Below are 57,671 nucleotides of genomic sequence, written 5' to 3' on the forward strand. Positions count from 1 at the left end.
GTGGCGGGGACCCGTTTAATCGTGCAGCGCGGCATCGCCGATGCACTGACTGAGCGACTGGCACTGCTATGTCGCGAGGTGAAGCCGGGCGTCACCTGGCATGAAGGCAGCCGCTACGCGCCGCTGATCGATGACCGTCAGGGCAACAAAGTCTGTTCAGTGATTGAGGCCGCCAAAGCGCAGGGCGCGGAAGTGCTGGTGGGCGGCGAACGCTTCGCCGACACCGACGGCGGCTGGTTCTGGCAGCCCACCTTACTGAGCCACGTCGCGCAGGATAATCCGGCGGTGCAGCAGGAAATTTTTGGTCCGGTGCTCACCATTCAGCCGTTCGACGATGAAGAGCAGGGCCTGGCGCTGGCGGCGCACGACACCTACGGCCTGTGTGCCGGTGTGCATACGCTCAGCCTGCCGCGTGCGCTGCGGGCGATTCGCGCCCTGGAGGCCGGTACCGTCTGGGTCAACCGCTATGGCCGCTCTGGCGATTTCATCATTCCGACCGGCGGCTTTCTCGGGTCAGGCATCGGGAAAGATTTAGGCCGTCAGGCGTTTCAGGCCTGCCAGCGCCAGAAAAGCGTACTGATCGATTTCTAAGCGCAACTGACTATGACGAGGTTATTAGATGGCTCTGTTTAAACCGAAATACATCACGTTCGACTGTTACGGCACGCTGATTCTGTTCGACATGGCCGGTGCCGCGCAGCGTCGCTTCAGCGACCGCATCGACCCGGCGCAGATGCACGCTTTCACCACCGACTTCTCCAGCTATCGGCTCGATGAGGTGCTGGGCGCCTGGAAACCCTATTACGACGTGGTCAGTAATGCGCTGCAGCGCACCTGTAAAAAGTGGGGCGTGAGCTGGGACAAAGCCGACAGCGACTTTATCTACACCGACTGCGCCAGCTGGGGGCCGCATCCTGATGTGCCAGCCGGGCTGGCAAAAGTGGCAGAGGAGTTTCCGCTGGTGCTGCTGACTAACTCGATGAAGGACCTGATCCCGCATCATATCCCGCGCCTCGGTGCACCCATCCATATGACGATCACCGCGGAAGAGGCGGGCGCGTACAAGCCGCAGATGAAAGGCTTTGAGTACATGCTGGAGAAGCTCGACTGTCGCCCGGATGAGATCCTCCACGTCTCCTCCAGTTTCCGCTACGACCTGATGACCGCACACGATCTCGGCATCAAACACAAAGTGTGGGTCAACCGCGGTCATGAACCGGCCAATCCGTACTATCAGTACACCGAAATTAAAGACATTGGCGGCCTGCCTGGCGTCGTTGGACTCTGAGGAAAGCGCCATGAAACTGGAATCGTTCTGGCAAGCCACCGCACCGGCCTTTAGCGGCGCCGCGACCGACCCACTGCCGTCACAGGCTGATGTGGTGGTGATTGGCGGCGGCTTCACCGGCGTCTCGGCGGCGCTCAGCCTGGCGCGCAGCGGCCTTAGCGTGGTGCTGCTGGAGAGCGGCGAAGTGATGAGTCAGGCTTCGTCGCGCAACGGCGGGCACTGCAACACCGGCGTGGCGCAGAACTTCGCTTCGCTGGTGGCGAGTCAGGGGATGGAACAGGCCAGTCGTTTCTATCGGGCGTTTGACGACGCGGTCAGCTATGTCGAACAGCTGGTACAGCACGAACAGATCGACTGCGATTTCCGCCTGTGCGGCAAGCTCAAGCTCGCCAGCAAAGCGACCCATCTCGCCGGGCTGCGCGAAGCCGCGGAGCTGATGCGCCGCACGGTCGATCCAGAGATTGAACTGCTCGACAAAGCGGCCGTCCGCCAGGAGATCGGCAGTGATAATTTTCACGGCGGCCTGCTGCAAAAGCGCGGCGGTCAGATGCACATGGGCAAGTTCGGCGTCGGGCTCGCCGAGGCGGCGGCCCGCAGCGGGGCGAGAATTTATCCTCATCATGCGGTAACCCGGCTGGAGCGCCTTAATGGCTATCAGCATCGGGTGCATACCGGGCAGGGCGAGATTGTGGCCGACAAAGTGCTGATGGCAACCGGCTGTTCCAACGTCGGCCCCTTTCCCTGGTTTCAGCGCCGCATCGTGCCGGTCGGCAGCTTTATCGTGGTCACCGAGGCGCTGGATGACGAGTTGCTGCGCCAGGTGTTACCGCACAACCGCACCTACGTCACTTCACTGAACATCGGCAACTACTTCCGCAGCACCGCCGATCGCCGGCTGGTCTTTGGTGGCCGGGCGCGCTTTGCGGTCAGTAACCCGACCTCCGATTCGCGCAGTGGCGAGATCCTGCGCCAGGCGATGGTGCAGATGTTTCCTCAGCTCAGCAATACTCCGCTGGCCTACTGCTGGGGCGGTATGGTCGATATGACGGCGGACCGGTTACCCCATGCCGGTGAGCAGGATGGGGTGTTCTATTCGCTGGGTTACAGCGGCCACGGAACCCAGATGTCGGTGTGGATGGGTCGGGTGATGGCCGATCTGCTGGCCGAAAAACAGACAGAAAACCCCTGGCAGCGCGCGTCATGGCCTGCGCTGCCCGGTTATCACGGCAAGCCATGGTTTTTGCCCCTCGCCGGGCTCTATTACAAAGCAAAGGATCGCCTGTCATAAGTTCCCGCCGGATCAGGCCACCTCCGGCCGCCGGAAGAGTTACTTCACGTTCGCTTGATGGTTTATTGAGGGTGTACAGATGAGCAAATTTGATAATAAAGAGCCTGACGCGGTTAATCCGGCACTGACGCGAATGATCACCGAAGGATCGCTGTCACGCCGTAGCCTGATGAAAATGCTCTCGGCTGGTGCGGTAATGAGCAGCGGCCTGATCGGCTTTTCCGGTGCAGCGCTGGCCGATGACAAGCCCATCAAAGGCGGCAAACTGCGGGCGGCGATGTCGAACGCTTCCGCCACTGACACACTCGATCCGGCGAAAAGCAACAACAGCGCCGATTACACCCGTCAGTACATGTTTTACAGCGGCCTGACCGAGCTGGATAAAAGCCTGATGGCACAACCGGCGCTGGCCGAATCGCTGGAGTCCAGCGATGGCATCAGCTGGCATATCAAACTGCGCCAGGGGGTTACCTTCCACGACGGCAAACCCTTTACCGCCAAAGATGTGATCTACTCGCTCAGCCGCCATAAAGATCCGGCGGTCGCGTCTAACGCCTTTAAGCTGGCCGATCAGTTCAAAACCCTCAGTGCGGTCGGCGATCATGAGGTGCTGCTGGAGCTGAGTAGCGCCAACTTCGATGTACCTTATATGCTGGCGACGCCGCCGTTCCTGATAGTGCAGGATGGCACCAAAGATTTCAGCAAGGGCATCGGTACCGGTCCGTTCATCTGCAAAGCCTTTATGCCGGGCGTGCGCTCGATCGGCACCCGCAATCCCAACTACTACAAGCCCGGTTTACCGCACCTCGATGAGATAGAGCTGATTGGCGTGACCGATGCGGCGGCGCGGGTCAATGCGCTGATGTCGGGCGATCTGCACATCGTCTCCACCCTGTCGGCGGCCGATTGCAAACGGATCAAGGCTACCAGCGACTTCGGCGTGCTGGAGAGCAAATCGGGCATGTACACCAACCTGATTGTGCGCACCGACGTCAAACCAGGCAGCAACGAAGATTTTGTGCTGGCGATGAAATATCTGCAGCCGCGTGAAATGCTGGTCAAAACCGTGCTGCAGGGCTACGGCGACGTCAGCAACGACACGCCGGTTCCGCCGTGGCATCCGCTCTACAACGCCGACCTCAAACCGCGTCCGCTCGACGTTGAGAAGGCGAAGTTCCACATCAAAAAAGCTGGCATGACCGGGTCGACGGTAGAGATCATCACCACCCCGAATATCGAAGGTGCGAATGAAGGTGGCCAGCTGATTCAGCAGATGGCACGGGGTGCTGGCATCAACTTCAAAGTGCGACGCGTGCCGTATGACGGTTACTGGTCTTCGCACTGGACCAAAGATCCGGTGGGATACGGCTCGATAAATCCGCGACCGACGCTCGACATGCTGTTCTCACAGTTTTATCTCTCTAGCGCACCGAATAATGAATCGGGCTGGAAAAACGCACAGTTTGACCAACTGGTGATGGCCGCCCGTGGCGAGCGCGATCAGGCGAAACGCAAGCAGATGTATGGCGATATGCAGACGCTGATTTATGACCATTGCGGCACCATCATCCCGACCTTTATCAGCTCGACTGACGGTTACAGCAAAAAGGTGAAGGGCGTGGAGGCCTGGCCGTCGGGCATGATGATGGGCTATCGCTTTCATGAGTTCGCCTGGCTGACCGCCTGATCCCAGCCAATCCAGTCAGACGATTTTATGGGTCTGTCTGACGCTGGGCAGTGATCTCCATCCACACGTACTACGTGTACGTTCCGGTTGTTCCGCGCAGTCCGTGTCCGGACTGCCAGCAACAATTACGCCTGGTGGGCCAGGCTCGTAATAAGGAGTACGCCGATGAACCGATACATGATGTTCCTGATTGCCCGGCGGGTCGGTGCCGGCATCCTGACTTTACTTATCGTCTCGGCGGTGGTGTTTTTTATCACCAGCCTGCTGCCAGGCGATGCGGCGCAGATGATCCTTGGACAGAACGCCACGCCGGAGACGGTGGCAGCGTTACGTCAGCAGCTGGGCCTGGATCAGCCGCTGCTGATGCGCTACTTCAGCTGGCTGGCGGGCATGGTACAGGGTGACTTTGGTACCTCGTTTGCCAGCCATCTGCCGGTCTCGCAGCTGGTGGCGCAGCGCATTCCGGCCACCTTTGAGCTGGCGGCGATCACCACCCTGATCTGCGTGCCGCTGGCCCTGATCATCGGCATCATTGCGGCGATGAATCGCGGTACCCGGCTCGACCGGGCGCTGGTGATCGGCACCATGGCGACGGTGGCGGTACCGGAGTTTCTGGTGGCAACGGTGGCGGTACTGATCTTTGCCGTCAAGCTGCACTGGGTATCGGCGATGTCGTTCGGCAGCCCGGACAGCGATCTGCTGAGCTACCTGAAAGCCTATGCACTGCCGGTGCTGACCTTGTGCTGCGTGCTGGTGGCGCAGATGGCGCGCATGACGCGCGCGGCGATCATCAACCAGCTCGACAGCCCTTATCTGGAGATGGCGCTGCTGAAAGGGGTTTCACCCCTGCGGGCGGTGCTGCGTCACGCGCTGCCGAATGCGGTCGGACCGATTGCTAACGCTATTTCACTCAGCCTCTCCTATCTGTTCGGCGGGGTGATCATTATCGAAACTATCTTCAGTTATCCCGGCCTCGCCAGCCAGCTGGTTGACGCAGTCAGTAACCGCGATCTGCCGGTAGTGCAGCTCTGCGTGATGCTGTTTGCTGCCTGTTACCTGGTGCTGCTGCTGGCGGCTGATGTCCTGACTATTGCCTTTAACCCCAAATGGAGAAGCGCATGAACAGACTCCTGCTTCCCGTCCGTTTTTTCCAGTCGCTCTCCTGGTCAGGTCGGCTGGGACTGCTGATGTCGCTGTTCTGGCTGCTGATGGCCGCCTTCGGCACCCAGCTGGCACCGCACAGCATTGATGATATCGGCGGCGGTCCGCTGATGGGCGGTCTGACGCCCGATAACCTGCTGGGCACCGACTATCTCGGGCGCGACATGCTGAGCCGTATTCTCTACGGCGCGAAGTTCTCGATCGGGCTGGCGCTCAGCGCCGCGCTGCTGGCCAGCCTGATTGGCACGCTGCTGGCGCTGCTGGCGGCGGTCGCCGGTCGCTGGCTGGAAGAGCTGCTGGGCCGCGTCAACGATGCGCTGCTGGTGCTGCCAGGCAAAGTGCTGTCGCTGATGATAGTCGCGGTATTTGGCTCGTCACTGCCGATGCTGATCCTGACGGCGGTCTTTACCTACTGGCCCGGCGCGTTCCGTATCGCTTTCGCCATGGCCAGCACGCTACGCAGCATGGATTATGTTCGTGCTTCCCGGTTACGCGGTGAAAGCCGCTGGTACATCGCGATTCACGACATTCTGCCTAATATGGTGCACCCGATGCTGACCGATTTTGGCCTGCGCTTTGTCTACATCGTGCTGCTGTTAAGCGGCCTGAGTTTCCTTGGGCTGGGCGTACAGCCGCCGTATGCCGACTGGGGCACGCTGGTGCGTGAAAATATTCAGGGACTGTTTGATGGCTCGCCCGCGGTGTTGATGCCAGCACTGGCGATTGCCAGCCTGACTATCGGGGCCAACCTGTTTATCGACAGCCTGCAGGCGATGCGTCCGATGACGCTGGCGAAGGAGGGAGCATGAACGTGACGCCACATACTGCAATGCCGGTGATATCGGTCGACAAGCTGCGGGTTACCGCGCAGACCGATCGCGGCGAAGAGATCGATCTGGTCTCCGACATTCACTTTACCGTTCAGAAGGGCGAAGTGCTGGCGCTGATTGGCGAATCCGGCTCGGGGAAAACCACCATCGCCATGGCGCTGATGGGCTATGCCCGCAGCGGCTGTCGCATCGCCGAAGGCAATATTCACGTAGCGGGTACCGACGTCAATAGCCTGTCACCGGGCCAGCTGCGCGCGTTTCGCGGTAACAAAGTCTCGTATATTGCCCAGAGCGCCGCCGCCTCCTTCAATCCCGGCATGAAGATTCTTGATCAGGTGATCGAGCCGGTGGTGATCCACGGCACCATGACCCGCAAAGCGGCCAGAGCTAAAGCGATTGGCCTGTTTCGTGAACTGGCATTGCCCGATCCGGATACCATTGGCGACCGCTTTCCGCATCAGGTTTCGGGCGGGCAGTTGCAACGACTGATGACGGCGATGGCGCTGATTGGCGATCCGGACGTGGTGATCCTCGACGAACCGACCACCGCGCTGGACGTCACCACTCAGGTGGAGGTGCTGAAAGCGTTTCGCCGGGTGGTGGCACAGCGTGGCGTCACCGCCATTTACGTCAGCCACGATCTGGCCGTGGTGGCGCAGATGGCGGATCGGATTCTGGTACTGCTGCGCGGACAGATGGCGGAGTATGGCACCACCGCGCATCTGATTGGCGCACCGCAGGCGGAATATACCCGCCTGCTGATGGAGGCGGCGCGGCAGAAAGAGCGCCCCAGCAACTGGTGTCCGGCCGCGGCCGATGTCCAGCCACTGCTGGAGGTACGCGACCTGAATGCAGGCTACGGTCCGCGCGGCAGCGACGGCCACCCGAAAGTGCGCATCCTCGAAGAGATCAACCTCAAGCTGTGGAAGGGGCAGGCCATCGGCATCATTGGTGAGTCGGGTTCCGGTAAAACCACGCTGGCGCACGCCATTGCCGGGCTGAATGCGCCGAGTCATGGCCATATTCTGTTCAACGGTCACTACATTGCTGGCGATATGCAAAAACGCCCTGACAATGAGCTGCGGCGCATTCAGTATGTGTTCCAGATGGCGGATACCGCCCTGAATCCGGCGCACAGCGTGGAGCAGATACTGTCGCGTCCGCTGACGCTGTTTCACGGACTGAGCGGGGCGGCCCGGCAACAGCGGCTCTGGCAGCTGCTGGAGCTGGTCAAATTGCCGCGCAGCGTGTTGTGGCGGCGTCCGTGGGCGCTCTCCGGCGGGCAGAAGCAGCGTGTCAATCTGGCACGGGCGCTGGCGGCTGAACCGGATCTGATCCTGTGCGATGAAGTGACCTCGGCACTGGATACCGTGGTGGCCGCCGCGGTGCTGGACTTAATCAGTGAGCTGCGCCGTGAACTCGGCCTGTCAGTGATCTTTATCAGCCATGATATGCATGCGGTACGCGCAGTATGCGATGAAATCGTGGTGATGAAGAGCGGACGAATCATCACTCAGCTGGCGCGCAACGACTACGATAAGCCGACCACGGAACTCTATTTTGAGCGGCTGAAACGGGCGGTGCCGGAACTGCGGCAGGGCTGGCTGGATGAGCATGAAGAGGTGCTGAAAGCGGAGTAAGGCTGAGGCGCGACGCGCCCCGCAGCAGCAAAGAGGCAACTGAGAATATGACAACGCCTCTGCCCGTCGTGGCAGAGGCGCGAAGCAGGAAGTGGCCGCGTTATCGGGTCGCATCCTGCCTGATAACCAATAACAGAGGTAGCAATGCTATGCCTGCACCGATTCGTTATGTACAGGACAGTGCAAACTTTCCGGAGACCGCCGATGTGGTGGTGATTGGCGCCGGTATCGCCGGGGCTGCCGCCACCTGGGAGCTGGCAAAACAGGGGCTCAGCGTGGTGTTAATCGAAAAAGGGCTGGTGGGGGCAGAGCAATCGAGCCGCAACTGGGGCTGGTGCCGCCAGCAGAACCGTGATGAGCGCGAATTGCCGCTGATCATCTATGCCCTGCAACGCTGGGGCGAACTCAACGCCGAAACCGGTGAAGAGCTCGGTTTTCGCCGCAGTGGGCTGGTCTACGCCACCCAAATTGAAGCGGATATCGCCGCGTGGGAGAAGTGGGGCCAGATGGCGAAAAGCTACGGCGTCCGCAGCGACATTCTCACCGCCGAACAGGCGAAAGCGATGACGCCTGGCAGCACCACCGCCTGGCGTGGTGGTGTCTCATCCCCGACCGATGGCCATGCCGAACCGCGCCTTGCCGCACCGGGCCTGGTGATCGGCGCGCAGAAGCACGGTGCGCTGGTATTTCAGCAGTGTGCAGTGCGCGGGCTGGATATCGCCGCAGGCCAGGTCAGCGGCGTCTGGACCGAGCGCGGCCTGATCAAAACCAGCCGGGTGATCTGTGCCGCGGGTGCCTGGACCTCGATGTTCTGCCGCCGTCACGGTATCGATCTGCCGCTGGGCAATGTGATCGGCACCGCCTTTCGCACCCAGCCGATTGAACAGGCGATTGCCATGCCGCTCTATACGCCGGGCTTCGCCTGCCGGCCACAGCTGGACGGCAGCTACACCGTGTCGGTCTCCGGACGCGGACGGCTGGAGCCAGGCGCGCAGGGGCTGCGCTATGCCCGCCAGTTCTATCCGACCTTTAAAAGCCGGCGGAAAAATCTCACCCTGAATCTCGGTATCACGCCGTTCTTCAACGGCCCGGAAGCGATGGGACGCTGGGAATTTGATCGCATGTCGCCGTTCGAACGGATGCGGATTCTCGATCCGGCGGCGGATGCGCACATTGTTGAAGAGGGGCTGGCTGCAATGCGCCGTGAATACCCGGCGCTGGCAAATCTGAAGCTGGCCCAGTCGTGGGGCGGCATGATCGACAGCACCCCGGACGCGATTCCGGTGATCTCGACGGTGGCGAAACTGCCTGGCCTGGTGTTATCCGCCGGCTACAGCGCACACGGCTTCGGCATCGGACCGGGCGCCGGACGGCTGGCTGCCGACCTCGCCACCGACGCCACCCCAATCGTTGATCCCAGACCTTACCGCTACAGCCGTCTGGTCGACGGCAGCGGACTCGAAACCCCCGGCATGATGTAAGGAGACTCCATGAGCATAACGCTACGTGCAATGACGGCAGACGACCTTGATACCTGCTACGCGATGACCCAGGCGCTGAAATGGCCGCATCGCCGCGAAGACTGGCAGCTGGCGTTGCAGTTAGGTGAGGGCACGGTAATTGAGGATCAGGGCAAACTGATCGCCAGTGCGGTGTTGTGGCGCTGGGGCGAACAGGCGGCCACCATCGGCCTGGTGATCGTCGACAATCAGCAGCAGGGACGAGGTCTCGGCAAACAGCTGATGCTGGCGCAACTGGAAAAGCTGCCCGGCTACAATGTGCGCCTGCATGCAACGGAAATGGGCAAGGGGCTGTATGAAAAGCTCGGGTTTGTCAGCTGCGGTGAGATCCGCCAGCATCAGACCCGCGCACTGGCGACGGTACCGTCGATCCAGCTGCCTGCCGGACTGGAACTGCGTCGCGCCACCGGGGCCGACCATTCATCGCTGGTGGCGCTGGATTACCAGGCGCACGGGATGCACCGTCCGGCGCTGTTTGATCACCTGCTCAGCGACACGCAGACCCTGCTGGTGCAGGATGCTGACCAGCAAATCCACGGTTTCGCCAGCCTGCGCCGCTTTGGTCACGGCTGGGCGATTGGCCCGATCATCGCCGATGATTTTCCGGTGGCGCAGGCGCTGGTCGCCGCGCTGATGCAGGGAGTAGAGGGAGAATTTCTGCGCATAGATACCGAGGCGACTCTGCCGCTGGCTGGCTGGCTCAGCACGCTGGGGCTGGAACAGGTTGACGCGCCGACCACCATGGTACGCGGAACGCCGTGGACGCCGCAGAACATGCAGGCGTTTGGCCTGATGACGCAGGCGATGGCCTGATGCAGATAGTCTATAAATCTGAGCCGGAACGCGGCCGGCTGTGGCAGCGCTGGCTGGCGCAGCAGGCACCCGATATTCAGCTGCATATCTGGCCGGAAACCGGCGAGCCGGATCGGGTTGATGCGCTGATCGCCTGGCAGCCGCCCGCCGATATCACCGCCTGTTTTCCCAATCTGAAGCTGCTGTTCTCGGTGGGTGCCGGTGCCGATCAGTTTGACCTCAATGCTCTGCCGGCCGATTTGCCGGTGGTCAGGATGATTGAACCGGGGCTGACCCAGGGCATGGTCGAATATGTCACCTTTTCGGTGCTCGGCCTGCATCGTGATATGCCGCGCTATTTGCAGCAGCAACGCCAGCAACAGTGGCTGGCGCACAGTGCGCTGCCCGCCGCGCAGCGTCGGGTTGGGGTAATGGGAATGGGCGAACTGGGCCAGGCGGCGTTGCGGCAGTTGGTGGCGCTGGGCTTTGACTGCGCGGGCTGGAGCCGGACGCCACGACAGTGCGCTGGCGTCCGCTGCTGGCACGGCGATGACCAGCTGGCCGATTTTCTGGCGCACAGCGACATCCTGGTCTGCCTGTTGCCGCTCACCACCACCACTCACGGCTTGCTCAATAGCACGCTGTTCAATCAGCTGCCTTATGGTGCCGCGCTGGTTCAGGCGGGCCGCGGTCCGCAGCTGAATCACGACCATCTGCTGCTGGCGCTGAAGAGTGGTCAGCTGCGCGCGGCGGTGATTGACGTCACCGATCCCGAACCCTTACCGGCGGATCATCCCTTCTGGCACCATCCGGCGATCTGGCTGACGCCACACATCGCCAGCCAGACCCAAAACGAGAGCGCCATTGCTGCCCTGCTGGATAACCTGCGTCGCTATCAACGCGGGGAGCCGCTGCACGGGCTGATTGACCGTTCGCGAGGATATTAAGATGGATCATTTAGTCGCGCTGCGTCGCGATCTGCACGCCCATCCGGAAACCGGGTTTAACGAGCAGCGCACCAGCGATATCGTGGCCGCCTTTCTGCATCAACTCGGCATTGAGGTGCATCGCGGCATCGGTAAAACCGGCGTTGTCGGGGTGCTGAAAAAGGGTAGCAGCGCACGGATGATCGGTCTGCGTGCTGATATGGATGCGCTGCCGATGCAGGATCAGGGTGATGCGGCGTGGAAAAGTCAGGTGGAACAGGTGAGTCACGCCTGCGGTCACGATGGTCACACCGTGATGCTGCTGGGCGCGGCGGAAGTGCTGGCACGCGATATCTCATTCGATGGCTGCGTCTGCTTTATTTTCCAGCCCGCGGAAGAGGGGCTGGCCGGGGCGAAGGCGATGATCGACGACGGATTATTCAGCCGTTTTCCCTGTGACGCGGTCTACGCGATCCACAACTGGCCGGAACTGCCGCTGGGCAGGGTACAAACCCGACCTGGCCCGATTATGGCGGCAGCCGACCGCTTCGACATCCGGGTGATCGGCGAGGGCGGCCATGCGGCACAGCCCCACCTGACGCGCGATACCCTGCTGGCAACCAGTGAACTGGTGGTGCAGCTCAATACGCTGGTGGCGCGGGCGCTCGACCCCTGCGAAACCGGGCTGTTAACCGTGACCCGCATGCAGGGCGGCTTCTCGCACAATATGATCCCGGCTGAAGCCAGCCTGACCGGCACGGTTCGCACCTTCAATCCGGCGGCACAGGCAACGCTGGAAGCACGGCTGCGCCAGATGGCAGAACACATTACCGCCGCGCACGGCCTGCGCGCCGAGGTCAGCTATCACCGCTACTACCCGGCGACCATCAACAGCGCCGCTGAAGCGCAGTTTTGTTTGCAGGCGCTCAGCCAGGCGGGTATTCCGGCCGACCTCGCGCCGCAGCCCGCGCTCACCTCAGAAGATTTCGCCTTTATGTTGCAGGCGCGTCCCGGCGCTTACCTGTGGCTGGGATCGGCACCCAGCAAGCCGCTGCATCATGCGGCCTATGACTTCAACGACGCGCTGATCCCGCATGGTATCCAGGTATTTGTCGCGCTGATTCAACAGGCGCTGGCAGAGAAATTTCCCTGCTGAAAGCCGCAGGATTTTGACAGGAAATGCCGCTGCCTGCGGAATTACGGCAGCGTAAGAAACCAACGGGTTGCGATACTTGAGCCAACCGAACGTTACGTGGATGAGGGTTTAAAATGCAGAATGTCATGGCAGAGCAGCAAGCATACTCCGATAACAGCCTGTTACTGGATGCACGCGAGCAGAACGTGCCGCGTGGCGTGGTCACCGCACATCCGTTGGTGATCGAACGCGCGAAAGGCAGCGAAGTGTGGGATGTGGAAGGCAATCGCTATCTCGACTTCGTTGGCGGTATCGGCGTGCTGAATGTCGGTCATAATCATCCGGCGGTGGTCAATGCCGTCACCCGTCAGCTGGGCATGGTTTCCCACGCCTGTTTTCAGGTGGTCGCCTATCCGGGCTACATCACGCTGGCCCAGCGGCTGAACAAGCTGGTGGGCGGAGATGAGGCCTATAAAAGCGTCTTCTTCACCAGCGGCGCCGAAGCGGTAGAAAATGCGGTGAAAATCGCCCGTTCCCATACCCAGCGCCCCGGCATTATCGCCTTTGATGGCGCTTTTCATGGCCGTACGCTGCTGGGCGTAACCCTGACCGGCATGTCTGCGCCCTATAAACAGAATTTTGGTCCGTTCCCGGGTGACATTTACCGTGTGCCTTTCCCGAACCCGCTGCACGGTATCACCGAAGCGGACTGCCTGAAGGCACTGGATCAGCTGTTCGCGGTACAGATTCTGCCGGAGCGGGTCGCGGCGATCATCATCGAGCCGGTACAGGGTGACGGCGGCTTCCTGCCCGCGGGTCCGGCATTTATGCAGGCGCTGCGTCGTATCACCAGCCAGCATGGCATTCTGCTGATCTGTGATGAGATCCAGTCCGGCTTCGGGCGTACCGGCACGATGTTCGCTTTCCAGCAGTTGGGGATCAAACCGGATTTAGTCACGCTGGCGAAAAGCCTGGGCGGCGGTCTGCCGATTTCCGGCGTTGTCGGGCGGGCAGAGATCATGGATGCCCCCACGCCTGGCGGACTCGGCGGCACCTATGGCGGCAATGCGCTGGCCTGTGCTGCGGCGCTGGCGGTACTGGACCTGTTCGAACAGGAGAATCTGTTGCAGCGTTCCTGCCAGCTCGGCGAACAGCTCAATGCGCGTCTGCGTCAGCTGGCGGATAAATATGCCTGCATTGGCGATGTGCGCGGCGTTGGCTTTATGCAGGCGGTTGAGATTCTGGACTTTGAAACCGGGCGGCCCGATGCAGCCCTGACCCAGAAGATTCTCGACAGCGCCTGCCAGGAGGGTCTGCTGCTGATTAAGTGCGGGCTGCATCGTAATACCATCCGTTTCCTGGCACCGCTGGTGACCACTGACTCGCAACTGGAAGAAGCGCTGCATATCTTCGATATTGCGCTGGCCCGCGCCACCGGCCGGTTAGGGTAAAGTCCGCTTCCTCATTGATATTGTTGGAGTAATTTGAAAACCTCCCGCTGGTATAACCACTGCTTAGCGCTGGCGCGTTTACCGTAAAGCGTGTTATATCTTCGGGAGGTTCTGCACATTTGATTAACAATGAGGGGTGCTATGAACGGCTTAATGAAACTCGACCGCATCGACATCAACATCCTGGTGCAACTCCAGAAAGATGGCCGTATCAGCAACGTTAACCTCGCCGATGCTGTAGGCCTTTCCCCCAGCCCCTGTCTGCAACGGGTCAAGCGCCTGGAACAGGCGGGCTTTATCACCGGCTATGAAGCGCACATCAACCTCACGCGCATCACCGATTCGGTGACGGTATTTACCGAAGTGACCCTCTCCGGTCATCGCCGCGAAGACTTTATGAAATTTGAAAGTGCGATGCGCGACGTCGATGAGCTGATGGAGTGCCATCTGATCACCGGCGGCTATGACTATTTGCTGCGTTTTATAACCCGCAGTATTGAGCATTACCAGGAAGTGATTGAGAAGATGCTCGACGCCCAGATCGGCATCGATAAGTACTTCAGCTATATCGTCATTAAATCACCGATCATGAAAAGCAGCGTGCCGTTGCGCTCGCTGATCAGCAAACAGAACTCGGTCGAGTTTGGTGTCTGACGGGCGGCCTCTGGTCGCTTATTCCCGCCTTCCCTCAACACGGGGAAGGGGGTGAGCGCAGGAGCCGTTTTCCCCGTGCTGTTTACCGTCACTCATCTGCTTTAGCCCGCACTGCCTGCATCCAAACCTGATTCACCGCCGTCTGTATGCCCGCCACCTCAGCCCGTTTTGACGACGCTGGCGCGCAGCGGCGACACCGCTGACCCGGCTCGCCACCAAACACAACCGCCCGCAGCATAAAATTTCATTCCCCGCTGAAATTCAGCCGCTAAAACCCCTTCTGATACGCGCTACAGTCTTAACCGTTCCGCAAACCCTTTTACACTGATTTCAACCGATACAAGGAGTTGTCATGAGCTCATTCGTGATTGCTGACCAGCAATGGCAGCGTGATGCATTTACCGTCTCCACCGCACGTCAGCGGCTCGACCTCGACTGGGTCCACCACCAGCTGGCGGAAAAGTCCTACTGGGCGCAGGGCCAGCCGCGGGCCAAAACTGAGCGGGCGATTGCCGGTTCATTGCCGTTTGGCCTCTATCACCAGCAAGCGCAGATCGGTTTTGCCCGGCTGATCACGGACTACACCCGTTTTGGCTGGCTGTGCGATGTGATGATCGATGAGAACTGGCGCGGGCACGGGCTGGGTAGCTGGCTGGCGACCTGCGTCCGTGAACATCCCGAACTGCAAACGGTGCACCGCTGGATGCTGTCAACCCGTGATGCCCATCAGGTCTACCAGCGACTCGGCTGGCGTGTGGTGCAGGATCCACAGACGCTGATGGAATTTCCTCCCTCCTGACCCTGGAGTTAACCTGAGATGCGATACCGCGTTGGCGTGGATATTGGCGGATCTTTTACCGATTTCGCCGTGCTCGATCAGCAAACCAATCAGATTCATACCCTTAAAGTCCTGTCGCGCCCGGATCAACCGGGCAGCGAAATCGTCACCGGGCTGACGCAGTTTCAGCAGCGCGATGGCATTGAACCGGCAGAGATTGGCTATTTTACCCACGGCACCACGGTCGGGATTAATGCGGTGATCCAGCGGCGCGGCGTGCGGCTGGCGCTGTTTGCGACTGAAGGCTTCTGCGATGTGCTGGAGCTGGCGCGCCTGAAAATCCCGCATATCCACGATCTCTTTTCGCGGCGTCCCGCGCCGCTGATTAGCCGCGATCGGGTGTTTGCCATCCGCGAACGCAGCGACTGTCACGGCAACGTGCTGCAAGCGGTCGATCGCCAGAGCGTGCTTGATGCGATAGAACAGGCGCGGGCGGCGGGCTGTCAGGGCATTGTGGTCTCGCTGCTGCACAGCTACCGCAACCGGCACAATGAAGCCGCAGTGAAAGCGATTATCGACGAAGTGGCCCCGGAGCTGCTGACCTCCTGTTCGGCCGACATCTGGCCAATCATCCGCGAATATGAGCGCACCATCACCGCCACCATTAACGCCTACGTTCAGCCGATGGTGATTAACTATCTCGAATCCTTTGAGCAGGCGCTGCATCGCCTTGGGGTGAAACCACCGCCGCGCATTACCAAATCAAATGGCGGCGTCATGGGCCTTGAGCAGGCGAAACGCGAATGCGTACAGATGGTGCTCTCCGGTACCGCATCAGGAGTCATCGGTGCCAGTTATCTCGCCAGCGCCTGCGGCTTTGACAAAATTCTCAGCCTCGACATCGGCGGCACCAGTGCCGACGTGGCGGTGATCGTCGATGGCAAGGTGGCGCAGGGCAACGGCGAAATCATCGGTGATTTTCCGATCTTTATTCCGTCGGTGGCGGTGACCTCGGTCGGGCAGGGCGGCGGCTCGCTGGCGTGGATTGATGGCCAGGGCGTGCTGCAGATGGGACCGGACAGCGCCGGATCACTGCCGGGACCGGTCTGCTTCCAGCGCGGCGGCACCCAGCCTACCGCTACCGATGCCTTTGCCGCCTGCGGCATGATGGGGCACGGCGCGCTCGGCTACAACGCGGTAAGCGTGGATGTGGCCGCCGCTCGTGCGGCCTGGCAACCGCTGGCGGACAGGCTCAATGTGACGGTGCAGGAAACGGCAGAGACCGCCATCCAGCTGGCGATCTCCAGCATGTACAGCGACACCAGCGGCTTGCTCTCCCGTTTTGGCCTCGATCCGCGTGAATTCTGGTTCCTCGCCTTTGGCGGCGCAGGGCCGATGATGGGCTGTTTCCTGGCCCGCGAGCTGAACATGAAAGGCGTTATCGTGCCGCTTACGCCAGGCGTTCTCTCGGCGCTCGGCGGGCTGGTGGCGGATATCCGCAATGACTTTATCCGCACCCTCTACAGTGACCTGACGCCAGCGCTGGCTGACACCTTAGCCAGCGAAGCGCAGGCGTTACAGCAACGTGCCTGCGGCTGGCTGGCGCAGGAGCACGGCAGCGAGATGCCGTACCAGCTGCAATTCAGCGCCGACATGCGCTATCGCGGCCAGTCGTTTGAAATTGAAGTGCCGCTGGAGGCGAACTGGCTGGCGACGGCTGACGTTACGGCGCTGCATCAGGCGTTTGACGCCCAGCATCAGCAGATGTTTGGTCACTGCGATCCGGAAGCGCCGGTACAGCTGATCAATCTGCGGCTGGTGATCGCTTCGCCCACCCCGAAACCGGCGATCAATCGTCTGCCGGTGGCCACCGAACCGGCTGCGGTGCTGAAGCAGGCAGACGCCTGGATCGATGGCGCATGGCATCAGGTGGATGTGGTGCTGCGGTCGGAACTGCGTGCCGGGCATCGGCTCACCGGCCCGGTGATCGTCGCTCAGGATGATTGCACCACCTGCGTGCCGCCCGGCATGTGGGTCAATGTCGACCCTTTTGGCAACCTGCTGATCACTGCGAGTGAGGCGTAATATGGCAATTGACGGACGTAACCTGCAGATCCTCGCCAACTACTGCGCGGCCGCCGCCGATGCAATGGCGTTTACCCTGATGCGCACCGCGCACTCAACCTTTGTAAAAGAGACTGAAGATTTCTCCTGCCAGATCGTCAGCCGCGACGGCTTGGCCTTCGCCTCACCACGCAGCTTCGGCGCGCCCTGGTACAGCGGCATCGACTATGCGCCGGTGCTGGCGCTGATTGCGGATTACGCCGAGGGCGATATCTGCATCACCAACGATGCCTACGCCGGTAACGTCGCGACTCACTCGCCCGATATCCATATCTGGAAACCGGTGTTTCATCAGGGCGAGATTGTCTGCTTCGTGGTCGGGCACATCCATAACACCGATGTCGGCGGCGCGGTGCCGGCCTCGCTGTCGCGTTCGCTAACCGACATCGTGCAGGAAGGGATTCGCATCCCGCCGCTGAAGATCGTCAGCAATGGCGTACTGAACGGCGATGTGGCGCGCATCATGCGGCTTAACGTGCGGGCTCCGGATCAGAACTGGGGCGATTTCAAAGCACAACTGGCGTCGGTGAACGTCGGTGAGCGCAAAATTCACGACATTATCGCCCGCTTTGGCGTGGAGGATTTCCTGCAGGGCATTGAAGGCATTCTCGATTACGCCGAAGCACAGGCGCGTAGCATTATCACCACCATTCCGGACGGCGACTATTTTTATGCCGATTACGCCGACGAAGATGGCGAAGGCGGCTATCCCTGTCGCATCGCGATTACGCTGCGGGTCAGGGGCGACCAGCTGGAGCTCGACTACACCGGCAGCGATCCTCAACTGGCTTCCTCACTGAATATGCCGACCGGCGGCCGTGAGCGCCATCCGCTGGCGCTGGTCGGCGTGACCTATGTGCTCTCCACTCTGGACCGCTCGCTGCTGCTCAACGCCGGTACGCTGCGGCCGACCCGGGCGATATTGCCGCCCGGCACGGTGATGAACTGTGAGGCCCCGGCGGCGGTGGGTATGCGCTCATTGACCTGCGCACTGTCGCAGATCGCCACGCTGGGCGTCTTCTCGCTGGCGATGCCGGACCGTCTGCCGGCTAACTCGCCCGGCGGTAACTCGATCATGAATATCCGTACCCAGACCGCCAGCCGCAGCGTGGTCGCCTCGCTCGGTCCGGTTGGCGGTGGCGCGGGCGGCACGCCGCGACATGATGGACCTGATGGCTCGGGCGGCCTCTCCGCGTTCCTGAAAAACACCCCGATTGAGATCAATGAAGCGGAGGTCCCGATTCGCTTCCACCGCTATGGACTGGCGCAGGACAGCGCCGGTGCTGGCCAGTATCGCGGCGGGTTAGCCACCGAAATGGCGTTTGAAATTTTTTCGCCCAACACCACCATTACCGCGCGTAACCGCAACCGCTCGGTATTTGCCTCGGCAGGCGTGATGGGCGGGCAGAGCGGGGCGCTCTCCTGTTTTCGCACGCTGCGCGACGGGAAGGTGATCAACCACGGCAACACCGATGTGATCGGCGCAGAGCCGGGCGATGTGGTGGAAGTGCGCGGGCCGGGCGCAGGCGGCTACGGCTTGCCGTCGCAGCGCGACCCGGAAGCGGTATTGCAGGATGTGCGCTGCGGCTTTCTCAGCCTGGACGCCGCCCGGCAGCAGTATGGCGTGGTGATCACCGATAACCAGCTGGATCAGCCCGCGACGGCCCGACTGCGCGCCGCGATGCCACAGCAGGCGAGCCAGCATTTTGAGCACGGCGCAGCGCGGCAGCGCTTTGAATCGCTCTGGACAACGCAGCGGTATCACTTGCTTACGGTTTTTCTTGCTGCGGCGCCGGTCAGCTGGCGGCACTTCCTGAAAACCCAGGTATTCCGCGCGGTGGAAGAAATAGGCGAAACGGCGGATATGGCGCAGATATTCAGTGATTTGCGTCAGCGATATCCGGCAATGGCGAACAACTAACGGCAACGCGCCATCGTCTACTACGCTTTAAGTCTGCAAGGACAACCAAGGGAAACGCGACGATGAGCATGAAAACCAGTGATTTTTTTGTCCAGCGCCTGAAAGAGTGGGGCGTCACCCGGATTTATGGCTACCCTGGCGACGGCATTAACGGCGTGCTGGGGGCGATCCAGCGCGCCAACAAAAAGGGTGATGGCATCGAGTTTATTCAGGTGCGCCACGAAGAGATGGCCGCCTTTATGGCGGCCGGTCACGCCAAATTCACCGGCGAAATGGGCGTCTGCCTGTCAACCGGCGGGCCTGGTGCCACCCATCTGCTGACCGGTCTGTATGACGCCAAAATGGACCATGCACCGGTGCTGGCGATTGCCGGTCAGGCAGAAGCCACGGCACGCGGAGCCAGTTATCAGCAGGAGATGAATCTGGATCGCGTCTTCTCAGACGTGGCGAATTTCGTTCAGGAAGCGGCGGCCCCGGCCCAGGTACGACACCTGATCGATCGCGGGGTACGCATTGCCAAAGCCCAGAACGGCGTCGCGGTGGTGATTATCCCTAAAGATATTCAGGATGAAGAGTGGCAGGCACCGCAGCATCTGCACGGCTTCACCCATTCGGGCAGCGGCTATCAGCGGCCGAAAGTGGTGCCGTATGAAGCGGATCTGCAACGGGCCGCCGACGTGCTGAACGCCGGTAAAAAAGTGGCGATTCTGATTGGTGCAGGCGCACGCAACGCGGCGGTTGAAGTGGTGCAGGCCGCCAATGTGCTGGGGGCCGGAGTCGCGAAAGCGCTGCTGGGCAAAGATGTGCTGCCGGACGACGCGCCGTTTGTCACCGGTTCGATTGGCCTGCTCGGCACCAAACCCTCGTCAGATTTGATGAAAAACTGCGATACCCTGCTGATGATTGGCAGCGGCTTCCCGTGGACCGAATTTTTGCCGGAAGAGGGCAAGGCGCGGGCGGTACAAATCGATATCGATCCGGCGATGCTCGGCCTGCGCTATCCCTGTGAAGTGAATCTGCATGGCGATGCCGCCGAAACCCTGCGCGCGCTGCTGCCGTTGCTGGAGCATAAGCAGGATCGCAGCTGGCAGGAAGATATTGCGGTTCAGGTGCGTGACTGGTGGACGCTGATGGAAGAGCGCGCGATGGCACCGGCGAATCCGGTCAATCCGCAGCGCGTGGTGTGGGAGATGTCACCGCAGTTGCCGGACAACGCGATTGTTACCTCCGATTCCGGTTCCTGCGCCAACTGGTTCGCCCGCGATTATCGGGTCAAACAGGGACAACGCGCTTCGCTCTCGGGCGGTCTGGCCTGCATGGGGGCCGCCGTGCCTTACGCCATCGCAGCGAAGTTTGCTCATCCGGAAAAACCGGTGGTGGCGCTGGTTGGGGATGGCGCGATGCAGATGAATAACATGGCGGAGCTGATCACCATTCAGAAATACTGGCAGCAGTGGGCCGACCCGCGATTGATCGTCTGCGTGTTCAACAATCAGGATCTCAATCAGGTGACCTGGGAGCAGCGGGTGATGGAAGGCAATCCGCGCTTTGACGCCTCGCAGCAGTTGCCGGATGTGAAATACGCCGGGTTTGCCGAATCGCTGGGCATGATCGGTATTTTCGTCGATAACCCTGACGATCTGGCGGCCGCCTGGCAGCGTGCGCTGAGCGCTGACCGTCCGGTGCTGCTGGAGGTGAAAACCGATCCGGAAGTGGCACCGCTGCCACCGCACATCACCTTTAAGCAGGCAAAAGCCTTTATGGCGTCGATGGCGAAAGGCGACCGTGGCGCGGCGCAAATCATCAGTGATACCGCCAGTCAGCTGCTGCATAAAAAGCATTAAGGGTTAAATCGGGCAGTGTCGCACCGCTAACCTTAGCCTTCTCTCCCCGGACGCACTCGCGTCCGGGTTTATACCCCTCTTCATCATCACTAACGGGAGTCTTAACATGGCGGCTCATACAAGCCCTGTCTGGTTTATCTCAGGATGTTCTACCGGTTTTGGTCGTGAACTGGCGCAGCAGACTATCGCGCGCGGTTTCAGGGTGGTGGTGACGGCCCGCGATACCGCAAAAGTTGCCGATCTGGTTGATGGCCATGACAATGCGCTGGCGGTGACGCTGGATGTCACGCAGCAATCCAGTATTGATCAGGCGGTGCAGGCTGCGCTGAATGCGTTCGGCACCATTGACGTACTGGTGAATAATGCCGGTTACGGTTATCAGAGCTCAGTGGAAGAGGCTGAAGAACAGGCGATCCGCGCGCAGTTCGATGCCAACGTATTCGGCCTGTTTGCCCTGACCCGCGCCGTGCTCCCTGTGATGCGCAAGGCACGCCGCGGTCATGTGATCAACATTACTTCTGTGGCGGGTTTTATCGGTTTTGCCAGCTCCGGCTACTACTCAGCCAGCAAACATGCGGTGGAAGGCTGGTCCGACTCACTGGCGCAGGAAGCGGGTCCGCTGGGCATTCACGTCACCTGCGTGGAGCCGGGACCGTTCCGCACCGACTGGGCGGGCCGCTCGCTGCATCAGACCCCAAGCACCTTACCGGAATATGCCGATACCGCGGCCGCCCGGATGAAAGCTACCGCCGAATACAGCGGCACCCAGAAAGGCGATCCTGCCCGTGCGGCGCAGGCCATGATTGCAATTACCGAGCATGATAATCCGCCACGCCATCTGGTGATGGGCGCATGGGGATATGAGGCGGTAACCAGCAAACTCAAAGAGCGGCTGGCGCAGATTGAAGCGTGGAAACAGACGTCGGTGGAGACTGATTTTCCGGAGTAGAACTTATTACTGTGCGGGTGGCAGAAAGCCGCCCGTGCGCGTGTGAGCCTGAAGTCGTTAAAAACAGGAAAGGCCCGTTTATCGGGCCTTCAGGAACTAAGCGCGTACCTTAGCTTTCTACATTTCGCGCGCATTCAGTTCTTGCAGCTTGCGGCGCAGCAGGGCAGAGGAGGAGCGTTTTCTCGCCTGAGCTAACTGAGCTTTGATGGCAGGCAGATCGGGATTGGCCAGCCACTCAGCTATCAATAGTGCTCTTAACTCCTTATACCGGGTTTCGACCGGAGCCAAAGGGGTTATTTCATCGTGTTTATTGTAAAACGACATAGCAAGCTCTCCCTGTAGTCACGACTTTATAAGCCCGGAAACAGTCCGGGATTAAAGGTTGCGGCGCTTTTTTTGACAACCCTGTTCGGGGATGGTAGCGCAGTTCGTTTTTTAACCCAAGTACGGCGTCGTAGATCTCCTCCAGGGGAGTCGGACGGTTGCGGTCAACGACCTCTCCTGACGCAGCCTGGAAAATAAACCCGCCAATAAAGAAACGTTCATTGTGTGCCATTAACGCCAGTACTACGCTTTTTAAAACGACAGCACTACCTAATCCGGCAAAGCTGACATGGCGAAAATCGCCCAGGCACCCCAGACCATCGAACACGTCAAAGCAGACCTCCGCCAGGCCGTTAACCGGAAAGGAGACGCCTTGTGGCATCCGGTATCCGATACGGGTAAAAGTCTGTTCATCCAGCAGATTGCCAACGATGACGGTGTAGGTCTCATTACCGGCAACAAACACGTAGCTGTGATGAACACGGCGATCGTAAATAAACCTTTTTCGCCTGATGTTGTAATCTTCGAGAAAAATCTCTTCTTCTATGCGCACTTGTCATCCCTGTATGCAGCCTGTGAATCTTTAAGCAACGATTCTTCTGCTCCTGCCCGGCTCCGTCAAATATCCATATAAAAAATGTGGATACCCATTCCAGGGTAACCGCCGCTGTTGCTACGTATCGACCCCATTTTGCGACTCTTGCCGCACTTCACTTTTGTGATGCGCTCCGTAATCGCGCACGCCTGCGTCATCATCGTGCTGAAAAAATAAACAGAGACCCGCGTCCGGCATCATAAGAATTCGATCTTGTATCCCAGGCCGTATTCCATCTGGCATCCCCGTTTCAGACCGCGCTGTTCACCGCTAACTGGCACGCTTCCTGCACCTTTCTGCACTTAGTAATCGGGAAGACTTTTGGCGAGGTTCACATGTTTGACTCCTTATTAGATGAAGATGCGACCACCCTGGCGGCACTGGTCCGCCGCGGTGAGGTCTCGGCCAGCGAACTGACCCAGGCGGCGCTGACGCGGATGGAACGGCGTGAACCGGATATCCAGGCGTTTTGTACTCCGACGCCGGACCTTGCGCTGGCACAGGCGAAGGCGCTGGATGCGCGGCGGGCGCGGGGTGAAACGCTGGGTGCGCTGGCGGGCGTGCCGCTGGCGGTGAAAGATTTGATCTCTACCGCCAGCGTCCGCACCACCTCCGGTTCGGCGGCATACCAGGATTTCATACCTGAAGACGATGATATTACGGTCGAGCGACTGCTGGCCGCCGACGCCATTCTGCTGGGAAAAACCACCGCGCCCGAGTTTGGGTACAGCGGTGTCGGACACAATCCTCTGTTCCCGTCGCCGCGCAATCCGTGGGACCTGACCAGGACCCCTGGCGGCTCTAGTGCCGGATCGGGCGCGGCAGTGGCGGCGCGGCTCTGTCCAATCGCGCTGGGCAGTGATGGCGGCGGCTCGGTGCGCATTCCGGCGGCGCACTGCGGCATATATGGTTTCAAAGCCTCAATGGGACGCGTGCCGCTGTGGCCCGGCTGCCGCGATGAACGCTATCCGGGCGTCTCCAGTTGGGAGTCGCTGGAGCACATTGGCCCGATGACGCGCACGGTGCGCGACGCCGCCCTGATGATGTCGCTGATGGCGGGCCCGGATATGCGCGATCGCCACTCCATTCCCTGCAGCGACGTTGACTGGCTGGGCGCGCCCGGCCAGCCGGTCGAAAAACTGCGCATCGCCTTTAGCGCCGATTTTGGTTACGTGGCGGTCGATCCCGAGGTGCGCGCTGTGGTCAGTGCCGCCGCGCAGCGTTTTGCTGAGGAGATCGGTGCGGAGCTGGAGCTGGCCGATCCCGGATTCCGCGATCCTTCGGCGGCCTTTGGTGCGCTGGTGGCGATGGAAAGCGATCTCAGCGGGATGCGCAGGATGATGGAACAGCAGGGCGATCGGATGTCGCCGCACCTGGTCGCCATGCTGCAACGCGACTGGCGGGCCGAAACCTTTACCGACGCCATTACCACCCGCAAAGCGGTCAGCAACAGCCTGTGGCGCTTTATGCAGCGCTACGATCTGCTGATCACGCCGACGCTGGCGGTGCCGCCGTTTGCGCTCGGTATGCAGGGACCGGAAATCATTGATGGTCGTATGGTCCGCAGCGATCACTGGCTGTCGTTCTGCTTCCCGTTCAACTTCACCGGCCAGCCTGCGGCCTCGGTGCCCGCCGGGTTCACCGCCAGCGGCCTGCCGGTGGGGCTGCAAATCGTCGGACGGCATCTTGATGATGCCTTAGTGCTGGCTGCCAGCGCGGCTTTCGAGCGCATTCAGCCGTGGAACCACCTTCAACCTGGAATCGCCCAATGAAAAATGCTTCTGCGCCTGCGTTAGAACAGGAATTTGAACATCAGCCGGTGCCGCTGTCGCACCGCCACTCCACCCGCTCCGTCTCGGCGGTCTGGTTCGGTTTCCCGATGATCCTGACCAACGCGCTGTTTGGCGGCATCATCACCTGGCACCTGGGCTTCTGGCCGGCGTTGATCGCCATTCTGCTCGGCAATCTGGTGCTGTTCGCCTACGTCGGCGCGCTGAGCTGGTACGCCGGTAACACCGGGATGAACTTTGCCTTACAGGCGCGCCGCACCTTTGGCAGCAAAGGTTACATTCTGGTCTCCGGCTTTCTCTCAACGGTGGTGATTGGCTGGTACGCCTTCCAGACCGGCCTGACCGGCACGGTGATCAATCAGACTTTTGGCTGGAATGCGCTGGCGGTCACCGCCTTTGCCATGGTGCTTTATACCGCCATTACCTTCCTCGGGGTGCGTGCGCTGTCGGTGCTGGGGATGATCGCCGCGCCGCTGTTTGTGGTGCTGGGCGGAGTGGCGCTGTGGCTGATAGGCCAGCAGCATGACTTCAGCACGGTGACTCACTGGCAGGGCAGCGCCAGTGCGGCGGGCGCGATGAGTATGGGCACCGCCGTCACCATGGTGGTGGCGGGCTTTGCCGACTCCGGCACCATGACCGCCGACTTTACCCGCTGGTCGAAAAACGGCCGTTCGGCGGTGATCGCAGCGTTTTCCGCCTTTCCGGTGGCGAACGTCATCTCTTATCTGTTTGGTGTGGTCATCGTTGCGGTCGGCGCGGCGGTCGATCCGCTGACCAACGGCGGCAACTTTCTGCCGATGCTGATGGGGCACAGCGCCTTTTTATCGGTGGTGGCCTGTCTGTTCGTGTTTATTAACCTCGGCTCGGTCTGCACCCACTGCCTGTATAACGGCGCGGTGGGCTTCAGCCATCTGTTCAGCAGTAAAATGCGCCTCTGGACGCTGATCCTGGGCGCGATCGGCGGGGCGCTGGCGCTGGCGGGCGTCTGGTCTTACTTCCTGGACTGGCTCAGCCTGCTGGGCATTGTGGTGCCGCCGTTTGGTGCAGTGATGATTGTTGACCTGATTTTCATGGCGAAAATCAGCGAGCAGCGACCGTCGCAGCGTTTTCGCGCTACCGCTTTTGCGGCCTGGGCAATCGGAAGCCTGTGTGCCGTTATCGCCCATCTGGCCTTTCCGCAGTTGGGTGAGGCGGTGATCGGCCTGGTGACCGCCGCGCTCAGTTACAGCCTGATTAGCCGGGTGCGTGCGCCGCGACCGGTGATGGAGAAGAAAAATGCCTGATTACAGCGTCAACTCAACCCCCTACGCCTGGCCGTTTGACGGTGGCTTCAGCCCGGCCGATACCGCGCTGGTGGTGATTGATATGCAGACTGACTTCTGCGGCGTCGGCGGCTATGTCGATACCATGGGCTACGATGTGGCGCTGACCCGCGCCCCGATTGCGCCGTTGCAGCAGGTGCTGGCGGCGATGCGCGCCCGGCAGTTTCCGATCATTCATACCCGCGAAGGGCACCGGCCCGACCTCAGCGACTTACCGGCCAATAAGCACTGGCGCTCGCGACGGATGAAGGCGGGCATTGGTGATGACGGGCCGTGCGGCCGTATTCTGGTGCGCGGCGAACCCGGCTGGGAGATTATCCCGGAGCTGGCGCCGTTGCCGGGCGAGGTGGTGATCGATAAACCGGGCAAAGGCTCGTTTTACGCCACCGATCTGGAGCTGATCCTGCGCAGCCGCCACATCCGCAATTTGATCCTCACCGGCATCACCACCGATGTCTGCGTGCACACCACGCTGCGGGAGGCCAACGACCGCGGATTTGAATGTCTGGTGCTGTCCGACTGCTGCGCCGCCACCGAGCGGCGACATCATGAGGCGGCGCTGAGCATGATCCATATGCAGGGCGGAATTTTTGGCGCGGTTGCCAGTTCGGCAGCCTTGCTGGATAGCCTTGGCGGATAACGCCTGTGGTCTGCCGCCGGTCAGCTCTGCCGTGCCTCACGCGGCGGGCTGGCCTCAATCAGGCTGGCAAGCTGATCGACCGGAACCGCATGACTGAACAGATAACCCTGCAGCTGGTTACACCCGGCATCCGCCAGCGCCGTCATCTGGCCTGGCGTCTCGACGCCTTCGGCGGTCACCATCAGGCCCATCGCGTGGCCCAGCTTCACCACCGATTCAATAATCGCCACCGAGTTATCCGCTACGCCCAGCGACTGGGTAAATGAGCGGTCAATTTTGATCTTATCGACCGGGAAGTGGCTGAGATAGTTGAGGCTGGAGTAACCGGTACCAAAATCGTCCAGCGCTATCCGGAAGCCAGCGTCGCGCAGCGCAACAATGATGGCGCGGGCTTCATGCTCATCGTCGATCAATACGCCTTCGGTAATCTCCAGCTCAATTCGCGTCGGATCGCCGCCGTGCTGCCGCACAATGTCAGTCATCCGCTCTACAAAGCCGGTGGCGCGAAACTGCACCGGTGAGACGTTGACCGCCACCATCAGGTCGGGAAAACGCTGCTGGGTGGCACAGGCTTCCGTCAGCACCCATTCACCCAGCGGAATAATCAGCCCGGTCTCTTCCGCAATCGCAATAAATTCACCCGGCACTACCAGGCCACGGATCGGATGATGCCAGCGCAGCAGCGCCTCGACACCAACCATCTGCTGACCGCCAATGTCCATCAGCGGCTGATACCAGACTTCCAGGCCCTCACGGTTTTGCAGCGCAGTGCGCAGATCGGCGGCGATGGTTTGCCGGGTGCGCACTGACTCATCCATCGCCCGTTCGAACTGGCGATATTTGCCGCGTCCGCCACTTTTGGCTTCATACAGCGCAATGTCCGCTTTGCGCATTAACTCCAGCCGATCAACGCCATCTTTGGGTGCCAGCGCCAGGCCGATACTGGCACCGCTCCAGACTTCACTGCCAAACAGCGTAAAGGGCTGGCTGAGCTGGTCGATGATGCGCTGCGCCAGACCCTGAGCCTGAGAGAGCGTCTCCACTTCTGGCATCACCACGATAAACTCGTCGCCGCCGATCCGGCCAACGGTATCGCTGGCCCGCACCATCCGGCTCAGACGCTGTGCCACCGCAACGATCAGTTCGTCGCCGGCGTGATGACCGTAGGTATCATTGATTGCTTTGAAGCGGTCGAGATCGATCAGCAGCAGCGCCACCCGCTGATCGTGGCGCGTCGCCAGCGCCAGTGCCTGAGTCAGACGATCTTCGACCAGCGCACGATTGGGCAGCCCGGTCAGCACATCGTGAAACGCCAGATGCTGCGCCTGCGCCTCAGAGGCACCGAGCTTCAGCATCGACTGCGACAGATTGATCGACGAGGTCCAGAGACGGCGCACCATATACAGGCAGAGCAGGGAGATCGCCAGCACCGCCAGGCCGGTTGACGGGCCGATAGTGCGCAGCATCTGCGCGCCGGGGCGTGACGGCACCCAGTTGAGGTAGCCGACCGCCTCACCAGACTGCGCAATCAGCAGATAACGCGCCCCGGTGCCGGGCTGCGGGCTACCGTTGGAGAAATGGAGTCCCTGTAGCTGATTGCGTTCGGCCAGGCTGGTCAGATAGCCATCGTCGAGAAACTTCAGGCTGACCAGCCGGAAGCGTGGCAGGGCGTCACTGTCACGCTGAATATTGCCGACCGCCAGCGCGGCGGTGCGACCGGCTAAGCGGGCGTAATCAGCTTTGTCCTCGCGCGAACTCTCCTGCACCAGCGGATTTTTCAGGATGTCGTTGACCAGCGTGGCTGCCGGCTGTGGCGTGACCGGCTGACCGTCCCGCCATAGCCTGACGATCTGGTTTTGCTGATCCAGCACCAGGATCAGCTGATGGCCAAACATCTCAAACAGCCAGTTGCCAATGTTCTCATCCAGCCAGCCTGAGGCGGCACCTTCATCCAGCAGCCGCTGCTCAAGCGGCCGCCAGCGTGACAGACTGCGCAACTGGCGCAGATGTTCGTTCAGACTCTGGGTGAACGAGGCTTCAATCATCCGCTGTTGCTGTTGCCGCGCCTCCGCGTTGGTCAGCGAGGTGCCAATGAACAGCGCCGTGCCCGCGCCGCCAAAGGTCAGCAGCAGAATCGCCACCAGCGGCACCAGCACTTCACGCAGGAAACTGCGGCGGAAATCGCCAGAAAGTTTAAGGCTGTTAATCATTTTTTAGTTTTTCTCAAAAGCAGGAGTACAGCTTAAAAGCTAGCAGACGGTAACGGGTCTTTCACACAAACCTTCAGAGTCAGTGAAGCGGATGGGGATTTTTGTGGTGAAGGTGAGGAGGCAAGAGCTGGTGCGGCAGAATGAAGGGGTGACAACAGGAGATTAATCCAGTCAGGCTAATGGTTGATAGGTTTTGAGGTGACGTGGTTGCAGCAGAAGCGCATGTTGATGGTGCCAGAATGATATCCAGACATAAAGTTGTGTATGTTAAGGTCAGGACATCTTAACGCTGTTGAGTGAAAACAGAATGCCTCAAATGACTCTTCACCTTTTGAATGCGCAGAACAAACTAACCGCTCACGCTCAATGGTTGCAAAGCTGTCTGAACGCGACATACCAGCTGGCTAATAGCTTTATGCCGCTCCCTTCTGTGGATGTTGTTGTAAAAGCCGGATCATATGTCATTCCTGAGAAAGGGCATCTGGGATATTGTCCTGAGCCCGGCATCATTTATATAACCGTCGATCCTGAGAATGCCCTGTTTTGTAAAAATGATGCTCATTCGCTTGAACGCATGTTTGCTCATGAACTGCATCATGCCGCGAGGTGGGCCGGACCGGGATACGGCTCTACTTTAGGTGAAGCGATTGTCTCTGAAGGGCTTGCTGGTCATTTTTCTCTGGAGCTTTTTAAAGGTAAGCCTGAGCCCTGGGAAAGCCTCAGCCCAGACACCGTTCAGCCCTTCACGCTGCAACTCAGTGAAAGCTGGCATCACACTGATTATGACCATAACGCATGGTTTTTTGGGGCGAGGGATCTACCGAAATGGGTGGGATATACCGCAGGGTTCAACCTTGTCAGAAAGTACCTGACAAACTTTCCCAGTCTGAAGGCTTCAATGCTGGCAAACATAGAGGCAGAGAAATTCCGGCCATTTATCTGAACTGCAACGGCTGCCTTGTGCAGCGTCATGATTCTGCATGAGCAGAAAAGAGAATCGTCCACGCTTCCCTGCTGACCATTCGACCCGGCAGCCGTCTCCTTCTGTCTGTTCTCTGGACAGGGTATTCTGATCACTGCTAACAGCCAAATTCACCTCTCCTTCACTCCCCCGTCACGGTTCTGTCATCTGATCCGGTCAAGGTAATGCCATCCCGCAGTGACTTTCGCTGCGTCCCCACTCTGTAACCCGTGAGGATTTCATCGTGATGGAGTTATCCAGACATCCGACCACTGTCTATCAGGCCGTGGCTGCACAACTCGAACAGGCGCTTCAGCAACGCTACCGCTGTGGCGACTATCTTCCTTCCGAACAACAGCTGGCCGATCACTATGAAGTTAACCGCCACACCTTACGCCGGGCGGTAGATGAACTGGTGAACAAAGGGCTGCTGCAACGCCGTCATGGCGTCGGCATCCTGGTGCTGATGCGGCCTTACGACTATCCGCTGCACGCTCAGGCGCGCTTTAGCCAGAACCTGATGGAGCAGGGCAGTCACCCGACCAGCGAGCGGCTGCTGGCGGTGTTGCGTCCCGCCAGCAACGACGTTGCCAGCGCGCTGGGCGTCAACGAGGGCGATAACGTGATCCACCTGCGCACGCTGCGGCGTGCTAACGGTGTACCGCTGTGTGTCATCAACCACTTCCTCGCCGATCTCAGCTGGTGGCCGCAGTTGCAGCATTTTAACAGCGGTTCGCTGCACGATTACCTCGACAAGCACACCGGCAAACAGCTGGTGCGTACCCAGACCCGCATCAGCACCCGACGGGCGCAGGCGAAAGAGTGCAAGCAGCTGGAAATTGCGCTGCATTCGCCGCTGCTCTGCGTGCGTACCCTGAACAAAACCCGCGACGGTGCAATGGCTGAATACTCGGTCAGCCTGACGCGCGGCGACATGATTGAACTGACTCTGGAGCACTAATGGAACAGCAAACGGCCCGCCAGCGCTGGCTTTCGGTGCTGGCACACAGCAGCGCGGCACAGCTTAACGCGCACTGGCAGGCGCTAAACCTCCAGCCGGTTTTCACCCTGATCCGTCCGGCAGAGATCGGCCTGACCCGGCTGCAGGCGCGCATGGGCGCGACCGGTAAACGCTTTGTGATGGGCGATGCGACGGTGACGCGCGCAGTGGTTCAGCTCAGCGACGGCACCCTGGGTTACAGCTACCTGCTGGGACGTGATAAAGCCCACGCCGAGCGCTGCGCCTTAATCGATGCCCTGTTACAGCAGCCGGAAACCCGGGCGTTGTTAGAAGAGAAGATTATTACCCCGCTGGCGGCATGGCGTGACGAGCAGCGTCAGCTGCGCGCGCGTGAAATCGCCAGCAGCAAAGTGGATTTCTTTACGCTGGTACGCGGAGACAACTGATGACTTTACTGGCAAGTTTTAACCATCCGGTGGCGGATGCACAGCGCGCATTCCGCCGCATCCTCAAAGCGATGAGCGAGCCGGGCGTGATGGTGTCGCTGCCGCTGCAACAGGGCTGGGGTGCACTGTCGCCCGCCGCCACCGCGCTGTTACTGACGCTGGTCGATCAGGAAAGTCCGGTATGGCTGGATGCGCAGATCGACAACGAACAGCTGCGCAATAACCTGCGTTTCCACACCGGCGCGCCGATTACCGCGCAGCAGGATGCGCCTTTCGCGCTCAGTCATGCCAGCTCGCATCCCGATCCGGCCCACTTTGCCGCCGGTGACAATCTGGCCCCGGAAAAGAGCACCACCCTGATTATTGAAGTCCCGTCGCTGAATGGCGGTCTCACGCTGCGTCTCTCCGGACCGGGCCTGCGTGAAACCCGCGCCATTGCGCCACAATTGCCGGAAAGCGTGCTGGCCTATCTGCGCAGCCGGCCACATCCGTTCCCGCAGGGCGTCGATCTGATTTTTACCTGTGGCGAAGCGATGATGGCGGTGCCGCGCACCACGCTTGTGGAGGTGTGCTGATGTACGTTGCGGTGAAAGGGGGCGAAAAGGCAATTGCTAACGCCCATCAGCTACAGGCCGATCTGCGGCGCGGCGATCGGCATGTCACCGAGCTGGGTTGCGATCAGGTGGCCCAGCAACTCGGTCTGGCGGTCGATCGGGTGATGACCGAAGGCGGGATCTACGATCCTGAACTGGCAGCGCTGGCGATTAAACAGGCCAGCGGCGACCTGGTAGAGGCCATCTTCCTGCTGCGCGCCTATCGCACCACGCTGCCACGCCTGGCCGAGAGCCAGCCGCTGGCGACGGCATCAATGCGTATCGAGCGGCGTATCTCGGCGGTCTACAAAGATCTGCCGGGCGGCCAGGTACTGGGACCGACCTATGATTACAGCCACCGTCTGCTCGACTTTACCCTGCTGGCCAACGGTGAAACGCCGGCATCGCCACGAGACGATCGCGCGCTGGATGCGGCCTGTCCGCACATGTTCAGCATGATGAGCGACGAAGGGCTGGCGGTGCGTGAAGAGGATGACGGCAGCGAACCCGTCGATATCACTCGCGAGCCGATGAGTTTTCCCGCCTCGCGCGCTGCACGTCTGCAGCAGCTGGTACGCGGCGATGAAGGTTTTCTGCTGGCGCTCGGCTACTCGACCCAGCGCGGCTATGGCCGCACCCATCCGTTCGCCGGTGAAATTCGTACCGGCTATCTCAGCGTCACTATCTGCCCGGAAGAGCTGGGCTTTGAGCTGGAGATTGGCGAACTGCTGCTGACCGAGTGCGAAATGGTCAACGGCTTCGCCCACAGCGATGAAAGTGCGCCTCATTTTACCCGTGGCTACGGCCTGGTGTTTGGCCGCGCCGAACGCAAGGCGATGTCGATGGCGCTGGTTGACCGGGCGCTGCAGAGCCGTGAGCAGCAGGAACGCATCACCAGCCCGGCGCAGGATGAAGAGTTTGTGCTGTCGCACGCCGATAACGTCGAAGCCGCGGGCTTCGTCTCCCATCTTAAACTGCCGCACTACGTCGATTTCCAGGCGGAACTGGAACTGCTGAAACGCCTGCGACAGGATCATCAGGAGCGCAACCATGGCTGAACTCAGCGGTTATAACAACGGCTATCTGGATGAGCAGACCAAACGCACCATCCGTCGCGCCATCCTGAAAGCGGTGGCGATCCCTGGCTATCAGGTACCGTTTGCCGGACGGGAAATGCCGATGCCTTACGGCTGGGGCACCGGCGGCATTCAGATCACCGCCAGCGTGATTGGCGATCAGGATGTGCTGAAGGTGATCGATCAGGGTGCGGATGACACCACCAATGCGGTCTCAATTCGTCGCTTCTTTCAGCGCGTCAGCGGCGCAGCGACCACCGAACGCACCGCCGATGCCACGCTAATCCAGACCCGGCATCGCATTCCGGAAACGCCGCTGGAAGAGGATCAGATTCTGATCTTCCAGGTGCCGATCCCGGAACCGCTGCGCTTTATTGAGCCGCGCGAGACCGAGACCCGCACCATGCACGCGCTGGAGGAGTACGGCGTCATGCAGGTCAAACTGTATGAAGATATTGCCCGTTACGGCCACATCGCCACCACCTACGCCTATCCGGTGAAGGTCAACGATCGCTATGTGATGGACCCGTCGCCGATCCCCAAATTCGACAATCCCAAGATGAACATGATGCCGGCGCTGCAACTGTTTGGTGCCGGACGCGAAAAGCGCATCTACGCCTTACCGCCCTATACCAAAGTGGAAAGCCTCGACTTCGATGACCATCCGTTCACCGTTCAGCAGTGGGATGAACCCTGTACGCTGTGCGGTTCGCGCCACAGCTACCTCGACGAGGTGGTGATGGACGATCAGGGAACGCGGATGTTTGTCTGCTCCGACACCGACTTTTGCCATCAGCAGCAGGAACAGCAACATGCACAGTGATCAGCCGCTGCTTGCGGTCAGCCAGCTCACCCATCTTTATGCGCCGGGAAAAGGCTTTGAACAGGTCAGTTTTGACCTCTATCCGGGGGAAGTGCTGGGCATCGTCGGCGAGTCCGGCTCCGGCAAAACCACACTGCTGCACAGCCTGTCGGCACGTCTGACGCCGCAGCAGGGCAGCATTCATTATCAGGGACGCGATCTCTATCAGATGAGCGAAAGCGATCGCCGCCGCCTGCTGCGCACCGAATGGGGCGTGGTGCATCAGCATCCGCTGGACGGATTGCGGCCGCAGGTCAGCGCCGGCGGCAATATCGGCGAACGGCTGATGGCGGTCGGCGAGCGCCACTATGGTGACATCCGCGCTGAAGCCAGCCGCTGGCTGCAGGCGGTGGAGATCGCCGCCAACCGTATCGACGATCTGCCCACCACCTTTTCCGGCGGGATGCAGCAGCGCCTGCAGATTGCCCGCAATCTGGTGACCCAGCCGCGCCTGATGTTTATGGATGAGCCTACCGGCGGGCTGGATGTGTCGGTACAGGCGCGGCTGCTGGATCTGCTGCGCACTCTGGTGCGGGAACTCAATCTGGCGGTGGTGATTGTCACCCACGATCTCGGGGTCGCGCGACTGCTGGCGCACCGGCTGCTGGTGATGAAACAGGGGCGGGTGGTGGAGAGCGGATTAACCGACCGGGTGCTCGACGATCCCCATCATCCTTACACGCAATTGCTGGTCTCTTCGGTGCTCAATTAAATGATGACTCACACACCTATGTTGCAGGTTGAGAATCTGTGCAAAACCTTTGTGCTGCATAACCAGAACGGCGCTGCGCTGCCGGTATTAGAGAACGCCAGCCTGACGGTGAATCAGGGGGAATGTGTGGTGCTGCACGGCCATTCCGGCAGCGGTAAATCGACTCTGCTGCGCGCCCTGTACGGCAACTACCAGCCCAACAGCGGGCATATCCGGCTGCAGCATCAGGGCGAATCGATCGATATGGCGCAGGCGACGGCGCGGCAGATCATCGCCATCCGCCGCGACACGCTCGGCTGGGTCAGCCAGTTTCTGCGGGTGATCCCGCGGGTGCCGACGCTGGAGATTGTGATGCAGCCGCTGCTGGAGCGCGGCGTCGAGCGTGCCTTCTGTGAAAAGCGCGCCCGTGAGCTGCTGAGCCGGCTTAACGTGCCGGAGCGTCTCTGGTCGCTGGCGCCGTCGACCTTTTCCGGCGGTGAGCAGCAGCGGGTCAACATCGCGCGCGGCTTTATCGCCGACTATCCGGTGCTGCTGCTGGATGAACCCACCGCCTCACTCGACAGCGTAAACCGGGATGCGGTGGTCGGACTGATTGAACAGGCGCGCGCCCGCGGTGCCGCCATTGTCGGCATTTTCCACGATGAAGCGGTGCGCGACCGGGTAGCCGATCGGCTGCACCTGATGCAGCCGATCGCCACAGGAGCACAAGCATGATCATTAATAACGTCCGACTGGTGCTGGAAAACGAGGTGGTCGCCGGATCGCTGGAGTTCCGTGACGATCGCATCAGCAGCTTCAGCGAAACCGCCAGCCAGCAGCCGGGCGCGCTGGACGGTGAGGGCGCCTGGCTGCTGCCGGGGCTGGTGGAGCTGCACACCGATAACCTCGACAAGTTTTTTACGCCACGGCCTAAAGTGGACTGGCCCGCCCACTCGGCGATGAGCAGCCACGATGCGCTGATGGTCTCCAGCGGTATTACCACCGTGCTGGACGCGATTGGCGTCGGTGACGTGCGCGACGGCGGGCACCGGCTGGAGAACCTCAGCAAGATGATCAACGCAATCCGCGACAGCAACCGTAAAGGGCTGAACCGGGCCGAACATCTGCTGCACCTGCGCTGTGAGTTGCCGCATCCGACCACCGTGCCGCTGTTTGAAGCGCTGATGGGGACGCCGGAGCTGGCGCTGGTCTCGCTGATGGATCACTCACCCGGCCAGCGTCAGTACGCGTCACTGGAAAAATATCGCGAATACTATCAGGGCAAATATCAGCTGAATGACGCTGAGATGGATCGGTTTGAGCATGACCAGCTCACCCTGGCGGCAGAGTGGTCGCAGCCTAACCGTCAGGCGATTGCCGCGCTGTGCCGCGAGCATGGTATCGCCATCGCCAGCCACGACGACGCCACCGCGGCGCACGTTGAGGAGTCTCATGCGGCGGGCAGCCGTATCGCTGAATTTCCGACCACGCTGGAGGCGGCTCGCGCTTCACGCTATCGCAATATGCAGGTGCTGATGGGCGCGCCAAACATCGTGCGCGGCGGCTCGCACTCCGGTAACGTCGCCGCCTGGGAGCTGGCCTCACACGGCTTGCTGAATATCCTGTCGTCTGATTACTATCCAGCCAGCCTGCTGGATGCGGCATTCCAGCTGGCGGCAGATGAGCGCAACAGCCTCGGTACGGCGCAGGCGATTGCGCTGGTGACCTGTAATCCGGCGCGGGCGCTGGGGCTGGAGGATCGCGGGGTGATTGCGGAAGGCTGCCGTGCCGATCTGGTGCTGGCGCACACCGCGCACGGTCATCCGCATGTCCGGCACGTCTGGAGCAAAGGCCGGCAGGTCTATTAATGACGCGCCTTATCTGGTTAATCGGGCCGTCCGGATCGGGCAAGGATAGCCTGCTGAATGCGCTGCGTGAGGCACCGCCAGCCCGCCTGCTGATCGCCCATCGCTACATCACCCGCGCCGCCGATGCCGGTGGCGAAAACCATGTGGCGCTGAGCGAGGCGGAGTTCGCCCGCCGCGCCGCGCTGGGGCTGTTCGCGGTCAGCTGGCAGGCGCACGGCTTTCACTACGGCATCGGCACGGAAGTTGAGGCCTGGCTGCAGCGCGGTCAGAACGTGGTGGTCAACGGTTCGCGGCTGCATCTGGCGCAGGCACAGGCGCGGTTCGGACCACAGCTGCTGCCGCTCTGTTTGCAGGTGACGCCGTCGGTACTGGCGGCGCGGCTGCGCCAGCGCGGACGGGAGGATGAGGCTGAGATCGCCCGGCGACTGGCGCGTGCCGCCCAGCCGCAGCCGGACGGCTGTCTGCTGCTCAACAATGACGGGGCGCTGGACCGCACGGTCCGGCAACTGCGTCAGCTGCTGGAGGCGCATCAATGAAACTGACCTTTCTCGGCACCGGTGGCGTCACCGCCGCGCCGCTGTTTGGCTGCGACTGCCGCGCCTGTCAGCGGGCGCAGCAGGACTCGCGTTATCATCGCGCGCCCTGCAGTGCGCTGATTGAGGCGGGCAGCGAGCGGATTCTGCTCGACGCCGGTCTGCCGCTGCTGGTTTCACGGTTCAGGCCTGGCGAGCTGACCCGCATTCTGCTGACGCATTACCACATGGACCACGTACAGGGCCTGTTTGCGCTGCGCTGGGGCAAGGGTGCGTCTATTCCGGTGTGGGGGCCGCCCGACACGCGCGGCTGTGACGATCTGTTTAAACATCCTGGCCTGCTCGATTTCCGGCCCCCCTTAACCCCGTTTGTCGCCCACTCTTTTGGTGAACTGCAGGTCACGCCGCTGCCGCTACAGCATTCACGGCTGACTCACGGCTACCTGTTCGACTGGCAGGGGAGCCGGCTGGCCTGGCTGTGTGACACCTGCGGCCTGCCGCCCGACACCGAAGATTTCCTGCGCGGTCAGCCGCTCGATCAGCTGGTGATCGACTGCAACGATCCGCCGCAGGCTGCCCCGCGTAATCACAACGATCTTAATCTGGCGCTGGGGATCATCGACCGGCTTCAGCCGCGTCAGGCCTGGTTAACGCACCTCAGTCATGAGATGGACAACTGGTTAGCCGATCACCCGCTGCCCGAGGCGATTCAGCCCGCGCGCGATGGTCTGATCCTGTCATGCGGTGCCGGCTGGCCTGTCACAGTTTGATCATCTGGCTGTCATCCCGCCTTCATGGCGCAACGCCTTAATAATCGGCAGAACGTAATCAGCGACGACGGAGAACAACATGGCACAGGCACTTCTGAAAACGGTGGTCGATAACGACCTGCCACCGGCCACGCTCGGCGGACAAAAAGTGTTGTCGGTGCAGAGTCTGAGCAAAGCGTACGGCGACAGCACCGTGCTGGATAAGGTCAGTTTTGACCTGCACGCCGGGGAACTGGTGGCGGTGATTGGCCGCTCCGGGGCCGGGAAATCGACCCTGCTGCATATGCTCAACGGCACCATTGCCGCCAGCTCCGGCGCAATTATCAGCCTGCATCAGGGCGAAGCGGACCGCAACGTGGTAGCGCTCAGCAGCCGCCAGCTGCGTGAATGGCGTAGCCAGTGCGGCATGATCTTTCAGGACTTCTGTCTGGTCCCGCGCCTGGATGTGCTGACCAACGTATTGCTGGGACGCCTGAGCCAGACCAGCACGCTGAAATCCTTCTTTAAAGTCTTTTCCGACCATGACCGCGCTCACGCCATTGAACTGCTGCAGTGGATGAACATGCTGCCGCAGGCGCTGCAGCGGGCAGAAAACCTGTCGGGCGGTCAGATGCAGCGCGTGGCGATCTGCCGGGCGCTGATGCAGAACCCGAAAATCCTGCTAGCCGATGAGCCGGTGGCGTCACTCGATCCGAAAAATACCAAACGCATCATGGACGTGCTGCGTCAGGTGAGCGAGCAGGGCATCAGCGTCATGGTGAACCTGCACTCTATCGAACTGGTAAAGCAATACTGCACCCGGGTGATCGGCATTCAGCGGGGAGTGGTGCTGTTCGATGGCCATCCGTCGCAGCTTACCGACGGCCTGCTGCACCAGCTGTACGGCGATGAACTTAATCAGATCCACTAACTTCCACGGCAAGAGAACAACCTCGAATGAAACTGACTTCTTTAGCGCTACTGACGGGTGTAATGGCTTTTGGTGTTAACGCAGCGGATGCGCCGAAACAACTTAATCTCGGCATTCTGGGCGGACAGAACGCCACCCAGCAGATTGGTGATAACCAGTGTGTGAAAACCTTCTTTGATAAAGAGCTGGGTGTGGATACGCAGATGCGTAACGCCTCTGACTACTCCGGAGTGATTCAGGGGCTGCTGGGCGGCAAAATCGATATGGTGCTGAGCATGTCACCCGCCTCGTTTGCTTCGGTCTACCTGCAGGACCCGAAAGCGGTCGATGTGGTCGGCATTGTGGTGGATGACAAGGATCAGTCACGCGGCTATCACTCGGTGGTGATCGTTAAAGCGGACAGCCCGTATAAAAAACTGGAAGACCTGAAGGGTAAATCCTTTGGTATGGCCGATCCCGATTCGACCTCCGGCTTCCTGATGCCGAACCAGACGTTTAAGAAAGAATTTGGCGGCTCGGTGGACGACAAGTACAACAACACGTTCTCCAGCGTGACCTTCTCCGGCGGCCATGAGCAGGACATTCTCGGCGTGCTGAACAACCAGTTCGACGGCGCGGTGACCTGGACCTCGCTGGTCGGCGATTACAACAGCGGCTATACCTCCGGCGCGTTTGGCCGTCTGATCCGCATGGACCACCCGGATCTGATGAAGCAGATCCGCATTATCTGGCAGTCGCCACTGATCCCCAACGGTCCGGTACTGGTCAGCAACAAACTGCCCGCGGATTTTAAAGCCAAAGTGGTGGCGGCGATTAAAAAGCTGGATAAAGACGATCACGCCTGTTTCGTCAAAGCGGTTGGCGGTGAGCAGCATATCGGCCCTGCCACCGTCGCTGACTATCAGAACATCATTGATATGAAGCGCGACCTGATGAAAGGCAGCCGCGGCTAACGCCCGGTGACGGCTACCTTGCCTTCCCCGGCTGTCCGGGGAAGGCGGGACGCGGCAGGTCCGTCTGCGTCCTGATGCTTCAGCCCCGGAGATCCCCCCTTGACCGAATTCGAACGTTATTACCAACGCATCCGCCGCCAGCAGAAACGCGACACGCTGCTCTGGTCACTGCTGCTGGTCGCACTCTATCTGGCGGCGGGCAACGTGGCGGAATTTAATCTGCTCACCGTCTGGCAGTCGCTGCCGCACTTCTTTGACTACCTGCGGGAAATCATGCCGGTGCTGCATCTGCCGCTGCTGTTCGCGGATGGCAAAACCAGTGGCTCGCTGGCTTACTGGGGCTACCGTCTGCCGATCCAGCTGCCGCTGATCTGGGAAACCCTGCAGCTGGCGCTGGCCGCGACGCTGCTGGCGGTAGCGCTGGCGGCAGTGCTGGCCTTTTTTGCCGCCGACAATACCCGTACGCCCGCCAGCCTGCGACTGGCGATTCGCGCCTTTGTCGCCTTTCTGCGTACCATGCCGGAGCTGGCGTGGGCGGTGATGTTTGTGATGGCGTTTGGCATCGGCGCGATCCCTGGCTTTCTGGCGCTGGCGCTGCATACCGTCGGTAGCCTGACCAAACTGTTTTACGAGGCGATTGAATCGGCGTCTGACAAGCCGGTGCGCGGCCTGGCGGCCTGTGGCGCCACCACCCTGCAGCGGATGCGCTTCGCCTTCTGGCCGCAGGTGAAACCGATCTTTCTCTCTTACAGCTTTATGCGGCTGGAGATTAATTTCCGCTCCTCAACCATCCTCGGGCTGGTGGGCGCGGGCGGCATCGGCCAGGAGCTGATGACCAATATCAAACTGGATCGCTACGACCAGGTGAGCATCACCCTGCTGCTGATCCTGATTGTGGTGTCACTGCTCGATACGCTATCCGGCCAGTTGCGCCGTCGCGTTGTGGGAGAAACCGCATGATCAGCGTGGTACCGGATATCACTCATCTTAAAGCGCAGCACCGCGAACTGTTTGCTGCGCAACCGCGTTACCTGCGTCGCCTCGGCCTGCTGGCGCTGGCGGTGCTGCTCTACTATCTGTTCTTCTTCTCGGTGTATGGCATTGAGGTGTCCCGCCTGCTGAACGGCTGTCAGCAACTGGGGCGTTACTTTCTGCGGATGTTTGTCTGGCAGGATTTTGCCAACTGGCCGTTTGGCTATTACTTCTCGCAGGTCGGGATCACCTTAGGCATTGTGTTTGCCGGCACCCTGACCGCCACGCTGCTGGCGCTGCCGCTGTCGTTTCTGGCGGCGCGCAACGTGATGCACAGCCGGGCGACCCGACCGGTGGCCTTTCTGATGCGGCGGCTGTTTGACCTGCTGCGCGGTATCGACATGGCAATCTGGGGGTTGATCTTCGTCCGGGCGGTCGGTATGGGGCCACTGGCCGGGGTACTGGCGATTATCCTGCAGGATGTCGGATTACTGGGCAAACTCTATGCCGAAGGCCACGAAGCGGTCGAGCGCTCGCCGAGTCGCGGCCTGGGGGCGGTTGGCGCGAACAGCCTGCAGAAACACCGTTTTGGCATCTTCACCCAGTCGTTCCCGCAGTTCCTGGCGCTCAGCCTCTATCAGATTGAATCCAATACCCGATCGGCGGCAGTGCTGGGCTTTGTTGGTGCCGGTGGCGTCGGGCTGGTCTACGCCGAGAACATGCGGCTGTGGAACTGGGACGTGGTGATGTTCCTGACGCTGATCCTGGTGGTGGTGGTCATGGTGATGGATGTGCTCTCCAGCCGCCTGCGCAAGCGCTACATCAGCGGGAAACCGGTGCCGCTGTGGCAGCCTGCCGGGCGTGATTAAGCCGTTCGCTGCGCTGCCAGGCACGTTGCAGTGCCTGCACCAGTTGCGCCTGCTGCCAGGGCTTCGCCAGCCGTTCGCACAGCGGTAACGTGACCGGCTGGTGACGCAAATCCTGACCACTGATGAGCAGCGTCGCCAGCTGCGGCCAGTTCTGCTGCGCCTGGCGGATCACTTCCGCACCGTTAATCTCGCCGGGCAGCATCAGATCGCTAATCAGCAGATCGATATCGGGCGTCTGACGCAGCAGTGCCAGCGCCTGTTCACCGTCGCCGCACTCCAGCGTCAGATAACCCAACTGATGCAGATGCTCACACAGCGTCTGGCGCACCGCCGGTTCATCATCCAGCACCAGCACCAGCCGATCGTTGGCCGCGTCGGGCGGCGTCGGCTGGGCCGGCGGGAGCGGGGCGGTGGCCGCCATCTCAGGGGCGCGCGGCAACAGCAGCCGCACCGTGGTCCCCTGGCCCGGCGCGGTTTCCAGTTCAATCTGACCACCGGACTGACGCACGAAGCCATAGACCATCGACAGCCCCAGCCCGCTGCCGCTGCCGGTGGCTTTGGTGGTAAAGAACGGCTCAAAAACCTGCTCGCGCACCGCTGCTGACATGCCGCAACCGTGGTCAATCACCTCAATTGTGACGCGGTCACGTTTTTCATCCTGCTCCAGCCGCCGCTGATTCCAGATACGGATGCGGATTTCGCCGCTCTGCTGCTGCATGGCATCCCGGGCGTTGACCACCAGATTCATTAAGGCGTTTTCCAGCTGGCTGGCATCGATCCAGGCGGGCCAGCCGGGACGCTGCGCATCAATCACCAGTTGCTGACCGGGCAGCAGCGAGTGCTGCAACAGCCCCTGCAGATTATCTACCAGCGTCACCACCGACACCGCGCGCGGAAACAGCGCCTGTTTACGTGAGAAGGCGAGTAAGCGCTGGGTCAGCTGGGCGGCGCGATCGGCCGCCTGGCGCGCCCGCTCAATCCGGCTGGCGAGCGGGCCGGGCGTCAGCTGGCCTTCGGTCAGCGCCAGACTGCCGATGATCACCGCCAGCAGATTATTAAAGTCGTGCGCCAGCCCGCCGGTCAGCTGACCGACCGCTTTCATCTTCTGGCTATGCTGCAGCGCCTCCTCCAGCGTTTTACGCGAGGTCCGGTCCAGCACGGTATTGACCATGCCGCGCCGGGGAATCGGGCTGAAGCGCAGCTCCAGCGTGCGGCCATCGGCCAGCCGGATCTCCTGCGGTTCACCGGGATCGTGCAGATCCACCGCCAGCGGCGCCAGTAGCTGCTGCCAGTGAACGCCGCGATGCAGTTCACGCGACGGGATACCGAGCAGCTCGGCATACTGCGCATTCCACACCACCAGCTGACCGTCGTTATCAAACAGCGCAAAGCCATCGCGCATCGCCAGAAAGGTCGATTCGAGCTGGTTGCTCTTCTCTTTCAGCAGCCGCGAGGTATGGGCCAGTGAGGCGGTGTTACGGGCGAAGACGTTAAACGCCCGCGCCAGCTCGCCCAGCTCATCCCGCCGCTGCAGACCCGGCACGCTGACGTCCTGTTCACCCTGCGCCAGCCGGGTCATCGCCCCGGCTATCGCCGTCAGGCTTGAACCGAGGTTGCGGTAGATATAGATACCGGCGTAACCGGTGATCGCCAGCGCCAGCAGCGCAAACAGCGCAATAAACCCGATAATTGAGTCCAGCTCGCGGTGGGTCGCCAGGGTCCGCGCCTCGCTCTGTAGCGCCACCTGCTGCACCGAGGCACTGATATCCTCATTCAGCATCGCTACCAGCGCTTTGATGCGATAGGTGGCATAGGCAATCGCCAGATCGCTCTGTTCCAGCGCATCGGCCAGCGGCAGCAATCGCTGCTGGGTCGCCAGCAGGCGCTGCACTTTTACGCCGGTCACGCCCTGCAACGGCACCGCACGCCACTGCGTCATCACCTGCTGTAACTGGTCGATCACCGCCACGGGCGACGGGGTACGGATGGCGATCCCGATCAGCCGCTCGGTCTGCTGACGCAGCGCGGCGTCCGGCTGGCTCTGCCGTTGACGTTGCACCAGCTGGTCAATATGGCTGAGCAACAGCTGCGCCTGCCACAGGTCGCTGAGCATGTTGTTGCGTTGCAGGTGACGCTGATGGCCGGTCAGCAATAACTGGTTGATGGTCTGCTCCAGCATCAGGCTACGGGCGCGGATGCGGGCAATACGTTCCGGCTGGCGCGCCGCCAGTGGCGCACTGGCCAGCAGCGTCAGCGAGTGCTGCAGCGCCTGCTGATTCTGTTTCAGACGTTGTGATTCACTCTGGTACTCCAGCGCCCCGACCACCTGCGACAACCGCACCGCCGCCGTCGCCACATTGGCGGTATCACGCGCCAGCGCCAGGCTGCCGTTCATGTCCGCCAGCGTCTGGGCCTGCGCCTGTTCCTGAATCGCGCCAGCATGACGAAAGCCGAAGATCGCCACCACGCTCACCATCAGCGTGACCAGCACCACCAGCAGATTGAACAGCAACAGGCGGCCTCGCGCCCCGGCCTGCCACGGATAATTGCGCTGCATCCCACGACCTCATCCTCACTGCAACGATGGGCCGAGTATAGGAGCGTGCAGCCGGGCGTTTATGACAAATATGAACGGGCGCTGACATTTTCCGTTTATCTGGCGTTGGTTAACTGGCGGCTCTTGATAATCAGCAGGAGCCGGCCGATGACAGCCACACCGATACTGGAAATGCGGGAAATCACCCGGCGCTTCGGCAGTTTTTATGCCCTGAAAGGGGTCGATCTCACCGTTTATCCCGGCGAAGTTCACGCCCTGATGGGGGAGAACGGTGCCGGTAAAAGTACGCTGATGAAGATTCTGGCCGGTGCCTATACCGCCAGCAGCGGGGAAATTTTAATTGAGGGTAAACCCTGGGCGCTGAAGGGGCCCAAAGAGGCGCTGGCCGCCGGGATTACCCTGATCTACCAGGAGATCAATCTGGCACCCAATCTGACGGTGGCGGAGAACATCTTTCTCGGCAGCGAAATCGCGCCCGGCGGACTGGTGAAGCGGCGGCAGATGGCGGAGCAGGCGCAGCGGGTGATCGACCGGCTGGGCGCGCAGTTCAGCGCCTGGGATTTGGTCAGCCGACTGAGCATTGCCGAGCAGCAGCAAGTTGAAATCGCCCGTGCGCTGCAGCGTAACAGCCGCATTCTGGTGATGGACGAGCCAACCGCGGCACTCTCCAACCGCGAGACCGAACAGCTGTTTGCGCTGATTAAACGGCTGCGCAGCGAAGGGATGGCGATTATCTATATCAGTCACCGGATGGCCGAAGTTTATGAGCTTTCCGATCGGGTCAGCGTGCTGCGCGACGGCCAGTATGTCGGCAGCCTGACCCGCGACCAGCTCAACGCCAGCGAACTGGTGCGGATGATGGTAGGTCGCCCGCTCAGCGACCTGTTCAACAAAGACCGCACCATACCGCTGGGCGATATCCGGCTGGCGGTCAATCACCTTACCGACGGCGGCAAAGTGCATCCCAGCAGTCTGGCGGTGCGGGCCGGTGAAATTGTGGCGCTGGCCGGACTGGTCGGCGCAGGGCGCAGCGAACTGGCGCAGCTGATTTTTGGCGTACATCCACCGAAAGATGGCGAGATCTGGATCGATGGCGAAAAGGTACGGATTCGTTCACCGCGCGAGGCGATTGCGCAGGGGATCGGTTTTCTGACCGAGAACCGCAAGGAGCAGGGACTGTTTCTGGAGATGGCGGCACAGGAGAACATCGTGATGGCCACGCTGGAACGCGACGCCAGCTACGGGATGCTCGACCGTCGCAAAGGGCAGTCGATTGCCACCGAGGCGATCGCCTCACTCAATATCCGGGTGCCCCATGCCCAGGTACGGGCTGGCGGTCTCTCCGGCGGCAATCAGCAGAAGTTGCTGATCTCGCGCTGGGTGGCGATTGGTCCGCGCATTCTGATCCTCGACGAGCCAACGCGCGGGGTGGATGTCGGCGCGAAGAGCGAAATCTATCGCATGATGCAGCAGATGGCGCGGCAGGGCGTGGCGATTTTAATGATCTCCAGCGAACTGCCGGAGGTGGTCGGGATGAGCGACCGCGTTTACGTGATGCACGAAGGCACCATTGTGGGTGAGCTGGAAGGCAGCAACATCAGTCAGGAAAACATTATGACGCTGGCAACCGGTGCGCACAGCGCGTCACCGCTCGAGGTATAAGGATACTAACATGACACAACTGGCCCGGACCAAAGCCCCGACGCTGAAACGCGCGCTGATGGGCGATCTGCTGCAAACCGTCGGTATCCTGCCGATTCTGATCCTGATCGTGGCGGTGTTTGGCTTTGTCACGCCGAACTTCTTCACCGAAGCGAACCTGCTGAACATTACCCGCCAGGCCTCCATCAATATCGTGCTGGCGGCGGGCATGACCTTTGTCATCCTGACCGGCGGCATCGATCTGTCGGTCGGCTCGATGCTGGGCACCACCGCCGTGGTGGCGCTGGTGGCCTCGCTCGATCCGATGCTGGCCTCAATGACCATTCCGATGGCGCTGGGGGCCGGACTGGTGATGGGGCTGTTCAACGGCGTGCTGGTGGCATGGGCCGGTTTGCCGCCGTTTATCGTCACGCTCGGCACCTATACCGCGCTGCGCGGGGCGGCCTATCTGCTGGCGGACGGCACCACGGTGATCAACTCCGATATCAACTTTGAATGGATCGGCAACGGCTATCTCGGGCCGGTGCCGTGGCTGATTGTGATCGCTTTCGCCGTCATCGCTATCTGCTGGTTTATCCTGCGCCGCACCACGCTGGGGGTACATATTTATGCCGTCGGCGGCAACATGCAGGCGGCCCGCCTGACCGGCATCAAGGTCGGTATGGTGCTGATTTTTGTCTACGGCATGAGCGGCCTGCTGTCGGGGCTGGGCGGGCTGATGAGCGCCTCGCGACTCTACAGCGCCAACGGTAACCTCGGCGTCGGCTATGAGCTGGATGCGATCGCCGCAGTAATCCTCGGCGGCACCAGTTTCGTTGGCGGCATCGGCACCATTACCGGCACGCTGATTGGCGCGCTGATTATCGCCACCCTGAATAACGGCATGACGCTGATGGGCGTTTCCTATTTCTGGCAGCTGGTGATCAAAGGTGCGGTGATCATTATTGCGGTGCTGATCGACAAATATCGCACCCGCCATCACGTGAGTTAAGGCTGGAAGGGCGGAGACGCAGCCGCGCAGCCGCCACCATAAAAAACGCCATTTAGTCGTTGGCACTTTGATAACCGCAGGAGAAGGTCTATGCGTTTTAATCCGATTGTAACCGGACTGCTGGCGGCGACGCTGTTCAGTACCGGCATGGCTCAGGCAAAAGAACTCAAATCTATCGGCGTGACGGTCGGCGATCTGGCTAACCCATTTTTCGTGCAGATCACCAAGGGTGCGGAGATGAAAGCGCGGGAACTGGCGGGGGATAAGGTCAACGTGACGCTGGTCTCCAGCGGCTACGATCTCGGTCAGCAGGTCGGCCAGATTGATAACTTTATCGCGGCGAAAGTTGACATGATTATCCTTAATGCCGCCGACTCCAAAGGCATCGCCCCGGCGGTGAAGCGGGCGCGGGACGCTGGCATCGTGGTGGTGGCGGTTGACGTGGCGGCCGATGGTGCCAACGCCACCATTACCTCCGATAACACCGAAGCCGGGGTGATGGCCTGTAAATATATTTCTGACCGTCTGAAAGCCAAAGGCAACGTGGTGATCATCAACGGGCCGCCGGTCTCTGCGGTTCAGAACCGCGTTGAAGGCTGTATGACTGAACTGAAGCGCCATCCGGAGATCAAGCTGCTCTCTTACAACCAGAACGCCAAAGGCAGTCGCGAAGGCGGGCTGGAAGTGATGACCGGCCTGCTGTCGGCTAATCCGAAGATCGATGCGGTATTCGCCATCAACGATCCGACGGCGATCGGTGCCGATCTGGCGGCGAAACAGGCGCAGCGTAACGAATTCTTTATTGTCGGCGTCGATGGATCGCCGGACGGTGAAGAGGCGCTGAAGCGGAAGAACTCACTGTTCGTCGCCACTCCGGCGCAGGACCCGCAGGTGATGGCCGCCAAAGCGGTGGAGATCGGCTATGACATTCTGCAGGGCAAACCGGCACCCGATAAGCCGGTGCTGATTCCGGTGAAGCTGATCGATCGTAACAACATCGGCAGCTATCAGGGCTGGACGGTGAAATAAGCCACAGGCGGCACCGCAGGGTGCCGCCTGCAGGAGGATGCTCATGCAACGTTCAGAAGTGAACCGCGCGCTGCAACAGACCCGCGAGTTTTTCATCCGCCAGGATGTGCATCTGCCACCGTGGGCGGATTACGATCTGCGCCAGTGGCAGCTTCAGGATCGTCAGCAGGCGCAGGAGATTCTGGCGCTGCGGCTGGGCTGGGACGTCACCAGCTTTGGCGCGGCTGACTTTCTGCAGACCGGCCTGACGCTGTTTACCCTGCGTAACGGATCGCCAGGCGGACAGCCGTGGCACAAACCCTATGCCGAAAAGGTGATGCACGTGCGCGAAGGCCAGCGCACGCCGATGCACTATCACCCGCAGAAAATGGAAGACATTATCAACCGCGGCGGCGGCAATCTGATTATCGAAATACATAATCGCGATGGCGACGGGCTGGCGCATTCGCCCGTGCAGGTGTCGCTCGACGGCATACGCCAGTCGCACGCCGCCGGTTCGCAGATACGGCTCTCGCCGGGCGAAAGCGTGACGCTGGAAACGGGCATCTGGCACAGTTTCTGGGGCGAAAGCGGCTTCGGTGATGTGCTGGTGGGCGAGGTATCGATGCCGAATGATGACGAAAACGACAATGTATTTCTGACGCCGCTGGCGCGCTTCAATCCACTGCAGGAGGATGAGGCGCCGCGCTGGCTGCTGTGCAACGATTATGCGCACTGGCTGCCCTGAGCAGGGCAGGCGTGGCGCGGTCACTCAGGCGATCTGGCTGGTACGCGTTACGGCATCGGGTTTGACCACATCGGCCGAAAAAACATAGCCAAGGCCACGAATGGTGCGGATCAGGCTGGGCTGGTGCGGGTTAGTTTCAATTTTACGCCGCAGCCGCATGATCAGTACGTCGATGGTGCGATCAAAGACGTCGAGCGTTTCGCTGTGGGTCAGCTCCAGCAGCTGATCGCGGGTCAGCACCTTGCGGGCATGACGCACCAGCGCCCGCAGCAGGCTATATTCACCCTGGGTGAGCGGTATCAGTTCGCGTTGCGGGTTAAACAGCTGAGCGCGGGCATCGTCAAGTTGCCAGCCGTTAAAGCGCCAGCCCGCCTGGTCCTCGGCTGCAGGCAGCAGGCGACCACCGCGACGCAGCGCAGCCCGGGCGCGCGCCACCACCACTCTTGGGTTAAAGGGTTTGGCGATATAATCATCCGCGCCCATCTCCAGCCCGACCACCATCTCCGCTTCCGATCCCATCCCGGTCAGCATGATCACCAGCACGTCGGGCCGCTGGCGCTGTAACTGCTGTAACACCAGCAGGCCATTGGTATCCGGCAGCATCATATCCAGCATCACCAGCCCGATCTCCGGGTGATCCTGAAGCATCGCCAGGGCCTCTTTGCCCTGATGACAGCTGTAAACACTGAACACATGTTCACTTAGCGCGTCCTGCAACACGTCGCAGACGGCAAGATCATCATCCACCACCAAAATTGCTGGCTTCATTGCGCGGCCTCAATGTTACGAAAGAGTTAATTCTGGAGTGTACACAGGCTAATGACGGTTGCTGTTTCAGCCTGCTGAAACGTGACCAGCTTCGCCTGGCAGAGTGCGGAATCGTGCGCTGGCGCAGAGTTTTTCTGACCCCCGATGTCGCCGCAGGAAAACGATTGCGCAGAATCAGTGCATTGCACCATAATCGCGCCTTGTTTTGGTTCGGAATTGTCTTAGCCGTGTATTGACCCGCCAGGTAATCGATTGCGTCGGCTTATGGCATGGCAATTGCTTAGGGCAGTGGGCCCAGACACGTTTTTTTACCCCATTCAGGCTCGCGAGTATGCAGCAGCCCGTTTCGCTGTTCCGGGAACAGAATAATCAGCATGCAAACCCCTTTGGCAAGCGAGAACGCACATTCGTGACGTCTCCTGTATCGAGAGATGATGATGTTAGAAAAATTATTCAAACTCAAAGCACACAACACCACGGTTCGCACCGAGATTATCGCCGGGATCACCACCTTCCTGGCGATGGCCTACATCCTGTTTGTTAACCCGAGCATTCTGGGCGCCACCGGCATGGACAAAGGGGCGGTATTTGTTGCCACCTGTCTGGCGGCGGCCATTGGCTGCGTGCTGATGGGGCTGATTGCGAACTACCCGATTGCGCTGGCACCGGGCATGGGGCTGAACGCCTTCTTTACCTACACCGTGGTGCTGCACATGGGCTACACCTGGCAGGTGGCGCTGGGCGCGGTCTTCCTGTCGGCGGTGATCTTCTTTGCGCTGTCGATCTTCAAAATCCGCGAATGGATTATTGCCAGCATTCCGCTGCCGCTGCGCGCCGGGATTGGTGCCGGTATCGGGCTGTTTCTGGCGCTGATTGCGCTTGAAGGGGCGGGGATTGTGGTCGATAACCCGGCGACGCTGGTGGGGATTGGCGATCTGACCAAGCCGGGGCCGCTGCTGGCGATGCTGGGCTTTATCGTGATTGTGGTGCTGGAAGCGCGTCGCGTCACCGGCGCAGTGCTGATCGGCATTTTGCTGGTGACCTTTATTTCAATGGGCATTGGCCTGTCACCGTTTGCCGGCGTGTTCTCCGCACCGCCGTCGATCGCCCCGACCTTTATGCAACTGGACATTGCCGGTGCCTTTAACGTTGGCCTGGTGAGCGTGATTTTTGCCTTCCTGTTTGTTGATGTGTTCGACAACACCGGGACACTGCTGGGCGTGACCAAACGTGCCGGTCTGGCGGATGAGCAGGGCAACGTGCCGAAAATGGGCCGGGCGCTGATCGCTGACAGTGCGGCCGCGTTGTTTGGTTCGCTGCTGGGTACCTCGACCACCACCAGTTACGTGGAATCTGCGGCGGGCGTCAGCGCCGGCGGCCGTACCGGTCTGACGGCGATTGTGGTGGCGGTACTGTTCCTGCTGGCGCTGTTCTTCTCGCCGCTGGCCTCCAGCGTGCCGGTCTATGCGACTGCGCCAGCGCTGCTGTTTGTCGCCGTGCTGATGGCATCAGGTCTGGCGGAGATTGACTGGAAAGATATCACCACCGCCGCACCGGTCACCGTGACCGCGCTGGCGATGCCACTGACCTATTCGATCGCCAACGGTATCGCGTTTGGTTTTATTACCTGGACGCTGGTGAAATTGCTGAGTGGCCGTACTAAAGAGGTCAACGCGGCGCTGGTGATTTTGTCGATTCTGTTTGTGATTAAGTTGGGGTGGCTGAGCGCCTGATCGGGGAGGTTTCGCCTGGCGGCGGTTGAAGGAGGTTTCGCTTAGCAGCGGGCTGGGGCTGGTTTCGCATGGCTGCGGTCTGGGGTCAGGTTACGCTAGCGGCGGGCTGGCACTAAGCGGGTTTCGCATGGCAGCGGGCTGGCACTGAGTAAGGTTTCGCCCGCCAGGCGCTGGGGAGTTTCAGTTTGCCGGAGCGGGCGGACGCGTCAAGGGGCGGACGCCCGCCCCTTAACAATCCCGGCGTCCGGCTGCCTTCGCGCCACGCTGCGCGTGGTGCCTTCGTCACTCACTGCGGCCGACGGACCGTCCGGACTCGCCGTCCCTGGCGAGGCCGTCCTTTCGCCGACGTCCTGTCGGCTCTTCCTGGCCTCCGCTCACTCCTCAGCGCTTCGGACGCCTCTGGCAAACCCCCGCCTGAAGTATCTCTGTTTTTTTAATGGCCTGGAGTCGTCTGCTGGTTTGTGTAATGACGCCTGGCGGCGGGCGGGAGCTGGGGCTGGTTACGTATGGCTGCGGTCTGACATGGCAGGTTTCGCATGGCTGCGGGCTGGCACAGAGTAAGGTTTCGCCCGCCAGGCGCTGGGGAGTTTCAGTTTGCCGGAGCAGGCGGACGCGTCAAGGGCGGACGCCCGCCCCTTAACAATCCCGGCGTCCGGCTGCCTTCGCGCCACGCTGCGCGCGGTGCCTTCGTCATTCCCTGCGGCCGACGGACCGTCCGGACTCGCCGTCCCTGGCGAGGCCGTCCTTTCGCCGACGTCCTGTCGGCTCTTCCTGGCCTTCGCTCACTCCTCAGCGCTGCGGACGCCTCTGGCAAACCCCCGCCTGCAAACCCGCTATTTTGTTTTATGGCCTGATATTGTCTGCCTGCTGATGGCTTGAGCCTGATAGTCAGGCGCGCTTCGCACGGCTGCATTCTGCGCAGCATCTGCATGACAGCGGATTCTCAGATTGCTGTCTGTCCTGATGTCGTCTGATTATTGACGGCCCTGAAAAAAACCAGCAGCACCGACAGTCATTGTGCTCAGACATACAGCGACGAAGAACTCACCAGGAAACACAGAAATAACAGCGAGGGGTTGGGAGGCCGTCTGAAGCGCTGAGCGGATGAGGGGTTTCAGGACGAGCGACAGGGATGTCGCGAAGAGGCGGGGCCGCGCCAGGGATGGCGCGTCCCGGCCGGTCCGTAAGAAATCCGGAAGAAGCGAAGGGACCGCGAAGCGGCGGTGAAGCAGGCCGGAGCCCGGGGTCAAGGGGGCGCGGCGACTGGCGCCCCCTTGTCGGTCGCCGGCAGCGGCGTAGCTGAAACTGCCGCAGCCAGCCGGCGAACGAAACCTTCTCAGAGCCCGTTCGCGCAGCGAACCCCACCAGCCACCAGGCGAACGAAACCTTCTCATAGCCCGTTCGCGCAGCGAACCCCACCAGCCATCCGGCGAACGAAACCCGCTCCCAGCCCGTTCGCGCAGCGAACCCCCACCAGCCAGCTGGCGAACCAACCCCTACCGGAAAGGCGGCTCATTAAACGTCCGCAACTTACGCGAATGCAGCTTATCGCCTTCGGCACGCAGCAACTCCACCGCATGAATCCCAATCTGCAAATGCTCCGAAATCGCGCCTTCATAAAAACGATTCGCCTGGCCTGGCAGCTTGATCTCGCCGTGCAGCGGCTTATCTGACACGCAGAGCAGGGTGCCGTAAGGGACGCGGAAGCGATAACCCTGAGCTGCAATGGTGGCGCTCTCCATATCGACCGCTACCGCGCGGCTCAGGTTGAAACGCAGCGCCGAGGCTGAATAGCGCAGCTCCCAGTTACGGTCGTCGGTGGTGACCACGGTGCCGGTACGCAGCCGCTGCTTCACCTCTTCCCCTGGCATACCGCTCACCGTCTTGGTGGCGTCATACAAGGCGCGCTGCACCTCCGCAATGCTCGGTACCGGGATGTCCGGCGGCAGCACGCTGTCGAGCACATGATCGTCACGCAGATAGGCGTGCGCCAGCACATAATCGCCAATCCGCTGGCTCTCACGCAAGCCGCCACAGTGCCCAATCATCAGCCAGGCGTGTGGACGCATCACCGCCAGATGATCGCAGATGGTTTTGGCATTTGACGGGCCGACGCCGATATTGATCAGCGTAATGCCGCGCCGGTTCGGCGAGGTGAGATGCCAGGCGGGCATCTGGTGCTTTTTCCAGGCGAGATCAGAGAGCATCGTCTCGCTGTTAGCGGTTTCGGCGGTCAGCACCACGTCGCCGGCGCAGGCCAGGCTGTCATACGGCGTATTGGGATCGCGCACCTGCTCAATCGCCCAGCGCACAAACTCATCGACGTAACGGGTGTAGTTAGTGAACAGCACAAACGGCTGGAAATGATCGACCGAGGTGCCGGTGTAGTGACGCAGACGGGCCAGCGAGAAGTCAGTACGCAGCGCGTCGAAGTGCGACAGCGGAAACTTTGCATCGGCATGGAACAGGCCATCGGCGGTCTCATCGCCAATCTGCGACAGTTCGGTGGTCGGGAAGTGACGGGCAATGCCGGCGCTCATGGTGCGATCCAGCGACAGATCGGAACCGTCAATCACGTAAGGATAAGGGATCTCCTGGCTGGAAGGACCAACATCGATCTCCAGCTGATACTCCTTCTCCAGCATCGCCAACTGTTCAGCAATATAGTGACGCAGCAGCGCAGGACGGGTGATGGTGGTGCTGTAGCTGCCGGTGTGGGTAAAGCGTCCCCAGGCGCGGGTACGGTTCTGCTGAGGACCTTCGCCGTGCCAGCTGATGCGCAACTCGGGGTAAACAAATAGCCCTTCTGCGCGTTGGGTTGCATCCGGCAGCGTGCCGTTTTCGGTGAAGGCTTTGATTGCCGCGCGCAGCGCATCAACCGCGCCCTCATACAGGCGCTCAAGTTCATCCAGCGCTTGCTGGCTGGTCAGGTTTTTCCGTTGTGTCGGCATGGTTTCTCCTTCCATTTGTTACCGTAATTTGCCCAAGCTTAGCGGGTTTGTTGCAGAGATTGGTGAAGAATCTGTGATCGACCGCATTTTGCACCAACCTGGTGCTGGTGTGTTGGCTGCGTCGCTCTATTGTTAGTGAGCGGTGACTCGCTGATCTGGTGGCCGGTCACCTTCGCCCGCCGTGCAGATGATTTTCTTATCCGCAGAAATTATGGCGAGATTATTGCTTAGATCCTCTGTGGTACCGCAGGCCGTACCCGGAAAACCGCTCTCCACGCTCTGTTCAGAAACTGATTTCTCCTGATTGGCATTGGCTCTTAACCCTGTTGAGGATGACCGCATGTCTGTGAAAGTGATCAAGTTCCCTATCAAACTGATGATGACTGGCTGTTTAATGACCGCCTTATCGGCGCACGCCGATATTAAAATTGGCGTCGCCGGACCTTTCTCGGGTCCGAACGCCACCTATGGTGCGCAGTACTGGAAAGGTGCTTCGCAGGCCGCGGCGGATATCAACGCGGCGGGCGGCATTAACGGCGAGAAGATCGTGCTGGTTCAGGGCGATGATGCCTGTGAGCCCAAGCAGGCGGTGTCGGTCGCGAACCGACTGGTGGACCAGGACAAGGTGAATGCCGTGGTTGGCCACTTCTGTTCCTCCTCCACCATGCCCGCTTCAGAGGTGTATGACGAAGCGGGCGTGCTGGCAATTACGCCAGGCTCCACCAATCCGCAGATCACCGAGCGCGGCATGAAGACGATGTTCCGGATGTGTGGCCGTGACGATCAGCAGGGTGCTATTGCCGCGAATTACATCATCGACAAACTCAAGGCGAAGAAAGTCGTGGTGATCCACGATAAAGATACCTACGGCCAGGGGCTGGCGGATGCCACCAAAGCGGCACTGGAAAAACGCGGCGTGAAGGAAGCGATGTATGAAGGCTTGTCGCGCGGCGAGAAAGATTTTAACGCGCTGGTGACCAAGATCGGCCAGCTCAAACCGGATGTGGTCTACTTCGGCGGCTGTCATCCCGAAGCGGGACCGCTGGTGCGTCAGATGCGTGAGCAGGGCGTGAAAGCGGACTTCTTCTCTGGCGACTGTATCGTGACGGAAGAGATGGTGACCGCCGCCGGCGGACCGCAATACACCAAAGGGGTCTATATGACCTTTGGCAACGATCCACGCCAGATAGCCGATGGCAAAGCGGTGATTGAAAAGTTCCGCGCCGGGGGCTTCGAACCTGAAGGCTATACCCTTTATGCCTATGCCTCGATTCAGGCCATTGCCGCAGCCTACAAAGGGGCCGGTAAGGACAATGAAAAAGCCAGCGAATGGCTGAAGGCCAACAGCGTGGATACCGTGATGGGCAAAAAATCCTGGGATAGCAAAGGGGATTTAAAAGTCTCTGATTACGTGGTTTATCAATGGGATGATAAAGGGAAATATCATCAGCTCTGAGTAAACCGCCAGGCTGTAATCCCCGCGATTGCAGCCTGAAACCGTCGGACGACAGCCGGGGGATGCAAGCGCATCACTCAGGCACGACTTTTCCGGAGCCGGTATCACTGGCTCCCGCAGTGAGACTTCTGCTATGGATGCCTTCTTTTTACAGCAAATGGTGAATGGCCTGACGCTGGGCGCCGTTTACGGCCTGATCGCGATTGGCTACACCATGGTTTACGGCATAATCGGCATGATCAACTTCGCCCACGGCGAAGTCTATATGCTGTCTGCCTATCTGTGCGCCATCGGTCTGGCGCTGCTCTCCGCGTTTGGTATTCACTCTTTTCCGCTGCTGATTTTCGGTACGCTGCTGTTCACCATCGTCATTACCGCCGTCTATGGCTGGACCATCGAACGCATCGCCTATCGTCCGCTGCGCAACTCCACGCGGCTGGCACCCTTGATCTCCGCCATCGGCATGTCACTGATCCTGCAAAACTATGTGCAGCTTAGCCAGGGACCTAACCAGCAAGGCGTCCCCACCTTGTTAACCGGCGTGTTGCGGCTGGAGCTGGAAAGCGGCGTGGTGCAGATCACCTGGACCAAAGTCTTTATCTTAATCGCGGCCGCCTGCGGCATGGCGCTGCTGACCTGGATCATCCAGTACACCCGGCTGGGGCGCATTTGCCGGGCGGTACAGCAGGATCGACGGATGGCGGCGATCCTCGGGATTAATACCGATCGGGTGATTTCACTGGTGTTTATGATTGGCGCGTCGATGGCCGGTCTGGCTGGCGTGCTGGTGACGATGAATTACGGCACCTTCGATTTTTACGCCGGGTTCATTATCGGCATCAAAGCCTTCACCGCCGCGGTGCTGGGCGGGATAGGTTCGCTGCCAGGCGCGATGCTCGGCGGCCTGCTGCTGGGCGTGGCAGAGGCGCAGTTCGCCGGGCTGGTGAACTCCGATTATAAAGATGTCTTCTCCTTTGCGCTGCTGGTGGTGATCTTAATCTTCCGCCCGCAGGGGTTGCTGGGCCGCCCGCTGGTGGCAAAAGTATGAGGGCGCTGCAATGAATCAAACCCGTCAGGGAGTGAATGTGGCTGAGGCGCTGCGGGAAACGGTGCTGGCCGGGTTAATTGCACTGATCGTCTTTGGCCCGATCGTTGGCATTGTGCTGGAAGGCTATCAGTTCCGGTTACAACCGCTGCGGGTGGCGGTGCTGGTGGGCATCGTGATGGCGGGTCGTCTGCTGTTCAGCCTGTTTCTGCAAACCCGCCGTGGTCAGGCGCTGCTGCGCACCTTTGACGGCGAGGGCGGCGGCGTTTACGTACGTGAACCGGGTTACCGTTCCCGGCTGCGCTGGATACTCCCGCTGCTGTTGATCGCCGCCTGCCTGTTCCCGCTGTTTTCAACCAAATACCTGCTGACAGTGGCGATTCTGGGGCTGATCTATGTGCTGCTTGGCCTCGGTCTGAACATTGTGGTGGGGCTGGCCGGATTACTGGACCTCGGTTACGTGGCATTTTATGCCATCGGCGCGTATGGCCTGGCGTTGGGCTACCAGTATCTTGGGCTGGGATTCTGGAGCATGTTGCCGATTGCCGCGCTGATGGCGGCCTGCGCCGGGGCGCTGCTGGGGTTTCCGGTGCTGCGAATGCACGGTGACTATCTGGCGATTGTGACGCTTGGCTTCGGGGAAATTATCCGACTGGTGCTGAATAACTGGCTGTCGTTTACCGGCGGGCCGAATGGCGTCTCGGTGCCATCTCCGACCTTTCTTGGGCTGGAGTTTGGCCGCCGTGCGCGCGAAGGTGGCGTGCCGTTCCACGAGTTTTTCCACCTCAGCTACAACCCCAACATGAAGTTTATCTTTATCTACACCGTGCTGGTGCTGGTCGTGCTGCTGGTGCTGTTTATCAAGCATCGCCTGACGCGTATGCCGGTTGGCCGGGCTTGGGAAGCGTTACGGGAAGATGAGATCGCCTGCCGGGCGATGGGGCTGAATCATGTGCTGGTTAAGCTGTCGGCTTTTATGCTCGGGGCCTCAACCGCCGGGATTGCTGGCGTCTTCTTTGCCAGCTATCAGGGATTCGTCAATCCCACCTCGTTCACCTTCTTTGAGTCCGCGCTGATCCTGGCGATTGTGGTGCTGGGCGGCATGGGATCAACGCTGGGCGTGGTGCTGGCGGCGTTTGTGCTGACCGTGGCACCGGAACTGCTGCGCAGTTTTGCCGAATATCGCGTGCTGCTGTTTGGCATGTTGATGGTGCTGATGATGATCTGGCGACCGCGCGGGCTGGTGCGCACCAGCCGTGTCGGCGTCCCGCTGCGCCAGGGAGCCCGCCATGAGTGATGCGATTTTGCAGGTTGAAAAACTGATGATGCGCTTTGGCGGTATCCGGGCGCTCAACGAGGTCAGCCTCCGGGTTGAACGCGGGTCAGTCACGGCGTTAATCGGGCCGAACGGGGCGGGT

The 57,671-nt window shown here is 60.6% G+C and carries 51 protein-coding genes (2 of these 51 only partly in view); 45 read left to right on the forward strand and 6 right to left on the reverse strand.

The genetic code is table 11. The features are described 5' to 3' along the window. From LZU96_RS07740 to LZU96_RS07825, 18 genes are all read left to right on the forward strand, one after another. A protein-coding gene (locus LZU96_RS07740; RefSeq protein WP_233987748.1) for an aldehyde dehydrogenase family protein crosses the window boundary here: on the forward strand, positions 1-591 show its end. The gene continues 879 nt to the left of window position 1, outside the view; only the last 591 of its 1,470 coding nucleotides appear in the window; its start codon lies beyond the left edge, outside the window; the stop codon is at positions 589-591. A 28-nt stretch (positions 592-619) separates the two neighbouring features. Then, entirely contained in the window at positions 620-1,288 is a 669-nt protein-coding gene (locus LZU96_RS07745) for a haloacid dehalogenase type II (RefSeq protein ID WP_233987749.1), read from the forward strand. 10 nt (positions 1,289-1,298) lie between these two features. Next, positions 1,299-2,576: an NAD(P)/FAD-dependent oxidoreductase gene (locus LZU96_RS07750; protein ID WP_233987750.1), complete on the forward strand. Its 1,278-nt coding sequence runs from the start codon at positions 1,299-1,301 to the stop codon at positions 2,574-2,576. Positions 2,577-2,655: 79 nt separating this feature from the next. Further along, complete coding sequence (locus LZU96_RS07755; RefSeq protein WP_233987751.1) at positions 2,656-4,263, forward strand: ABC transporter substrate-binding protein; 1,608 nt, start codon at positions 2,656-2,658, stop codon at positions 4,261-4,263. A 165-nt stretch (positions 4,264-4,428) separates the two neighbouring features. Continuing rightward, on the forward strand, positions 4,429-5,385 hold the full coding sequence (locus LZU96_RS07760) for an ABC transporter permease (RefSeq protein ID WP_233987752.1): 957 nt from the start codon (positions 4,429-4,431) through the stop codon (positions 5,383-5,385). After that, the gene (locus LZU96_RS07765) at positions 5,382-6,233 is read left to right on the forward strand and encodes an ABC transporter permease (RefSeq protein ID WP_233987753.1); all 852 of its coding nucleotides are present in this window, start codon (positions 5,382-5,384) and stop codon (positions 6,231-6,233) included. Before LZU96_RS07760 ends, LZU96_RS07765 begins: the two co-directional genes overlap by 4 nt. Further along, positions 6,230-7,894 carry an ABC transporter ATP-binding protein gene (locus LZU96_RS07770; protein WP_233987754.1) on the forward strand — a complete coding sequence of 555 codons (1,665 nt, stop codon included), beginning with the start codon at positions 6,230-6,232 and terminating at the stop codon, positions 7,892-7,894. The genes LZU96_RS07765 and LZU96_RS07770 overlap by 4 nt, the downstream gene beginning before the upstream one ends. Positions 7,895-8,043: 149 nt before the next feature. Next, the gene (locus LZU96_RS07775; protein WP_233987755.1) at positions 8,044-9,375 is read left to right on the forward strand and encodes an NAD(P)/FAD-dependent oxidoreductase; all 1,332 of its coding nucleotides are present in this window, start codon (positions 8,044-8,046) and stop codon (positions 9,373-9,375) included. Positions 9,376-9,384: 9 nt separating this feature from the next. Next, positions 9,385-10,227 (forward strand): GNAT family N-acetyltransferase, encoded by an 843-nt coding sequence (locus tag LZU96_RS07780; RefSeq protein ID WP_233987756.1) that lies wholly within the window; start codon positions 9,385-9,387, stop codon positions 10,225-10,227. After that, positions 10,227-11,153: a 2-hydroxyacid dehydrogenase gene (locus tag LZU96_RS07785; RefSeq protein WP_233987757.1), complete on the forward strand. Its 927-nt coding sequence runs from the start codon at positions 10,227-10,229 to the stop codon at positions 11,151-11,153. Before LZU96_RS07780 ends, LZU96_RS07785 begins: the two co-directional genes overlap by 1 nt. Before the next feature lies 1 nt (position 11,154). Then, a complete protein-coding gene (locus LZU96_RS07790) occupies positions 11,155-12,288 on the forward strand; it encodes a M20 aminoacylase family protein (protein ID WP_233987758.1) in 1,134 nt (377 codons plus the stop codon). 113 nt (positions 12,289-12,401) lie between these two features. Then, a complete protein-coding gene (gene gabT / locus LZU96_RS07795) occupies positions 12,402-13,718 on the forward strand; it encodes a 4-aminobutyrate--2-oxoglutarate transaminase (RefSeq protein ID WP_233987759.1) in 1,317 nt (438 codons plus the stop codon). 141 nt (positions 13,719-13,859) lie between these two features. After that, a complete protein-coding gene (locus tag LZU96_RS07800) occupies positions 13,860-14,372 on the forward strand; it encodes an Lrp/AsnC family transcriptional regulator (RefSeq protein ID WP_094121843.1) in 513 nt (170 codons plus the stop codon). A 352-nt stretch (positions 14,373-14,724) separates the two neighbouring features. Continuing rightward, positions 14,725-15,171, forward strand: coding sequence for a GNAT family N-acetyltransferase (locus LZU96_RS07805; RefSeq protein WP_233987760.1), 447 nt, complete (start codon positions 14,725-14,727; stop codon positions 15,169-15,171). Positions 15,172-15,189: 18 nt separating this feature from the next. Further along, positions 15,190-17,235: a hydantoinase/oxoprolinase family protein gene (locus LZU96_RS07810; RefSeq protein WP_233987761.1), complete on the forward strand. Its 2,046-nt coding sequence runs from the start codon at positions 15,190-15,192 to the stop codon at positions 17,233-17,235. Between the two features lies 1 nt (position 17,236). Next, positions 17,237-19,195, forward strand: a complete 1,959-nt coding sequence (locus LZU96_RS07815; protein ID WP_233987762.1) for a hydantoinase B/oxoprolinase family protein — start codon at positions 17,237-17,239, stop codon at positions 19,193-19,195. A 62-nt stretch (positions 19,196-19,257) separates the two neighbouring features. Continuing rightward, on the forward strand, positions 19,258-21,039 hold the full coding sequence (locus tag LZU96_RS07820; protein ID WP_233987763.1) for a thiamine pyrophosphate-requiring protein: 1,782 nt from the start codon (positions 19,258-19,260) through the stop codon (positions 21,037-21,039). A gap of 106 nt (positions 21,040-21,145) precedes the next feature. Further along, positions 21,146-21,988 (forward strand): oxidoreductase, encoded by an 843-nt coding sequence (locus LZU96_RS07825; protein WP_233987764.1) that lies wholly within the window; start codon positions 21,146-21,148, stop codon positions 21,986-21,988. Between the two features lie 117 nt (positions 21,989-22,105). Here the strand turns inward: LZU96_RS07825 and LZU96_RS07830 are convergent, their stop codons facing one another. Further along, on the reverse strand, positions 22,106-22,312 hold the full coding sequence (locus LZU96_RS07830) for a hypothetical protein (RefSeq protein ID WP_233987765.1): 207 nt from the start codon (positions 22,310-22,312) through the stop codon (positions 22,106-22,108). Then, on the reverse strand, positions 22,296-22,865 hold the full coding sequence (locus LZU96_RS07835) for a hypothetical protein (RefSeq protein ID WP_233987766.1): 570 nt from the start codon (positions 22,863-22,865) through the stop codon (positions 22,296-22,298). The genes LZU96_RS07830 and LZU96_RS07835 overlap by 17 nt, the downstream gene beginning before the upstream one ends. Before the next feature lie 377 nt (positions 22,866-23,242). On the opposite strand from LZU96_RS07835, the gene LZU96_RS07840 reads away from it, so the two are divergent. From LZU96_RS07840 to LZU96_RS07850, 3 genes are read left to right on the forward strand one after another with little or no spacing between them, the layout of a single operon-like run. Next, positions 23,243-24,679: an amidase gene (locus LZU96_RS07840; RefSeq protein WP_233987767.1), complete on the forward strand. Its 1,437-nt coding sequence runs from the start codon at positions 23,243-23,245 to the stop codon at positions 24,677-24,679. Beyond that, a complete protein-coding gene (locus LZU96_RS07845; RefSeq protein ID WP_233987768.1) occupies positions 24,676-25,980 on the forward strand; it encodes a purine-cytosine permease family protein in 1,305 nt (434 codons plus the stop codon). The genes LZU96_RS07840 and LZU96_RS07845 overlap by 4 nt, the downstream gene beginning before the upstream one ends. Next, positions 25,973-26,659 (forward strand): cysteine hydrolase family protein, encoded by a 687-nt coding sequence (locus tag LZU96_RS07850; protein ID WP_233987769.1) that lies wholly within the window; start codon positions 25,973-25,975, stop codon positions 26,657-26,659. The genes LZU96_RS07845 and LZU96_RS07850 overlap by 8 nt, the downstream gene beginning before the upstream one ends. Positions 26,660-26,679: 20 nt before the next feature. Here LZU96_RS07850 and LZU96_RS07855 read toward each other — a convergent pair whose 3' ends face one another. Beyond that, positions 26,680-28,869 carry a putative bifunctional diguanylate cyclase/phosphodiesterase gene (locus LZU96_RS07855; protein ID WP_233987770.1) on the reverse strand — a complete coding sequence of 730 codons (2,190 nt, stop codon included), beginning with the start codon at positions 28,867-28,869 and terminating at the stop codon, positions 26,680-26,682. 316 nt (positions 28,870-29,185) lie between these two features. Between LZU96_RS07855 and LZU96_RS07860 the strand changes: the two genes are divergently transcribed. From LZU96_RS07860 to phnE (LZU96_RS07930), 15 genes are all read left to right on the forward strand, one after another. After that, complete coding sequence (locus LZU96_RS07860; protein WP_233987771.1) at positions 29,186-29,812, forward strand: DUF2268 domain-containing putative Zn-dependent protease; 627 nt, start codon at positions 29,186-29,188, stop codon at positions 29,810-29,812. Between the two features lie 265 nt (positions 29,813-30,077). Continuing rightward, the gene (phnF, locus tag LZU96_RS07865) at positions 30,078-30,791 is read left to right on the forward strand and encodes a phosphonate metabolism transcriptional regulator PhnF (protein ID WP_233987772.1); all 714 of its coding nucleotides are present in this window, start codon (positions 30,078-30,080) and stop codon (positions 30,789-30,791) included. Then, complete coding sequence (gene phnG / locus LZU96_RS07870) at positions 30,791-31,237, forward strand: phosphonate C-P lyase system protein PhnG (protein ID WP_094121883.1); 447 nt, start codon at positions 30,791-30,793, stop codon at positions 31,235-31,237. Before phnF ends, phnG begins: the two co-directional genes overlap by 1 nt. After that, on the forward strand, positions 31,237-31,812 hold the full coding sequence (gene phnH, locus LZU96_RS07875; RefSeq protein WP_031377906.1) for a phosphonate C-P lyase system protein PhnH: 576 nt from the start codon (positions 31,237-31,239) through the stop codon (positions 31,810-31,812). The genes phnG and phnH overlap by 1 nt, the downstream gene beginning before the upstream one ends. Then, a complete protein-coding gene (locus tag LZU96_RS07880; RefSeq protein ID WP_233987773.1) occupies positions 31,812-32,888 on the forward strand; it encodes a carbon-phosphorus lyase complex subunit PhnI in 1,077 nt (358 codons plus the stop codon). Before phnH ends, LZU96_RS07880 begins: the two co-directional genes overlap by 1 nt. Then, positions 32,881-33,729 (forward strand): alpha-D-ribose 1-methylphosphonate 5-phosphate C-P-lyase PhnJ, encoded by an 849-nt coding sequence (locus LZU96_RS07885; RefSeq protein ID WP_233987774.1) that lies wholly within the window; start codon positions 32,881-32,883, stop codon positions 33,727-33,729. Before LZU96_RS07880 ends, LZU96_RS07885 begins: the two co-directional genes overlap by 8 nt. Beyond that, on the forward strand, positions 33,719-34,480 hold the full coding sequence (gene phnK / locus LZU96_RS07890) for a phosphonate C-P lyase system protein PhnK (protein WP_094121880.1): 762 nt from the start codon (positions 33,719-33,721) through the stop codon (positions 34,478-34,480). Before LZU96_RS07885 ends, phnK begins: the two co-directional genes overlap by 11 nt. Next, positions 34,481-35,194, forward strand: a complete 714-nt coding sequence (gene phnL / locus LZU96_RS07895) for a phosphonate C-P lyase system protein PhnL (protein ID WP_233987775.1) — start codon at positions 34,481-34,483, stop codon at positions 35,192-35,194. Then, the gene (gene phnM, locus LZU96_RS07900; protein ID WP_233987776.1) at positions 35,191-36,327 is read left to right on the forward strand and encodes an alpha-D-ribose 1-methylphosphonate 5-triphosphate diphosphatase; all 1,137 of its coding nucleotides are present in this window, start codon (positions 35,191-35,193) and stop codon (positions 36,325-36,327) included. Before phnL ends, phnM begins: the two co-directional genes overlap by 4 nt. Beyond that, the gene (gene phnN / locus LZU96_RS07905) at positions 36,327-36,863 is read left to right on the forward strand and encodes a ribose 1,5-bisphosphokinase (RefSeq protein WP_233987777.1); all 537 of its coding nucleotides are present in this window, start codon (positions 36,327-36,329) and stop codon (positions 36,861-36,863) included. The genes phnM and phnN overlap by 1 nt, the downstream gene beginning before the upstream one ends. Continuing rightward, on the forward strand, positions 36,860-37,630 hold the full coding sequence (phnP, locus tag LZU96_RS07910; protein WP_233987778.1) for a phosphonate metabolism protein PhnP: 771 nt from the start codon (positions 36,860-36,862) through the stop codon (positions 37,628-37,630). Before phnN ends, phnP begins: the two co-directional genes overlap by 4 nt. A 79-nt stretch (positions 37,631-37,709) precedes the next feature. Continuing rightward, positions 37,710-38,540, forward strand: coding sequence for a phosphonate ABC transporter ATP-binding protein (gene phnC / locus LZU96_RS07915; protein ID WP_233987779.1), 831 nt, complete (start codon positions 37,710-37,712; stop codon positions 38,538-38,540). Positions 38,541-38,566: 26 nt separating this feature from the next. Further along, a complete protein-coding gene (gene phnD, locus LZU96_RS07920) occupies positions 38,567-39,493 on the forward strand; it encodes a phosphonate ABC transporter substrate-binding protein (protein WP_233987780.1) in 927 nt (308 codons plus the stop codon). Positions 39,494-39,592: 99 nt separating this feature from the next. Beyond that, complete coding sequence (gene phnE, locus LZU96_RS07925) at positions 39,593-40,453, forward strand: phosphonate ABC transporter, permease protein PhnE (RefSeq protein ID WP_233987781.1); 861 nt, start codon at positions 39,593-39,595, stop codon at positions 40,451-40,453. Beyond that, complete coding sequence (phnE, locus tag LZU96_RS07930) at positions 40,450-41,334, forward strand: phosphonate ABC transporter, permease protein PhnE (protein WP_233987782.1); 885 nt, start codon at positions 40,450-40,452, stop codon at positions 41,332-41,334. The genes phnE (LZU96_RS07925) and phnE (LZU96_RS07930) overlap by 4 nt, the downstream gene beginning before the upstream one ends. Here the strand turns inward: phnE (LZU96_RS07930) and LZU96_RS07935 are convergent. Then, complete coding sequence (locus LZU96_RS07935) at positions 41,288-43,891, reverse strand: ATP-binding protein (protein ID WP_233987783.1); 2,604 nt, start codon at positions 43,889-43,891, stop codon at positions 41,288-41,290. The two genes, phnE (LZU96_RS07930) and LZU96_RS07935, sit on opposite strands and share 47 nt — an antisense overlap. A gap of 147 nt (positions 43,892-44,038) precedes the next feature. Here LZU96_RS07935 and LZU96_RS07940 point away from each other — a divergent pair, with 147 nt between their 5' ends. From LZU96_RS07940 to LZU96_RS07955, 4 genes are all read left to right on the forward strand, one after another. Next, positions 44,039-45,553 carry a sugar ABC transporter ATP-binding protein gene (locus LZU96_RS07940; RefSeq protein ID WP_233987784.1) on the forward strand — a complete coding sequence of 505 codons (1,515 nt, stop codon included), beginning with the start codon at positions 44,039-44,041 and terminating at the stop codon, positions 45,551-45,553. Between the two features lie 10 nt (positions 45,554-45,563). Continuing rightward, positions 45,564-46,544 carry an ABC transporter permease subunit gene (locus tag LZU96_RS07945; RefSeq protein WP_031378037.1) on the forward strand — a complete coding sequence of 327 codons (981 nt, stop codon included), beginning with the start codon at positions 45,564-45,566 and terminating at the stop codon, positions 46,542-46,544. 90 nt (positions 46,545-46,634) lie between these two features. Further along, complete coding sequence (locus tag LZU96_RS07950; RefSeq protein WP_233987785.1) at positions 46,635-47,573, forward strand: ABC transporter substrate-binding protein; 939 nt, start codon at positions 46,635-46,637, stop codon at positions 47,571-47,573. Positions 47,574-47,616: 43 nt separating this feature from the next. Beyond that, positions 47,617-48,300: a D-lyxose/D-mannose family sugar isomerase gene (locus LZU96_RS07955; protein WP_233987786.1), complete on the forward strand. Its 684-nt coding sequence runs from the start codon at positions 47,617-47,619 to the stop codon at positions 48,298-48,300. Between the two features lie 24 nt (positions 48,301-48,324). Here LZU96_RS07955 and LZU96_RS07960 read toward each other — a convergent pair whose 3' ends face one another. Continuing rightward, complete coding sequence (locus LZU96_RS07960) at positions 48,325-49,068, reverse strand: response regulator (protein ID WP_233987787.1); 744 nt, start codon at positions 49,066-49,068, stop codon at positions 48,325-48,327. Positions 49,069-49,502: 434 nt separating this feature from the next. Between LZU96_RS07960 and LZU96_RS07965 the strand changes: the two genes are divergently transcribed. Continuing rightward, the gene (locus tag LZU96_RS07965; protein ID WP_218833860.1) at positions 49,503-50,801 is read left to right on the forward strand and encodes an NCS2 family permease; all 1,299 of its coding nucleotides are present in this window, start codon (positions 49,503-49,505) and stop codon (positions 50,799-50,801) included. A gap of 1,496 nt (positions 50,802-52,297) precedes the next feature. Here the strand turns inward: LZU96_RS07965 and LZU96_RS07970 are convergent. Next, positions 52,298-53,752, reverse strand: coding sequence for an AMP nucleosidase (locus tag LZU96_RS07970; protein ID WP_233987788.1), 1,455 nt, complete (start codon positions 53,750-53,752; stop codon positions 52,298-52,300). A 376-nt stretch (positions 53,753-54,128) separates the two neighbouring features. Between LZU96_RS07970 and LZU96_RS07975 the strand changes: the two genes are divergently transcribed. From LZU96_RS07975 to LZU96_RS07990, 4 genes are all read left to right on the forward strand, one after another. After that, a complete protein-coding gene (locus tag LZU96_RS07975) occupies positions 54,129-55,208 on the forward strand; it encodes a branched-chain amino acid ABC transporter substrate-binding protein (protein WP_409520464.1) in 1,080 nt (359 codons plus the stop codon). A gap of 133 nt (positions 55,209-55,341) precedes the next feature. Beyond that, positions 55,342-56,256 (forward strand): ABC transporter permease subunit, encoded by a 915-nt coding sequence (locus LZU96_RS07980; RefSeq protein ID WP_233987790.1) that lies wholly within the window; start codon positions 55,342-55,344, stop codon positions 56,254-56,256. 10 nt (positions 56,257-56,266) lie between these two features. Next, entirely contained in the window at positions 56,267-57,550 is a 1,284-nt protein-coding gene (gene livM / locus LZU96_RS07985) for a high-affinity branched-chain amino acid ABC transporter permease LivM (RefSeq protein WP_233987791.1), read from the forward strand. After that, positions 57,543-57,671: the start of an ABC transporter ATP-binding protein gene (locus tag LZU96_RS07990; protein WP_233987792.1), read on the forward strand. The gene runs 738 nt beyond the window's last position; only the first 129 of its 867 coding nucleotides appear in the window; it begins with the start codon at positions 57,543-57,545; its stop codon lies off the right edge, out of view. The genes livM and LZU96_RS07990 overlap by 8 nt, the downstream gene beginning before the upstream one ends.

Source organism: Pantoea agglomerans (genome assembly GCF_021397715.1).
Classification (GTDB): Bacteria; Pseudomonadota; Gammaproteobacteria; order Enterobacterales; family Enterobacteriaceae; genus Pantoea; species Pantoea astica.

Excerpts from the sequence above, each read along its gene's own strand:
- LZU96_RS07745 (WP_233987749.1), top strand. The coding sequence starts at position 620 with ATGGCTCTGTTTAAACCGAAATACATCACGTTCGACTGTTACGGCACG.
- LZU96_RS07750 (WP_233987750.1), top strand. The coding sequence starts at position 1,299 with ATGAAACTGGAATCGTTCTGGCAAGCCACCGCACCGGCCTTTAGCGGC.
- LZU96_RS07755 (WP_233987751.1), top strand. The coding sequence starts at position 2,656 with ATGAGCAAATTTGATAATAAAGAGCCTGACGCGGTTAATCCGGCACTG.
- LZU96_RS07760 (WP_233987752.1), top strand. The coding sequence starts at position 4,429 with ATGAACCGATACATGATGTTCCTGATTGCCCGGCGGGTCGGTGCCGGC.
- LZU96_RS07765 (WP_233987753.1), top strand. The coding sequence starts at position 5,382 with ATGAACAGACTCCTGCTTCCCGTCCGTTTTTTCCAGTCGCTCTCCTGG.
- LZU96_RS07770 (WP_233987754.1), top strand. The coding sequence starts at position 6,230 with ATGAACGTGACGCCACATACTGCAATGCCGGTGATATCGGTCGACAAG.
- LZU96_RS07775 (WP_233987755.1), top strand. The coding sequence starts at position 8,044 with ATGCCTGCACCGATTCGTTATGTACAGGACAGTGCAAACTTTCCGGAG.
- LZU96_RS07780 (WP_233987756.1), top strand. The coding sequence starts at position 9,385 with ATGAGCATAACGCTACGTGCAATGACGGCAGACGACCTTGATACCTGC.
- LZU96_RS07785 (WP_233987757.1), top strand. The coding sequence starts at position 10,227 with ATGCAGATAGTCTATAAATCTGAGCCGGAACGCGGCCGGCTGTGGCAG.
- LZU96_RS07790 (WP_233987758.1), top strand. The coding sequence starts at position 11,155 with ATGGATCATTTAGTCGCGCTGCGTCGCGATCTGCACGCCCATCCGGAA.
- gabT (WP_233987759.1), top strand. The coding sequence starts at position 12,402 with ATGCAGAATGTCATGGCAGAGCAGCAAGCATACTCCGATAACAGCCTG.
- LZU96_RS07800 (WP_094121843.1), top strand. The coding sequence starts at position 13,860 with ATGAACGGCTTAATGAAACTCGACCGCATCGACATCAACATCCTGGTG.
- LZU96_RS07805 (WP_233987760.1), top strand. The coding sequence starts at position 14,725 with ATGAGCTCATTCGTGATTGCTGACCAGCAATGGCAGCGTGATGCATTT.
- LZU96_RS07810 (WP_233987761.1), top strand. The coding sequence starts at position 15,190 with ATGCGATACCGCGTTGGCGTGGATATTGGCGGATCTTTTACCGATTTC.
- LZU96_RS07815 (WP_233987762.1), top strand. The coding sequence starts at position 17,237 with ATGGCAATTGACGGACGTAACCTGCAGATCCTCGCCAACTACTGCGCG.
- LZU96_RS07820 (WP_233987763.1), top strand. The coding sequence starts at position 19,258 with ATGAGCATGAAAACCAGTGATTTTTTTGTCCAGCGCCTGAAAGAGTGG.
- LZU96_RS07825 (WP_233987764.1), top strand. The coding sequence starts at position 21,146 with ATGGCGGCTCATACAAGCCCTGTCTGGTTTATCTCAGGATGTTCTACC.
- LZU96_RS07830 (WP_233987765.1), bottom strand. The coding sequence starts at position 22,312 with ATGTCGTTTTACAATAAACACGATGAAATAACCCCTTTGGCTCCGGTC.
- LZU96_RS07840 (WP_233987767.1), top strand. The coding sequence starts at position 23,243 with ATGTTTGACTCCTTATTAGATGAAGATGCGACCACCCTGGCGGCACTG.
- LZU96_RS07845 (WP_233987768.1), top strand. The coding sequence starts at position 24,676 with ATGAAAAATGCTTCTGCGCCTGCGTTAGAACAGGAATTTGAACATCAG.
- LZU96_RS07850 (WP_233987769.1), top strand. The coding sequence starts at position 25,973 with ATGCCTGATTACAGCGTCAACTCAACCCCCTACGCCTGGCCGTTTGAC.
- LZU96_RS07855 (WP_233987770.1), bottom strand. The coding sequence starts at position 28,869 with ATGATTAACAGCCTTAAACTTTCTGGCGATTTCCGCCGCAGTTTCCTG.
- LZU96_RS07860 (WP_233987771.1), top strand. The coding sequence starts at position 29,186 with ATGACTCTTCACCTTTTGAATGCGCAGAACAAACTAACCGCTCACGCT.
- phnF (WP_233987772.1), top strand. The coding sequence starts at position 30,078 with ATGGAGTTATCCAGACATCCGACCACTGTCTATCAGGCCGTGGCTGCA.
- phnG (WP_094121883.1), top strand. The coding sequence starts at position 30,791 with ATGGAACAGCAAACGGCCCGCCAGCGCTGGCTTTCGGTGCTGGCACAC.
- phnH (WP_031377906.1), top strand. The coding sequence starts at position 31,237 with ATGACTTTACTGGCAAGTTTTAACCATCCGGTGGCGGATGCACAGCGC.
- LZU96_RS07880 (WP_233987773.1), top strand. The coding sequence starts at position 31,812 with ATGTACGTTGCGGTGAAAGGGGGCGAAAAGGCAATTGCTAACGCCCAT.
- LZU96_RS07885 (WP_233987774.1), top strand. The coding sequence starts at position 32,881 with ATGGCTGAACTCAGCGGTTATAACAACGGCTATCTGGATGAGCAGACC.
- phnK (WP_094121880.1), top strand. The coding sequence starts at position 33,719 with ATGCACAGTGATCAGCCGCTGCTTGCGGTCAGCCAGCTCACCCATCTT.
- phnL (WP_233987775.1), top strand. The coding sequence starts at position 34,481 with ATGATGACTCACACACCTATGTTGCAGGTTGAGAATCTGTGCAAAACC.
- phnM (WP_233987776.1), top strand. The coding sequence starts at position 35,191 with ATGATCATTAATAACGTCCGACTGGTGCTGGAAAACGAGGTGGTCGCC.
- phnN (WP_233987777.1), top strand. The coding sequence starts at position 36,327 with ATGACGCGCCTTATCTGGTTAATCGGGCCGTCCGGATCGGGCAAGGAT.
- phnP (WP_233987778.1), top strand. The coding sequence starts at position 36,860 with ATGAAACTGACCTTTCTCGGCACCGGTGGCGTCACCGCCGCGCCGCTG.
- phnC (WP_233987779.1), top strand. The coding sequence starts at position 37,710 with ATGGCACAGGCACTTCTGAAAACGGTGGTCGATAACGACCTGCCACCG.
- phnD (WP_233987780.1), top strand. The coding sequence starts at position 38,567 with ATGAAACTGACTTCTTTAGCGCTACTGACGGGTGTAATGGCTTTTGGT.
- phnE (WP_233987782.1), top strand. The coding sequence starts at position 40,450 with ATGATCAGCGTGGTACCGGATATCACTCATCTTAAAGCGCAGCACCGC.
- LZU96_RS07935 (WP_233987783.1), bottom strand. The coding sequence starts at position 43,891 with ATGCAGCGCAATTATCCGTGGCAGGCCGGGGCGCGAGGCCGCCTGTTG.
- LZU96_RS07940 (WP_233987784.1), top strand. The coding sequence starts at position 44,039 with ATGACAGCCACACCGATACTGGAAATGCGGGAAATCACCCGGCGCTTC.
- LZU96_RS07945 (WP_031378037.1), top strand. The coding sequence starts at position 45,564 with ATGACACAACTGGCCCGGACCAAAGCCCCGACGCTGAAACGCGCGCTG.
- LZU96_RS07950 (WP_233987785.1), top strand. The coding sequence starts at position 46,635 with ATGCGTTTTAATCCGATTGTAACCGGACTGCTGGCGGCGACGCTGTTC.
- LZU96_RS07955 (WP_233987786.1), top strand. The coding sequence starts at position 47,617 with ATGCAACGTTCAGAAGTGAACCGCGCGCTGCAACAGACCCGCGAGTTT.
- LZU96_RS07960 (WP_233987787.1), bottom strand. The coding sequence starts at position 49,068 with ATGAAGCCAGCAATTTTGGTGGTGGATGATGATCTTGCCGTCTGCGAC.
- LZU96_RS07965 (WP_218833860.1), top strand. The coding sequence starts at position 49,503 with ATGATGTTAGAAAAATTATTCAAACTCAAAGCACACAACACCACGGTT.
- LZU96_RS07970 (WP_233987788.1), bottom strand. The coding sequence starts at position 53,752 with ATGCCGACACAACGGAAAAACCTGACCAGCCAGCAAGCGCTGGATGAA.
- LZU96_RS07975 (WP_409520464.1), top strand. The coding sequence starts at position 54,129 with ATGATGACTGGCTGTTTAATGACCGCCTTATCGGCGCACGCCGATATT.
- LZU96_RS07980 (WP_233987790.1), top strand. The coding sequence starts at position 55,342 with ATGGATGCCTTCTTTTTACAGCAAATGGTGAATGGCCTGACGCTGGGC.
- livM (WP_233987791.1), top strand. The coding sequence starts at position 56,267 with ATGAATCAAACCCGTCAGGGAGTGAATGTGGCTGAGGCGCTGCGGGAA.